The following is a 57,260-nucleotide window of genomic DNA, read 5'->3' on the forward strand; positions in this document are numbered from 1 at the left end:
CGCCCGCCCGCCCTGGCGGCGGTTGTTCGCGCCCCACCCCGGGGGGGGGGGGCGCCCGGGGGCGCCCGGCGCCCCCCCGCCCCCCCCCCCGCGGGGCGGGGGGGCGGGGGGGGCCCCCCCCCCCCCCCCCCGGCTGCGGCTCAACCGGACCGTGGCCGAGGGGCCCTACGACGTCGTACTGGTTGACGAGGCCGGGGCCGCCTTGCTGCCCGAACTGATCGTCGCGGTCGCCAAGGCCAAGGAGACCGTCGTCCTCTTTGGCGACTTCTGCCAGCTCGGCCCGGTCATGCCCCAGCGCGTGCCGAAACAACCGGAGCTGGAGCGGTGGATCCGTACGGACTGCTTCGAGCTGGTGGGCATCCGCACACCCGCGGACGCGCTGGCGCACCCCGGCTGCGCGGCGCTGCTCACCACGCACCGGTTCGGACCCGACACCACCGATCTGGTCAACCGGATCGCCTACGGCGGCACGCTCAAGTCGGCCCGCCCGGTACGGGACCGTGCCCTCGACCCGGAGATCATCCTGGTCACCACCGACGGGCTCGGCGAAGGAGACGACGGAATCGCTTCCGCAAGGCGGGTGCCGGGCGAAAAGGGCCGCTGGTGGGTGACCGGCAGTCTGCTGGCGACCGCGCTGGCCGAGCGCCACCACGACGAGGGTGAGAGCGTCGGGATCGTCACGCCGTACAAGCTGCAGGCCCAGGTGACGCACGACTGGCTCCAAGACCAGGGCCTCCTCTTCCGTACCCCCGCGGTGGAGGTGGGAACGGCGCACCGGTTCCAGGGCCGGGAGTTCGACGTGGTCATCCTGGACCTGGTGGAGGACGGCGTGCTTCCAGGATGGACCGCAGTCGGTGACTTCAAAGACGCGCGGTCGTACCCCAGGGACGGGGCCAGACTCTTCAACGTGGGTGCGACGCGGGCCCGCCAGCGTGTCTACGTGCTCGCGGCCTGGGGCGCCCTGGCCGGAGCGGCGAACGGAACGGTACTGGCCCAGTTGCGGGACATGGCCAGGGCGGAGCCCGAGGCACTGGTGCGCGGCGTCCGTTCCGATCAACTCCTCGGTCTGCCTGACAGCGAGTCGCCGGGGCTGACCCCGTTGCAGCAGGAGATCTGGCAGGCCTTCGATGGCCATGTTCGGTACACCGCCATCCACGACGAGGACACCTACTTCCCCGACGCCCTCGATGCCATCGACCAGGCGCGCCACAGCATCTGGCTCTGGTCGCCCTGGTACACCAAGCGCATGTGGGAGGTGCTCCCGCGGCTCCACGACGCGCGCCGCCGCGGTGTGCGGATCCACCTCTTCGTCACCAACGAGAGCGACAGCCTGCTGCAGGGCCAGCTGGCCAACCCGGCCACCGCGGCCGACGCCGCGCGCCGGCTGCCCGAACTCAAGGCGGTGGCCGACACCGTGGTGGAGATCAAGGACATGCACCAGAAGATCCTGGTGATCGACGAGCAGCTCTGCTTCCTCGGCAGCCTCAACACCTTGTCCCACGCGCCTGGCGGCCAGGGCCGGCGGGAGATCATGGTCCCGTTCCGGGGACGCCGCTTCGCCCGCCACATCCTCGACCACGAGAACGCCGACCTACTGCTCCACCCGCCCGTCTGCCCCGACCACGGAGCCCAGGCCGAACTGCGCAAATACACGATCCCACCCAAGCAGCGCCCCGCAAGGTCCCCGCACACAGCCAACCACCCGACCCAGCGCTACTTCGCCTGGGCTTGTCCCACACGCACCACCGTGGCCAAACCCGACGGCACGACCAGTACGGTCGGCTGTGTCCGACGGAAGGCTCTACGCCCTGACGAGACCGGGTACCTGGGAAATCAGCCGCCGCTGTAGCGACTCGGCCCGCTACTACTTCCACACCACCCCAGCGTTGATGGTGCTCTGGCGCTATCAGGGTGGCACCAACAGCTCCCGAAGGTCAGAGCGGGTCCCGCCGGGAGCGATGGCCACCTATTGGTCCATCCGGCCACGTCTGCTTGAGCGGGCGCTCATAGGTGACCCGCACCGTCGCCTGACGGCACGCAGGACCTCGGCGTCGCCGTTCGCACCGATGGTGATTCGACCACGCTCGACCTTGCCGCGGCAGTCGCCCCGGTGGCCGAAGCCGACCCGCGACCGGGCGAAGCCGTAGGTTCTGCGTGCGAGTTCACGGAGCGCACGGTCGCGTCGCCGGTGACCCAGGTGTTCGTGATGGGTGACGGGAATACCGTGGTGACCCATCAGATCGGGCCTTGAACGGACGCGACACAGTCGGGCGCCTGGGCTCAGGGTGCCGGTGCTGCCGGCCGTCGGCTACGCGGCCTGCCACAAGGGTGCCGGATGGCTCGGCGGTCGCCCCGGAGCCTGTGAGACGGGGATTGGGCCGCTCTGCCATAGTGAGGATACAGTCACGGTCAGTGCTGATCCTGGGGGTGCGGTGACAGGGCTAGAGATCGCAGCAGGACGACGCCCTCCTGGCGACCGCGAACAGGGCAGCCGATACTGCGCAGCGGCTTCCGCAGACCCGACCATCACATCCACTGTTACCGCTGCAACTGGGGCGGCACCGAGTAGGACGCGACCGCGCGGGCCAGCTGGGCTGCTGCTGCAGGCCTGGAACAGTCCCAGAGGATGTTCAGACCGCTCTGGGTGGTGAACGCGAGCCTGCCGTACAGCATCACGGGGAGCTTCGGGTTGTTCTTGAACCGCTTGTCCGGTCCGCCTTTGACGTTGACGTACTTCCACGTCGTTGCCACCCGTTCGCTGTCCTTGGGAACGCTGCCGCGCTCGATGAACCGCTGGCTCTGCGCGCTGACCGCCAGCGCCGCGTAGGGCAGGTCGGCGAAGGCCCTGCCCTCTCGGACGAGCACCCGGTCCGGGAGCAGGTACAACGACACCTTCCCGCAGTTGAAGGTGGGGACAGCGATGTTCGTCACCAGCTGACGGGGCCCGGCCATCCGGACCGTGGTGGGCTGCCGGCGGACGAGCGCGGACGCGCCGCTGTTCATCTTGTGCTGCGTCGTGGTGACGACACGTCCGGAAGCCGTGATCGACCAGTTCTTCCTGGAGCCGCGCACCGCCTCGGCCGCGTCGACGAGGTTCGAGAAATGCTCAGCCTGGGTGTTCTCAAAGTCGTAGAAGGCGACCACTCGTTGGGCGGCCCGGTCACGGAGGTAGAGCCAGTAGACGAGCGGCCCGAGGACCAGCAGAGGAAGGAGCGCGAGCGGGGCAGAGAGCACGAGCGCGGCGGCCGCCGCCCAGGGCCACACGGAGCGGCGTCGCGTGGCCGCCTGGAGCTGGCCGATGAACTCCCCCGGGTCGGAGCCCTGCAGTTCCTCGATGGAGGCGGTCGCTATCTCCTGCACCGCGACGCTCCCCGGCAGGGTGGCGCTGATGGCCGGGCCGCGTCCGCCGGCGGCAGGGACTCCACCCAGCCTCGGCGTGGAGTCCGTCGACTGGTAGTAGACGCCACGGGCCCCTACCCGCACATAGTTTCCCCGGGGGCCGGTGCCGACCCGAAAGCCCGGCACGCCGGCCGAGACGCCGATCCCGGACTGCGACAGGTTGAACCGAAAGGGACCGGCCTTGAGGCTCTTGCGGAGATAAACACCCATGCCGCGCAGCCTGCCAGCCGGCCGGGCCGTGTTCGCACGTGTTTACCCGATCGTTTCCCACACCTGCCCGGCAACCGGTCGGCGCTTCCCCACTGATCCTCGGTTTCGTGGCTACGCGTACGGGTCGCGCAGCGGCCGGGGCTCGCGGACCCCGCGGGTGATCTCCTCCGGCAGGTCCGGGCCGGCGGTGTAGTAGCGGCCCTGGGCCTCTCCCTTGGCGTCGAGCCAGCCGGCGCGGACGAGTTCGCGGATGTCTCGTTGGGCCTGCTGCTCGCTCAGGTCGGCGTCGGCCTGGTAGGTGGCGCGGCGGACCCGGTTGCCCATGGCGGCCGGGTAGAGGGCATACAGCATGCGGTCGGGCCAGCCGCGCTGCTCGACGGCTTCGTCGAGGGCGCTCCAGACCTCGCGGGTGGTGTTCACCTGGCGTTCGACGGTCTGGGCCTGCTGGTGGTGGGCGCGCAGGCAGAAGCGCACCCAGGGCAGGGTGTCCCGTTCGGGGGTCCAGATCGGGCCGCCGACTTCGGCGAGGATGTCGTAGTAGCGGTAGGTGTTGCGGGCCCGGCCGAGCCATTCCTCGATGCTGGAGAACTCGGGTGCCATGATCCCCTCTCGGGCGAGGAGCAGGGTGTGCAGGGCGCGGGACATCCGCCCGTTCCCGTCCGGCCACGGGTGGATCGCGACCAGGTTCAGGTGCGCCATCGATGCCCGCACCAGCCCCGGCGCCTCCAGGTCGCCCTCGTTCAGCCACGCCACCAGCTCGCCGGTCAGCGCGGGCACCTGCTCGGCATCCGGGGCGGTGTAGGCGGCGATCGTCGGGTCCTCGGCCGAGGTGACGTACACCGGCCCTGAGCGCCACCAGCCGGGCCGCTTGATCAGATGGTGGCCCTGCATCATGAAGTGCAGTGCGTTCAGCAGGCCCTTGCTGTAGGCGAAGTCCTCCCCGGCCTCGGCCAGGCGCTGGATGTAGGTCATCGCCTGCCGGGAGCCCTCGATCTCGGCCGCGACGGTCTCGCTCGCCTCGATCGGCGTCTCGCCGACCATGATGTCCTCGACGTCCGAGACACTCGCCGCGTAGCCCTCGATCGTGTTCGACCCGGCGATCGCGCGCGCCGTCAGGTTACGCCGCAGCTGCCCCTCCCACCGGCGCGGGGTGCGCTGGTGCAGGCGCAGCCGGTTCCGCATCTCCTCGATGTCTGCGAGGACGGTCAGGTCGGCGTCTTCGAGCCGGGGCAGGGAGTAGAGCATGATTTGATGACACCATCATGGGGTCATTGCGTCAACGAGTCTCGGCGGTCCTCGCTCTGACTTGAAGGAGCCGGAGCTTCGCGCACGGCTGCGAGGCTCTGGTGGTGAACGCTGGCGTTCCCTGTCAGGGCTTCAGGACGCGGATGGCAAGGACGGAGCCGTCCGGGTGGATGGAGACCGGGCCGTCCCAGTCGGGGTCCCAGGTGTCGGCGGGCCAGTCGGCTCGCCGCTCGTGGGCTGCCTGGCGGTACTGGGTGAGGCGACCCTCGGCGAGGTGGTCGAAGAGGTCGGCGGCGACTCCCGAGAAGGCCTCGACGCGGGTCCCGTTCAGCCGGAGCACGTGGTCGGTACCGACGAACCGGATGCCGAGGAGCGTCTGCTGTGCGTCCTGGACGCTGCCGAGGGCCGCGTGCGCCACACCGGTGTACCGCTCCTTGCCCTGCCGCTGGGTGAGGTAGCGCGCGATGACCTTCGCGTCGCCGGCGAACGCGGCCAGGCCGGCTGCGCAGGTGCGGGCGAGGGAGTGCTGGAGCCAGGCGTAGTGCTCGGACCTGACGTGGATGCCCGGCGCGAGCTCGGGGGTCTCGTCGCCTTCTGCCGGCGGCTGGATGCCGGGGAAGAAGTTCTCCTCCTCGAGTGCCGCGTCCAGGTCGCGCGGGCTCACCCCCGGTCCGGCGAGCTTGCCTCCGTTGCCGGGAGCGTGCAGTGCGTGCACGGTCAGCGGAGCGTCCACCGGGAGTTCGGTGCTGAGAACCAGGGCCGGGGTGTCGGCCCAGCCGCCGATGTGCACGCCCTCGATGTGGACGGCGGCGGAGAGGAGTTGGGTGTGGGACACGGAGGTGCCGCTGTGGTTGCCCCTGCACACGATCGAAAGGACGCGCGAAAGGCGACCGGGCTTCCACACCTCGGCGAAGAACTGCGGCCGGTACCCATAGCCGACCGTCCGCCGGGGATCCTTCTTGGTCACATCCCGTGCGGCCAGCGCCCATCCCGCCCTCAGCGCCGTGTCCGCGGGGACGATGGACACGCTGTGGTCCGGATGCCGCCTGGCCAGCACCTGGCGTGCCAGCGCGAGGCCGAAGCCCATGGCGAGTTCGTCGGACTGGGTCCTCTTGTAGTACTCCGCGGTGTCACGGCCCTCGGCCGACAGGGCCATGAACGTGCCGGGAGCGCCCGTCAGGGCCTGGGTGTACTTGAGGCAGCCCCAGTGCTCGGCGAGCCCGCGCCCGGCCCCGCGGCGCGACAACGCGATCGCCCGGGCAAGGCTGTGCAGGACCTGCCACGGCGTCAGCTGGACTCCAGTGCCCAGTTCACGGGCCGGTACGGGTTCCAGGTCGGCTTTGCGGCGGAGCGTCTCGCGATCGTTCTCCTCGCGCTCCTTGTCGTCCTTCGCCGCGGTCGCCTCCACTTCCCCGAGGAGTCTCATGGTGGAGTTCGCTGCGGCGTTGGACGGTTGGGCCAGTTCTCGAAGCACCTCGGCTGCTTGGGTCAACGTGTCTTCCCCTCCAACTCGCCGTTCCCGTGGGAGTGACACCGCACCATAGACAGCCGTCCCGGGGCGCACACCAGGGCGCGAACGAACGGAAGAACGCACCCGTCGTCCGGATCGTGCACCCTCGCAACACCCGCCCGCCCCGAGCCGTACCTCCTGCCCCGGCCGCCGCGGCAGCCATCACGTGGGGGCCTCGCGCCATGCCAGGCGGCGCTGATCGGCGCCAGGGCGCATAGCAGCCATCGTGTGTGCGCCCTGTGTCAGCCCCTGCCGTGCCCCGCTAATGTCCCGATAAGATGATGACCGGTGTGCCGGGAAGCCTGGTCGGCTCGGGGGACGACTGCAGCGATCGGGCGGCGGTGACCCCGCTCGTCGTGATGGGGTCTGTCACCGGTGCACGCCGTTGGGATCGTCCTTCTCCTGGTCGTTCTGGCCACTGCCGTGGCCACCTTCGCCCGGCACTGGCGCGTGCCCGCCCCCTCGTTGCTGGTGCTGGCCGGTATCGGCGTGGCGCTGGTACCCGGGGTGCCCGCGCTGCACGTCGCTCCCCAGACGATCGCCCTGGTCGTGCTGCCACCGCTGCTGTACGCCTCCGCCGAGGAGCTGTCGCTGCGCGACCTGCGGATCGTGTGGCGTCCGGTCACGATCCTCGCGTTCGGTCTGGTCTTCGCCTCCGCGGCGGCCGTCGGCTTCGCGGCGGTCGCGTTGACCGGTATGCCGCCCGCGATGGCCTTCGTCCTCGGCGCGATCCTGGCCAGCACCGACCCGGTGGCCGTGACCGCGCTCGGCCGGCGCCTGGCTCTGCCCGGCCGCGTCCAGGTGCTGGTGCAGGCTGAGAGCCTGTTCAACGACGCCACCTCCCTGGTCCTGTTCAAGGTCGCGATCGGGATCGCGGTGGCCACCGGCGCCGGGGTGAGCCTGCCCGCCGCGGGTGGGCAGTTCCTGCTGCTCGGCGGAGGCGGCAGCGTCATCGGCGCGGTCGTGGCCGGCCTGGTGTGGCTGATCCGCCGCCGCACCACCGACCCGGTGCTGGAGACCGTGATCGCCCTGGTCACCCCGTACGCGGCCTACGTGGTGGCGGAGTCAGCGCACACCTCCGGTGTCACAGCGGTGGTCGTGGCTGGCGTGCTGCTCGGCCGCTCCAGCCACCGCCTCACCGACGCCCACATCCGCCTGCAGCTGCACGCGGTCTACGCAGTGGTGGTGTTCCTGCTGGAGAGCGTCGTGTTCAGCATCGTCGGCCTGGAGCTGCCGGAACTCGTACGCAACCTGCCCAGCGGTAGCAGCTGGTGGCCGCTGCAGGCCCTCGCGGTGGCCGTGGTGCTGGTCGTGGTCCGGGTGATCTGCACGCTGCCGCTGACCCGCGCGGTCAAGCCTAGCCGGGGCGGGCTGTCCTGGCGGGTGGCCGGTGTGGTGACCTGGGCCGGGACCCGTGGCGTGATGCCGCTGGCCGCCGCACTGTCCATCCCCCTGGCCGCGAACAACGGCACCCCTCTGCCGGGACGTGCCCTCGTGCTGGTGCTGACCACCGCCGTCATCGTGTTCACCCTGGTCGTCCAGGGCCTGACCCTGTCCACCGTGGTCAGCCGCTCCGGGCTCGCCCTGGAGCCCGAGCACACCGCCCGCGAGGAAGCCGACGCCCAGGACTCCCTCAACCAGGCCGCGCTCGACCACATCGAGCAGCTCGCTGACATAGAGGCCGTGCCGGAGACCACGATCGACCGGGCCCGGCGGGCCCTGACCGCCCGCCTGGACCGCAGCGGCGACGATCCGGACGCCACTCTCGTCGACGGCCCGTACCGGCAGCTGCGGCGCGAGGTGATAGCCGTCCAGAACACCGAACTGCACCGCCTCTACGACGAGCACCGGATCAGCGACACCACCCGCCGGCGGCTGCAACACGGCCTCGACCGAGAGGAAGCCGCGCTCGGCGGCCAGTGACCCGCCGCAGTCCCACGGCATCCACTGGCTGCCTGACTGCTACTGCGCCCGAGCTCACAGTCGCCGGCGACGCACCGGGAGTGCCGGGGTTCCGGGATCGCCACCTGGCTCAGATCCCGGACGATCGCCTGCGGATGGCCCGGACCGCACCACGCGGCCGGGCCTTCGTTCTGCTGCCACAGCTCGGGCGCCGCGAGGATCATGCGCTCAGCCAGCTGCGGCTTGGTGGCGAACCTGACCTCGTCGAGGACAGCGGCCGCCCGGCACCGCTGTGGGTCCGAGGTCCAGGGCTTCGGCAAGTACACCGCGCGATCGACGCGTGCGTGGCCGCGCGACGACCTCGCCCACCAACGGGTCACCCACCGGCGCGACCGTCGGCCTTCCTGCTCGCCCTGTCCTGTCCGTTCCAGCCGGCCACACCCCTCGGCCGGGCCCTGGCCGGACTCCCAGGTCGCGGACCTGCCCGAACCATCAGACATGCGCCGGGCTTCAGGCGAGAGCGGCCGCCATGGTGGTGGTGGAGCCGGTGACGATCAGGGCCAGGCCGTTGCCGATGTCCTTGGTGCGGGCGGTGCCGACGGGAGGCGCGGTGACGTCCTTGGCGGGGAGGGTCAGGGCGGCGCCCCGGTCGCCGCAGGTGAGGGTGATAGGGCCGTCGGCTGTGGGGGTGGCGGCGCTGTTGGCCGGGCCGATCGCCTGGGCGGCGGCCTGGGGGAGATCGGTTTTCTGGGCGGGGGCGGGTTGACCGGTTCCGGGGGCGTGGGCGCCGACCTGGGTCTGCGCGCCGTCGGCTGTGCCGATGACCACGTTGCAGGCACCGTTCGCGAGTTGAAGGGCGATGGTGGCGCCACCTCCTGAGGCAGCGGCCACGGTGGGCAGTCTCGTGTACGGGTCGGCGGAGTTCAGCTGCGCGGGAAACGGGATCGGGGAGAGCGAGGCGAGCGCCGGATCAGGCGTGGTGCCGCTCGCGGCTGCGGGCGTGTGGCTGCACGCGGTCACCGCGAGGACGGGCAGGAGGGCGAGGGCGGCGGCGGTGAGGCGAAGGGTCTTGCGCATGGTGGCTCCGTGAGAGGCCGGACTGGCCGGTCCCCGGGGGGGGGGGGGGGGCCCCCCCGCGGGGCGCGGGGGGGGCGGGCGGGCGGGGGGGGGGGGGGGGGGGGGGGTTGTGGGGGGGGGGGGGGGGGGGGGGTGGGCGGGGGGGGGGGGGGGCCCCGGGGGCCCCCCCCCCCGGCGGGGCGCCGGGCGGGAGCCGGGTCAGCCCTGGTAGTGGTTGTAGTCGAGGTGGTCGAACTTGGTGGCGTAGCCAGTTCCCACGCTGCCGAAGTCGTAACCGTCGCAGCGGCCGATCTTGTGGACCTCGTAGGAGTAGAGCTGGCTCACCTTGTCCGCGTACAGGACGTAGTGGCGGCCGTCGGTCATCGTGTAGGAGGCGCTCTCGGTCGCCGACCAGTTCTGCGTCACGTTGAAGCCCACCGAGGCGCTGATGTCCCCCACGGAGGCACCGAGGGTGGCGGAGTAGGTGTTGCTGACGCCCACGGTCTGGGACAGCGTCAGCGTCCCGGGCCCGTAACCGGACACCGAGCCGCCGGGGCCGTTGATCGTCTCACTCTCGGTGCTGATGTAGTGGGTGTTCTTCGGCTTGTAGATGTACCCGCACTGATTCGGCTGCGCCACGTTGGCCACTGCCGCACCCCGGTCGGCCGCGGTGCCCCCCTGGGTGGTGGCTGCCGAGGCACTCTGGGCCAGCGGTATGAGGACAAGGGCGGCGGTGGCCGCGCCGATGACGGTCTTGCGCATTCTTCGTTCCCCTCCAGTTCACAACGCCGTCCGACATGTCCCGGACAGCACAGTGAAGCTATCGCAAAGAGGTTGCAATAACTTAGGATGTGCAGAAAGCTTGAGCGAAACCTGAGGTAAACGTGGCATGGCTCGAAGGTGGCGCCCCCATTCCGCGCGCTCGGTGTTGCCGCTTCAGGGCGAGGACGTCCTTGGCAACTGACGTCAGCCAATTCGGGCTGCAGCGGCCATGCAGGAGGGCTCGCCAGCGTCTGGGGGGCGCCAAGCCCCGTTCGGCGTCGACATCTTCGGCCACACCGTCGAACTGGCCGAATCAGCCGAGCAGGCAGAGGAGCTGGTCCGCGAGACCGTCGCGCGCAACGGCAGCACCCTGAAACCGCGCGCACCAGCCCAGTGCCGCGCATGCCGGCCAGTGGGCCCGACCAGCCGACCGCCCGCTGACCCAGTCGCGCCCCAGGCCCAGCCTGTTGTCACAGCGCCGCGTTCCGGCATTCAGGATGGGGCCGGTGCCGCGAGGTCGGCAGGTAGCCAGGGACTTTGTCGTTCATCTCGCCCAACCGGCCATCCACCGATGGGGTCGATGCGCGGCCGGCCTCACGTCGGCCGATGGACGGGGCGACATCCGCCGCTGGCAGCCAGGCGACCTCGTCTGACGCATAGCGGTGGGGCGGCAGTTGCCCGCGGGGGCCGGGTGGTGCCGGTGGCTGCGGCGAGCCTTCGCGGGGAGGCTCGGCTCGCCGCAGCCGCGCTGGGATCAGGCGTCCTGGGTGGCGGCGGTGAAGCGGGCGCTGACGTCCTGCCAGTTGACAACGTCCCACAGGCGGGTGACGTAGTCGGGGCGGACGTTCTTGTACTGCAGGTAGTAGGCGTGCTCCCAGGCGTCGAAGGCGAGCAGCGGGGTGGTGCCCTGGCCGACGTTGCCGTGGTGGTCGTAGACCTGCTCGACGATCAGGCGCTTGCCGAGCGGTTCCCAGGAGAGGATGCCCCAGCCGGAGCCCTGGACGCCGACGGTGGCGGTGGTGAGCTGCTTCTTGAAGGCGTCGAAGGAGCCGAAGTGCTCGGTGATGGCGTCGCCGAGCACGCCGTCGGGGCGGTCGCCGCCCTCCGGCGAGAGGTTCTGCCAGAAGAGCGAGTGCAGGACGTGGCCGGAGAGGTTGAAGGCCAGCGTCTTCTGCAGGCCGACCAGGCCGCCGAGCTGGTCCTTGTCCCGAGCCTCGGCCAGCTGCTCCAGGGTCAGGTTGGCGCCGTTGACGTAGGCCTGGTGGTGCTTGGAGTGGTGCAGCTCCAGGATCTCCGCGGACATCGCCCGCTCCAGCGCGGAGTAGTCGTACGGCAGGTCGGGAAGCGTGTAGGTGCCCATCAGGACACGGCCCCTTTCAGACGTGGATGATCGTGCCGGCAAACACACTATTGCGCATAGCTTGCAATAGCCACAGTAGTGCTACAGCATGTCTGACGCGGGGTCGGCCCGTCAGCCGATCGGAAGCACCCCGAGCGGGCGCTCCTTCCTGACTGACGATCGTCTTCCCAACCGGCGCCCGCCGGGACGCAGGCCGACCCCGCACCAGATCCGGTCTCATAGAGGGACCGGGCGACAGTCAGACCAGCCGACAGGTGGGACACAGCCCACTGAAGATCAGGGACTCCACGCGGTAGGCCGTGGCCTTCACGGCCGCCGCCAAGATGCGCGCCAGCTGGGGTCCGGGGATCTCCTCGATCGCGCCGCAGCGGCTGCACACGGCGTGGTGGTGATCGCCTGCCAGGCCGTAGCTGGCTTCCCCGCCCCGGCCGGGTACCGCGTGCACGATGCCGAGCCCCGTCAGCTTCTCCACCGTCCGGTAGACGGTGGAGATGTTCAGCCTGCCGCCGGCCTCGACCAGCAGCTGGTGGATCTCCCCCACAGTCAGATGGCCCACGTGGTCGGCCAGCACACCCATCACCTGGATCCTGGGGGCGGTGCAGCGCGCCCCGTGCTCGCGCAGTTTCTCCCGGCACCGCTGCACCGCGAAGGCCGCATCCGTCCCGGCAAGCCGCTCGCCATCCGCTGTCACGCCGCCCGCTGCTGCCGCGCCGTCCACTACTGTCGCGCCGTCCATCGCGCCTCCCGCGCTCCCGGCGCGCCCCCGGCGACGCGCACTCGTTATTGCCAGTATGTTGCAACTGCTAGCCCTGGGCGTCTAGGTTGTGCGGTCGTCACCGTGAGTAGAGGAAGGACGTCCATGAGCACCGCGCCCATAGCCCCCGCCCCGGAGCCCGGCAGAGGCGGCTGGCGCCGCGCCGCGGCGTCGATGACCCGCCGGGAGTGGACCAACCTGGCCGGGATGGCCGGGTTCGTCATCGCCCTGCACGTCATCGGGTGGTTCACCCTGGTGGCGATCGTCGCCCCGCAGCACCTGAGCCTGGGCGCCAAGAGCTTCGGCATCGGCATCGGCGTGACCGCCTACACCCTGGGCATGCGCCACGCCTTCGACGCCGACCACATCGCCGCCATCGACAACACCACCCGCAAGCTCATGCACGAGGGCAAGCGGCCGCTGTCGGTGGGCTTCTGGTTCTCCCTCGGGCACTCCACCATCGTGTTCGGCCTGGCGTTCCTGCTCGCACTCGGTGTGAAGTCCCTGGCCGGCCCGGTGCAGGACGACAACTCCCAGCTGCACAACGTCACCGGGCTGATCGGCACCACCGTCTCCGGCACGTTCCTCTACATCATCGCCGCGATCAACATCGTCATCCTGGTGGGCATCTGGAAGGTCTTCCGCCAGATGCGCACCGGCCACTTCGACGAGGCTGCCCTGGAGGAGCAGCTCAACAACCGCGGCCTGATGAACCGGCTGCTCGGCCGGGTCATGAAGTCCATCACCAAGCCCTGGCAGATGTACCCGGTCGGCGTGCTGTTCGGCCTCGGCTTCGACACCGCCACCGAGGTCGCCCTGCTCGTGCTGGCCGGCACCGGCGCCGCCTCCGGCCTGCCCTGGTACGCCATCCTCTGCCTGCCCGTGCTGTTCGCCGCCGGCATGAGCCTGCTGGACACCATCGACGGCTCGTTCATGAACTTCGCCTACGGCTGGGCCTTCTCCAAGCCGGTCCGCAAGGTCTACTACAACCTCACCATCACCGGCCTGTCGGTGGCGGTGGCCTTCATCATCGGCACCGTCGAACTCCTGGGCCTGCTCGCCCAGCAACTCAACTGGCAGGGCGCGTTCTGGGACTGGGTCCAGGGCATCGACATCAACATGCTCGGCTTCGTCATCGTCGGCCTCTTCTTCGCCACCTGGATCATCGCCCTCGCCGTGTGGAAGTTCGGCCGCATCGAGGAGAAGTGGTCCGCCAACATCCGCCCCAGCGAGGACAGCGCCGGCTGATCGGGGACAGCAGCTCCGCCTCGAGCCCGGCACCTGGTCACCACCAGATGCCGGGCCCGAGCCGTTCCGCCGCGGTGACCACCTCCGCGGCTCAGCCGATCGCCGCAGCCCAGCCCCGTCCCACCCCGGTCACGGGGTCATCCCGCGGACGCCGCCCCGGTGTTGCGCACGGTGAGCGCGATGACGGTGAAGCCGAGCGTCTCGGTAGCCGCCCGGACCGTGCCCTCGTCGAGCGGGTGTTCGCTGCCGAGCGTGATCTCGCCGGTGAGGGTGCGAGCGGTGACCTTGATGACTCCGTCGAGCGCCTTGAGCCGGGCTTTGGCCGCCTTCTCGCACCGGCCGCAGTCCATGCCGCGCACGCTCAGCACGGTGATCGTGCGCGGGACCACAGGGCGCGCATTCGCTGCTGTGCTGCTGGGCATGTCGGGCTCCTCGAAGGGCGTCGCGGCGATCCGGGGCTGCGGGCGCTTCGAGTCGGACCGGACGGGCGCCGCACGCGCACCCATGTCTTACTGCACAATATGTGCAACTGCAAGAGCTACGCAGAAGTGAGGTGGATCAGTGGCGGGGTCGCCGGTGGTGCTGGGGCTCGAGTCGTCGTGTGACGAGACCGGGGCCGGGCTGGTGCGCGACGGCGTACTGCTCGGTCAGGCGGTGGCATCCAGCATGGACGAGCACGCCCGCTTCGGCGGGGTGGTGCCGGAGATCGCCGCACGGGCACACGTCCACGCGATGGCCCCGGTGGTCCACGAGGCCCTGGACCAGGCCGGGCTCACCCTGGCCGACGTCGGCGCCGTCGCGGTGACCACCGGTCCGGGACTCTCCGGGGCCCTGCAGGTCGGGGTGGCCGCCGCCAAGGGCTACGCGTTCTCCCTCGGCGTCCCCCTCTACGGGGTGCACCACCTGGCCGGACACGTGGCCGCCGCGACGCTGGAGGGCGGGCCTCTGCCCGACCCGTGCATCGTGCTGATCGTCTCCGGCGGCCACACCTCGCTGCTGCTGGTGCGCGACCTGGCCCGCGATCCGATCGTGCACCTCGGCGACACCCTGGACGACGCAGCCGGCGAGTGCTTCGACAAGGTCGCCCGCATCCTCCACCTGCCCTACCCGGGCGGACCGGCCATCGATCGCGCCGCCCGCGACGGCAACCCGCGCGCCGTGCGGCTCCCCCGCCCGCTGAGCGGACCCAGCGATCCCCCGTACGCCTTCTCCTTCTCCGGCCTGAAGACAGCCGCCGCCCGCTGGGTCGAGACCCAACGCGCCGCCGGCAGCGAGCCACACGTCCCCGACGCGGCGGCGGCCCTCCAGGAGGCCATCGCCGACACCCTCACCCGCAAGGCCGTGCGCGCCTGCACCGACCACGGCATCGACACCCTGGTCGTGGTCGGCGGCGTCGCCGCCAACTCCCGTATCCGCGCCCTCACCGAACAGCGCTGCGCCGCGGCCGGCATCACCCTGCGGGTGCCGCCGCTGCGACTGTGCACCGACAACGGGGCCATGATCGCCGCCATCGGAGACCTACTGGTCCGCTCCGGCGCCACCCCCGCCCCCATGGACCTGTCAATCGACCCGTCCGCACCCCTGGAGTACGCGGCACTGACCCCGCTCTCCACTCCGCCGGTGCGCGTGGCGTGACCACCGTCATCGTGGGGAGGCTGAAGCCGGCCGCGCTGCTCTGCCGCGCCCGGGAGATCCGCTCGGTCTACACGGCTGCCTTCGCCCAGCCGCCCTGGAACGAACCCGCCGCCAAGGCCGATGACTTCCTCGTCCGCCTTCTCCATGACGCGCGCAGGCCGGGTTTCACCGCGGCCGTGGCCCAGGGTGTTGACGGCCGCGTGGTCGGCCTCGCCACGGCCTGGACCACCCCGGACCCGTTCCCCGCCGATCGCTGCTACCCGTACGCGAGCGGGCAGCTCGGCCCCGACCGCACCCGCGCATGGCTGTGCGGGGCCCGGGAGATAGACGAACTCGCGGTCCACCCCGACCACACCGGCCAAGGCCTCGGGGCAGCCCTACTGGAGGCCGTCAGCGCCGATGTGCCCGGCGACCGGTGTTGGCTGCTCACCGCTGCGGCAGCCGGCGGGCCGCTGGACTTCTACCAACGGCTCGGCTGGCACCAGGCCACCCGTCCGGCACCGCACCCGGACGGCCTGGTCGTCCTGCTCGGTCCCCGCCACCCGGCCGCCTCCGAGGTCCGGCATGCGCTCCCCTTACCCGCCCCGATCCGGTGAACCGTTCATGCCCACATCCATCCGTCACTCCCTCACCACCCGTTGCCAGGCACTGCGCGCCCTCATCCGCGATCTCACACGCGCAGGCACCGTTCCCCGCCCCCGGGGCGCCGAGCCCGCCACCGTCGAAGAACTGGCCGCCGAGGCCACACGACTGTGCGGCGGCAGCGGCCCCACCCCCGATGCCCAGGACGGGAGCGCCTGCAGCCTCTCCAAAGTGGCGCAGCGCTACCTGAACTGATCCCCCCTTCCCCCGAACCGGTCTGAAACGCCCAGTCGTTGCACCGCACGGGGCTTCAACACCCCTCGAGTGAACCCGCCCGACCCTCACAGCCCGCACCACTCGGCATCGCCCCAGTGAAGGGCAGCACGACCGCGCCGCCGGTCTCAGCTGCCCACCTTCCCAACCCGCACCGTCGAAAGGCCCCAGTCATGGCCTGGCCACCTCGCGCAGCCCAACCGTCGGACCGTCGGGTCCACGTCCTCGGCCGACCCGCCGACACCCACCCCTACCCGGCACCCGAGGCCGAGCGAGGGCGGGTCCTGCGGATCACCGAGGTCGGCGAGGACATCCTGCACCGCCCCTGCCGACCGGCGACCGAATTCGGAACCGCTCAACTGTCCCAGCTGATCGACGACATGTTCCTCACCATGTACGTGGCCCGGGGCGCCGGACTCGCCGCGAACCAGGTCGGCGTCGACCTGCGCCTGTTCGTCTACGACTGTGCCGACGACGACGGCGTCCGGCACGTCGGCCACATCCTCAACCCGGTCCTCGACGAACCCACGGGACCCCGGCGCCTGATCGACGTGAGCGAAGGCTGCCTGTCCGTCCCCGGCCCGCGACGCGGCCTCGGCCGCGCAGACCACACCGTCGTCCGCGGCCTCGACAAGGACGGCAACCCACTGGTGATCGAGGGCACTGGCTACTTCGCCCGCTGCCTCCAGCACGAGAGTGACCACCTCGACGGCATGCTCTACATCGACCGCCTCCCCAAACGCGTCCGCCGCGAGGTGCTCGCCGAAACCGCCGAACAGCGGGCCGAGGTCCACGCCCAGCGCCACGCCCGCGCCGAGGACATGGGCGCCCGGCACGCTCGCGTCGGTGACCAGCAGCGCTGGCCTACATCGCCAGCAGCATCGTGAACATGCCCACGCCCAGCACCAGATGACACGCCTCGGGCCACTGCGGCGACCACAGCACCCCGACTCCGCGGTACCGTCCGGCACCGGACGGGGCCACGGCGAAGTCGAACAGGCGGGTGCAGCTGACGACCGCGCACACACCGAAGAAGACCAGCAGCGCACCGGTGAGCCAGGCGGTACCCGCCACAGGTGCCATGCCCGGCATCGTCGGCATGGCACCGGCCGCCTTCGTCATCCGCCCGGCCATGGACACGGCCATGTACACCATGGCCAGATGCCCGACCGCGTGCACCAGATGGTGCCGGCGATGGCCCACGGAACGCACGACGGCCACCGCCGACCACAGCCCCGCAGGCACGAGAACGGCCACCCACAGGCCCTCGGGCAGAGCCACACCGGTACCGACCGGGAGCGCCATCACCGCCATGCCCAGCCCCTTGAGCGCCGAGGACGCCTCCAACCCCCTCTCCTCACCGACCAGCTGGGATGCCAGGCACCACCGAGCCAGGCAGAGCAAACCCGTCGCGGTCATCAACGAGACGAAGAGCCATCCCACCAGCTCGGGTTGTCGCATCCGCGTGCCCCCCTTCCTCCGCACCACCCAGAGTGGAGGGTCGCGAGAGCACGGAGCACGGGGGCACACACCGCGCATGGGAGCGCAAGAGGCGTGCAGACGGCGCGCGATGAGACCGAGGAACGCATGCACAACCGCCACCCCGAGGTGGGGGAAGGCCGAGCCGATTCGCTCCCGCACGGAGGAAGCGTCTACCAGGACCGCTCCCACCCCTCCCTCACGGACCGTTCCGCGCAGTTCCCCTGCCCGGTCAGTCGATGGGGACGACCCGCACAGCGGGGAAGGACTCACGCACCAGCACGAGTTGCCCCTCGACGGAGAAGTTGCACTGCCCGGCAACCAGCGCAGCACGGAACGATCGCAGATCAGTCGCGGTACCGAGCCGCTTGCAACGACCATGCGGGAACGCCATGTTCGAGCCAACCGCTGCGCCGCCGTGCATCGAGCGCCCCTTCAGGGCTCCGGTCGACCTGCGCTCGCACCCCCAGGCCCCCGAGACACCCGCCAGGGCCGGGCCCCGCAACCGCCCGCAGGGCATCTGGCGATACGTCAGAATTTGTCGAGCCGGCGCCGAGCGCCTTTCAGAGCACATCCCGGAGGTAGGGCTTCATGACCCGCTACTGCGTCGACCCCGACCGAAACGAGCTGGCTGCCACCTGGGGCACCGGCGAAGGCGACCTCACTAGCCGTATCGCCACCGCCCCCGCCGGCACGGACACCGCCACGCTCCTACGTCTGGCCCGCGCCCTGACCCAGCTGTCAGAAGCCGCCTGGCACACCTACACCCACCCCGCCAGCGCCGCCGGCTCCCTGGAACCCAACAGCGAGGGCTGGCGCCGTGAACAGGAACGCCAAGCCTTCGGCGAAGCCGCAGAGGCGATCACCCGGCCGAACCTCCCCCAGGCCGGCTCGGTGTTCGTCTCCTACAGCCCCCTCGTCGAGTCCGCCCACCAGGTCGGCCGCGCCCTGCACGTCCTTGACAGCCCGGACCTCACCAAGGCCGTCCTCGCCGAGACCACAACCGAGCTCGCCGCCGTGGAGAGTGCCGAACTCGGCCACCTCACCGACCGCGCTCAACAGGCCGTCCTCCTCAGCCGCGAGGACGCCTCCCCCGCCCAGGTCGCCGCCGCCGACCACCTCCTCGAACAGGACCCCTTCGGCCCCGCAGCCCTCTTCACGGACGTCGACCCCACCGCCGCCTCCGTCGCAGCCGCCCACTGGCTCGCCGCCGCGGCCGAGGTAGCCGCCGAAGCCTCCGGCCAGAACCCCACCACCGTCGTCCTCGAAGCCGACGACATCGAGGCCCTCCCCCACGAGACCCCCACCCTCGTCCTCGAACTCCTCGACTCCGGCGCCACCCCCAACGACGCCGTCACCACCCTCATCCGCCACGCCATGCACGTCGCCGACGGACTCCTGCCCGACCCCACCGCCCTACGCGAACAACTCGACGACTTCGAGGAAACCCTCGCCGAATACACCGACGGCGACGAAGAGCCGGACATCGAGGACGCCGCCCTGCGCCTGACCCCGCTCGACCCCAAGCGCCCGGCCCGCGACCTCCTCGAAGACCTCCTCACCGGCATCCACGGCTGCTGGCTCCTCCACAACGAGTACGACGAACTCAACGACGACGAGAAAAACAGCACTGAGAACGACGAGGAACGCGAGGCCGAAGCAAACCAGCACCACAGCCGCGCACGCTTCGCCCAACTCGTCCGCGCCGCCGCCGCACGCAACCACAACCGGCTGATCTAATAAGATAAGAGGTCGCGCAGATAGGTGCTGTGGGCGCCTCGGCGGCCCTACACGGCTGCGCGTTGACACCGTCCGCTTCGGCCGGATCGACACCCCACTCCTGCGCTCGCGGCCGGGGCTGGACTCCGACGACACGATCACCGCCGCCGGGTCGACCACTCCTTTCGGCTGCTTCGGCACCGCCAAGGAAGCCGCCGCCTCGGCCCTTTACAACGGAGCGTCCGTCTGCTGGCGTGCCGGGGTCGAGAAGGCGGCGAACGCAGCGTCCAGCAGTTTGCCGAGGTCCTCTTGGCCGTCGCTCGCACTCCATTGACCGAGGACGATCCACAAGATTTCGAGCGCCGCCGCTACGCGAACGTTGGCGATGACCGATGACCCGTCGGTCGAGGGGGTTGTCTTCTGCAGTCGGGCGACGATCTCTGGTCGCCATTCAGTCTGCTTCTCGCGGAGGCGTGCGCACAGGGCTGGGGTCTGCTCGATGAGGCCGAGGATCGTCACGAGTTCCTGGACGTCGCGCACGAGGAACCTCACGGCTGACTCCAGGGCGTTGCGCAGCCTGCTCCAGTCGTCCTGGTTGGCCCGCTCGGCATCGAGCGCGTCAGTGATGACGTCACCGACAGGGTCGAAGACGAACAGGACCACGTCTTCCTTGGTGCCGAAGTAACGCAGGAAGGTGCTCCGCGACACTCCGGCGGCTTCCGAGAGGTCGGCGAAGGTGACCTGGTCGAAGCCTGTGAGGCAGAACCGGTTGAACGCGACGCGGGCCAGCTCTGCTCGCACCGCGTGGCGGCTGATCTCACGGGTACCGACTGGCGCTGCGCTCATGGGGACGAGTGTACTCCGACACACTTGTTTGCTTCTTCGGATACAGGCTTCTAATCTGACACTCAGTGTCAGTCACGACGCTGAGGTTCGCGAGACTCTCCCCAGCCGGCGGCCCGGTCACAGGCCGTCCCTTACCGCGATATGGAGCCACCTCATGAGCTACCAAGACCTTCCCGCCCTGACGATCGACGTCTCGGACGGGGTCGCGACGGTGACAATCGATCACCCGCCGCTCAATCTGATGGACGCGGTCCTCCTGCCGTCACTCCGGGCATTCGTCGCGCGTGCGCGGGACGACGCCGACGTCCGCGTCATTGTCTTCGAGAGCGCTGACCCGGAGTTCTTCATTGCGCACGGTGACATGGCCTACCTCACCGACCCCGACGCGCTGCCTGCAGCCACTCGCGCTGCGATCGCGGCCGCACCGGGTTCGACCGTCCCGGAAGGCCTGAACATCCTCCAGGCGATGAGCGAGGAGGTCCGCTCGCTGCCGCAGGTCACCATCGGCAAGCTGGCGGGCTTCGCGCGCGGCGCGGGCAACGAGTTCTTCATGTACCTGGACATGCGATTCGCGGCGATCGGCAAGTCGGGGCAGGGACAGCCGGAGTCCTTGATGGGGATCCTCCCCGGAGGCGGCGGCACGGTGAACATGACGCGCCTGGCAGGAAGGGCCCGCGCGCTGGAGCTCATCCTCGGCGCCGAACTCGTGGGCGCGGAGCTCGCGGAACGGTACGGCCTGATCAACCGTGCCCTGCCCGCCGCAGAACTCGATTCCTTCGTCGACACCCTCGCCCGACGGATCGCCCGCCTCCGGCCGGAGGTGATCTCCATCACGAAGGCTGCGGTCGACACAGTCGCGCAGCCGATTCCGCGTGCGGCGTACGCCGTTGAGAACGAGGGCCTGTTCGCGGCGTTCGGCGATGAGGTCACCGAGCTCGCCCACAAGCTGCTCGCCGCTGGTATCCAGACCCGCGAGGGCGAACGGGACCACGAGCGCATCGCCAACAGCATCTGAGTCCAAGGCGCCCGGATCCGGCAGAACCCGACCACCGCGAAGAGCCAACGTCGACGACAGCAGGTTCTCCCTTTGCACCTGATCAAGGGAGAACCGCAGCTCAGACGACTATTCGGGGGCTGGTGGTCGCATGGTGGTCGCCTGCGGGTGGAGGCTGGAAGGAGAACAGCCCGCGCCCCTTCGAGGTGATCACCATGCGCCGCCCATCCACCCCGGGCCGAGGATCCGCGCTTCACGTCCGTGACCGGTTCTCTCCGCAGCAGGCGACGCGCCATCGGAACTGGTCACCATCGCCAGCGCGGATTACGCCTGGTCGAGCTGGTCGCGCCAGTTCGCGAACTGTTCCCGGATCGCGGCGGCGGCTGAGGAGTCGAGTCCGTAGGCGGCGAACTGCTTGTCGCTGTAGCGGCCGATGCGCCGCAGTGCGTCGGCGAACATCGCGCGGTCGAAACCCGCGTCGTTCTGGGCGGCCAGTTCGAGGAGCTGCTCACGCGAGTAGCCGCTCTGCAGCAGACCGTGGACGTCGATGGCGTCGCGGACCTCGGCGCGGCTGAAGAGCGCACCGGTCTTGCCCGCCGCGACGTCGTCACGGTGCAGGACCGGGCCGAGTTCGGATTCCACCGGCGGATGGTGGAGGAACTCGGCGACCAGCTCCACCTTGTTCGGGGTCCCGGTGGACGGGTCGGTGACGTTCATCCGCGCGTACGTCGGCACCTGCTGCACGACCTCAACGGTGTACCCGGCGGCCTCGTAGGCCGCGACCGCCGCGGCCACGGCTGCTGGCATCTCCCCCGCCGCGCGGTCGATCGGCGCGAAGAGGTCGACATCGTCGCTCAGCCGGTCGACGATGCGGTGAGCCTGGACCGCGTAGCCACCCGCAAGGGCGTAGCCGAAGTCCTCGGCGAGGGCTTCCAGCCCGATCTTGATCAGTCGCCGGTGCTGCTGTCCATCAGGCCGCTACCGCGCGCGGGCGGAGCTCGGGAAACCGCGCCTGCCACATCGCGCGTAGCTCCCTGGGCAGGAACAGCTCCGGCCAGATGCGCAGCAGGGTGGACCGGTCCAGGTGGTCGTGCAGGTCGGCAGGTGACTGGGCTTCGCGGATCACCCGCTCATACATGAGGACCAGGTCGGCCGGATCGCCGAGGTCATAGGCGTAAGGCGGGCCCCAGTCTAGGTGCCGGGGCAGCGTGATCGGGCCGACGGTCGGACCGGCCAGGTGGGCCAACGACACCGGCAGCGCGTACGGCTTGGCCACGGCATACCTACTCATGGGCACTAGTCTGCCGCACCAGGATCGGTCGCTCCAGGAATCTCGTCCTCCTGGGGTTCCGGTTGGAGGATGTCGAGGAGGCCGTGGGCGACCCAGTCCGGGAAGGTCATTGCTGGGGGGACCGGGAGCCGGGCTTCACGCAGGAGCAACTGCTCCTTGAAGACTGCCTCGGTGATCCAAGCGAACGTGTCGTCGAGGAGGTCGGCCCCCGGCCACGGCCCCGGATTGAGATCAGCCGAGGACGACAGGTCTGCCGGTCAGTGCGACGCCTGCCTGTCGCAGCTCGTCAATGGCGCCTTCGGTCGTGTCGGCGGCGACGCCGGCGGTGTAGTCGAGCAGGACGCGTACGGCGAAGCCGGCTTTCGCGCCGTCCAGCGCGGTGGCCTTCACGCAGTGGTCGGTGGCGATGCCGACGACGTCGAGATCGCTGACGTCCCGGGCGCGAAGCCAGTCGGCCAGGGACGTACCGTCCTCGGCCGAGCCCTCGAAGCCGCTCTTCGAGGCGGAGTACGCACCCTTGTAGAAGACCTCGTCTACTGCCCCGGAGGTGGCGGTCGGCGCGAAATCAGGATGGAATTCGCCGCCCTCGCCGCCTACGACGCAGTGCACGGGGAAGGAGTTCTGGAAGTCCGGGTGGTCGGAGAAGTGACCGCCTGGATCGATGTGGTGGTCGCGGGTGGCGACGACGTGCGTGTAGCCGTCGCCGGCCGAGCGTCGGATGAGCTCGGAGATGGCGCGGGCCCGGTCCGCGCCGCCCTTCACCGGGATGCTGCCGCCCTCGCAGAAGTCCTTCTGCACATCGACGACGATCAGTGCTCGGCGCACAGCGCAATCCTTTCCTCGCGGGGATCCGTGCTTGGATGTCTCCCCTTTCCGCCGTGGTCGCGTGCGTCACGGTCCGGGCGTTCACCCGTCCGGCCATGTCCGCCACGCGTGCGCGGCGCAGGTGCCCTGGGGCCTCCTGCGCCGGCCTTCGCGCCGAGGATGATCACGGCCCTGCTCTCGTCAGGTATGGACGAGCGGCGTCTGCTCGGGTCGCTCGGAGTCGCGACGGCGATGGACTCGCTGATCGCACCGAAGTCCACTGTCGGTGGACGACAATGGAACCTGAGACAGCCGGGCTCATGTATCGCGGGTCCTCGCCCCGGCAGTCAGGCCTCGTCCGCGGCCCTGCGGTGGTCAACGAGGCTGTCGGGCCCAGGACTCATGATCGTTTCGTGCCCCTTGTCATCCCGGACGCGGTAGGGCGGATTTCCGTTCCGCCCGAGTACCTCGACGATCTCTACCGTGTGGTCCTGCTGCCCGACCACACGACCGTGGACGACAAGGCGGTCTCCCTTGCTTGCATGCATCTGCGCCTCCTTGCGCTGTGACGTCACGGGCGAGCCTGCCGCGCGCCCGTGCAACCCCTTCCCGATCACAGCGTGCGACAACCCAGACACTTTGCGCAGTCGACTCCCGTTGCCTGGGCCAATGCCTCGTTCCGGCATCGACGTCACCGGCAACCGAAGGCGAGACGCCCCTGCCCATCGGCATCCATGCGGCGATGAGTAGCGAGACGGGTTGGACGGCCGCGCCTCGCCGGTGGTTGTACCTGCCCAGCTCGGCGGCGGCGCCACCGGCAATGACCAACTAAAACGGGACAGAAGATCACAAGGGTACGGCCGAGGCTGTCGCGGCCATCAGTTCGAGCTTCGCCAGGAGACGGCCGGGCGTCATCGACCGCGCTCGAACGTCCCGTTGGCCACGGCCTGCCCGATGGGTCGGGTGACAGTGCCGAGCGTGCGGCGTTGCGGCGGCTGGCGTCCTGCGGCAGACGTCATCACCCGTTCGGGTGTCCGGCCGGGGAAGGCGCATGAGCTTGCTCCGCTTTGACGAACACCGTTGGTGTGGTGGTCAGGCCGCGAGGGCGGTCTCGTATTCGGCGGGGCTGCGGTAGCCGAGGCTGCTGTGCAGCCTGCGTATGTTGTACCAGGCTTCGATCCACTCGAAGATCGCGGTCCGAGCTGCGGCCTGGCTGGGCCAGGGGTGGTCGCCGAGCAGCTCCCGTTTGAGGGTGGCGAAGAATGACTCGGCGAGTGCGTTGTCCCAGCACTGGCCGGTCCGGCCGACCGAGAGTCGAACTCCGAACTCGGTTGCGAGCTCGGCGAATTCACGGCTGGTGTATTGGCAGCCGCGATCCGAGTGAAACACCACCGGCCCGCTCGGGCGGCGGGTGCGGCAGGCGGCCCGCAGGGCGTCGGCGACCAGCTCGGTCCGCAGGTGGTCGGCGGTGGCCCAGCCGACCACGCGGCGTGAGGCGATATCGATGACGGTGGCCAGGTAGAGCCAGCCCTCCTCGGTCGGGACGTAGGTGATGTCGCCGCACCAGCGGGCGTCGAGGGCCACCGGGTCGGGCGTGAAGTCGCGCAGGACCAGGTCCGGCCGGGCGGCGGCTTGTGGGTCGGGGATGGTGGTGCGGTGGCGCCGTCTTCGGTGCCGGCCCTCCAGGCCGGCCTGGCGCATCAGCCGGGCGATGCGGCGGCGCCCGCACCGCTCGCCGTCGCGTTGCAGGGTGGCGTGGACGCGCGGGGCCCCGTAGCTGCCATGAGAGGCGGCGTGGACCTCGGTGATCTTCTCGGTCAGTTGTGCGTCGCGGACCGCGCGGGGGCCGGGGACGGCGGTGCGGCGGGTGTAGAAGGCGGTACGGGAGACCTGGAGCAGCTCACACGCTCGCTTGACGTTGTGGCCTGCCTGCTTCTCCGCCTCGATGAACGGGTGCACCGTCACCGGGTCTCCGTCGCGAAGAAAGCCGTGGCCCGCTTGAGGATGTCCACGTCCTCGCGCAGCCGGCGGTTCTCCCGCCGCAGGCGGGCCAGCTCCTCGCGCTCGTCGCTGGTCAGGCCGTCGCGCTCGCCCGCGTCGACCTCGGCCTGCTTCACCCAGTCACGCACCGCGGTCTCGGTCAGGTCGAAGTCCTTGGCCACCTGACCGACCGAGCGATCACCGCGCCAGCACAGCTCGACGATCTCGGCCTTGAACTCCGGCGTGAACGAGCGGCGAGGGCGTGGCTTCTTCTTCCCCATGCTCTCCATGATGGACATCATCCTTACCAGGGCCGAAGCCCCTGATCAGGGGTGTCCGCCAAAGCGAATCAAGCCCAGCATGCCGGACAGCCCCCTTGCGTCCTCTATTCGGTGGTATGGCCGAAGAAGATCTCAGTCCAAAGGCGCGCCAGGCGATCGAAGACACCCTGGCGGCGCATGACGTCGTGCTCTACATGAAGGGGACGGCAGTGGTTCCTCAGGCCGACGGCGGCTCGGCGCGCATGGTCGACGTGCTGAAGCAGATGGGCTTCGACTTTCATGTCGTCAACGTCCTCGCGGAGCTCGAGTTCCGCACCGGCATCAAGGCCTTCTCCGGCTGGCCCAATATCCCGCAGCTCTTTCACAAGGGTCGGTTCATCGGCGGCTACGACACCGTCGCCGAGATGTATCAAACCGGAGAGCTTCAGAAGCTGCTGTTGGAAGGCCAACGCTGAGCCCGCTGCTTCCCCTCGCTCTTGATGCCGCCTCCGTCGACAGCCCTGGGGGAGCAGGCCTGGCGGGAGTCCGGCCTCGGCGCTCACGCCGACGTCGACGAACTCCAGCGCACCATCACCTGGTTGGAACAGCGGACCGCAGAACTGGCGCGCCAGCTGGAGGAGGCCCGCGACGACCTCGACGCCGCACGGTCGGCCAACCGGGACCTGACCCGGGCACTGAACCAATGCCCAGGCGAACGGACCTGACCACGACGGCGGCGCCGCGGGGACACGATGCCACGCGACGCCGCCGTCCTTACCAGCCGCAGCCTTCTGGCCGTCAGGCCTGCCCCGCTTCCCCGGTGACCGTCACAGGGATGAACTCGGCCGAGCGCACCGCGGCGAGGCCGACCTTCAGCACGAACCTGCCGGCCTTGACGTCTTCCTCGGTCATGGTGACGCCTTTGCCGATCTGAACGAAGTACGCCTCCTCCCGTGTGTTCCCCATCAGCCCGCCTTGCCTCCACACGCCCTGCAGGTAGGTGTCCGCCGCGGACCGCAGCTTCTCCCACGTCGGCTCGCTGTTCGGCTCGAACACCGCGACACGGACGGCCTCCCGCAGATCCCTCTCCACGCTGTTGGCCAGACGCCGCACCGAAATGTACTTCCACCGGTCATCGGTCTCATTGAGGGTGCGAGCGCCCCAAACGAGTGTGCCCTGGCCCGGGAACTCGCGCAGGACGTCAACGGGCTTGGCCTCGTCCTGCTCCGTGTCACTCACAGCTTGGGACGGGCGCGCGCCACCGTTCACCGTGGCGTTCGCCGGGGCCTTCCACACCCCGCGCTCACTATCAACCCGGCACCACACCCCGGCGACCGCGCCAACAGGCGGAACCGGCTGGGCGCCGTTTCCGGGCGGGATGAGCCAGGGGTGGTAGAGGGCCGCGTGCGCGCTTTGGCCGTCGTCCAGCTTGAACGCCCTCGCGGCGTCACGAGCCTGCCGAGGGTCGTGGTCCCGGTCGGCGTGCAGGATGGCCATTGCCCGGCGGCTCGCCGCATACGTGGCTACGGCCCTGGCCGTCACACCGGCCGCGTCGGCTCCACCGTCCCAGAGGCCGAGCGGCACCAGGATCGTCACATCGTCGAAGGCCTCGACCGCGGTCAACGCCTCCTGCAGGGTCTTGCCGGCCGTGTTGGCCAGGTAGCAGAGGCCGCCCCCGTTCTCGAAGTACCCACGCAGCACGCTGCCCGTCACTCCGGATGCCGTGCCCACACCGGCGACCCGGGACAGGGCAGGCCAGCTGTCGACCCGCACCACACCCTCGAACGCCGTACCGAAGTCCCCGATGAACAGCGGCACGGCAGTCGCGCCGGAGGGCACCGACAGGCTCAACGAGCCGAGCGACTCGATGTTGACGCCGGGGTAGTTCATATCCGTCATCGAACACTCCAACCAGATCACGACAGGACAAGGGCATGCCGCCGCCTCAATGTCGCCAGGAGACGGGTAGAGGCGGCACTGCCATACCGGAGCGTAACGGTACCGATGCCTCCTGTGATCGATTTTTGTCAGCACCGCTGCCGTCGAGCAGTTGATGCGGTGAGATCACCCAGGCGAGGATTGGCACTACACCTGTCGCGCACGCCAGCCTCGCTCACACCGCCGCCGAGCCGCGCGAACCTGCGCGCCCATGCCTCGCACCGCACTCCAGCCCCGGAGAAAGGTGAGCCACCCAGGCCCGGCGGTGACAACGCTGCGCGAGCGCGGGGAACCAGGATTCAGGGGGCCGGTCGGATGCGGCCCGGTGAAGCCATAGGACTGGAGCTGGGGCCGGGTGTTGACGCTGAGTCGATTGGCGAATTCCAGCCGGTCCGCTGGCCATACCGGCCGGTCACAGTTGCACCCTCCGCCATGAGTCGGTCACAGTGTGCAATATATCGTGTACGGTATGTTCAGCCCTTCGGCCTACGTGAACATTCAATCGAATTGCTCCCTTCTGTCCTGATTCGGAGGCGGGTCTGCGTGACAGTGCGTGTGGGTGACATCCGGGAAATCCTTGAGCGGGCGGCGCCGGGGGGAGCGGTCGAGTTCCCGGTGTCGGTGCTGAACGGCCATGCGGCCGAGGCGGGGCTGGTGTTCCGGGGTGGTGAGCTGCGGGTCGATAATGCGGTGTGCGACCCGAAGGGGCTGTGGATCAGCGGGCAGGCCGCCACGACCGCTTCCGCGTCCCCGGTGGGGGTGCGCATCGAGTTCACCGGCGATGGGGAGCTGGTGGCGGGGACGCAGGCCGCCGCCGATCTCGGCGAGGGGCGCGCTCTGCTGCTGGTCGACGGTGCCGTGGACGGCTCCGCGTTGCCTCCCGGGGCGTGGGCGGTGGTGGACGGCCGGGCGTTTCGGCTGACCTCGCGGGGCCAGGCGACCGAGACCGATCCGGGGCGGGTGGACGGACTGGGCCGGCCCCTGCCGCCGGCCCGTGTGCGGACGGCTGCCGAGCGTGAACGGGAGCGCGGGCCGCGGGCGCTGGTGACCGAGCGCGGCGTTCTCGTGCCCCGGCCGTCGGCCTACCGGCGCCAGGGGGTGCGGGTCGTTGAGTCGCCGATGGTGCGCGGCTGGTCGCCGATCGGCACCCCCGGTGGCGACAACGGCATCAGCGTCAACTACGAGAGCCCGCCGCTGCGGATCGCGGGGGCGCTGACCGCGCTGCCGGCCTCCCCGCCCTACAAGACGGTGATCGGCGGGACGCTGCTGGTGGACACCGGCGCGTTCAACGGGTCTTTGATGGGCGCGTATGTCGTTCCCGACGGAAGCGGCGCCCAGCCGTCGTTGTTCGCCTACGGCTCGCTGGGCGCCGAGACCGGGTTCACGCCGCCTCCTTTCCAGGTGCGCGGGATCGCGGCGGGCTTCGGCTGGAACAGCCGGGTGCGGGTGCCGTCGGCGGAGGCCCTGGGTGAGTTCCCGTTCCTGGTCGCCCTCGACAATCCGGGCAAGATCGGCGCGGACGAGGACGAGGTCGATCCGCTGTCCGTGCTGGCCACCCTGATCGGCGGCTCCAACCCGTGGGTGAAGCCGCAGGAGGGCGACCTCTGGGTGGCCGGCGGTCTGGCCTTCAGCTGCTTCGAGTTCCTGAAGGGCCGCCTGATGGCCCTGGTCCAGACCGGTTCGGAGCTGACGATCAGCCTGCTCGGTGCGGGTGGCGCCGAGCTGCCCACGAGGAGCAGTTGGAAGATCGCCCGGGTGGAGATCGGCATCGAGGCGACGGTGCGGCCCACGGTCGGCGAGCTGAGCTTCAGCGCCGGATTCACCGAGAAGACCTTCCTCATCGACCCGAACTGCAAGCTACGCGGCGGCATCGGGATGAAGCTCTGGTTCGGGCCCAACCCCAAGGCCGGGGACTTCGCCCTGATCCTGGGCGCCGTCCCGGCCGAGCGCGACGTGCCCGCTCACTACCCCAGGCAGCAGCCTGCCGGCATCACCTGGGGCATCGGCTCCACGGTCAACATCACCGGCAACGCCTATGCCGCGCTGACGCCCAAGTCGCTGATGGCCGGCGGCTCGCTGGAGGTCAAGTTCCAGGCCGGGATGCTGCGGGCCTGGCTCACCGCCAAGGTGGACGCCCTGCTGGAGTGGAACCCCTTCTACTTCGATGTGGGCATGGGGGTGCGGGTCGGGGTCTCCGCCACCATCAAGGTGTGGTTCGTGCGGATCACGATCTCCATCGAGATCGGGGTCGACGTGCGGGTGTGGGGTCCCGCGGTGGGCGGCGAGGCCACCGTCCACCTGTGGTTCATCTCCTTCACCATCGGCTTCGGCGCCGACCGCCGCAACAAGCCCCCGGCACTGGACTGGGGCGGCTTCCAGGGCATGCTGCCGCCGCCCACGAACATGGTCCGCACCGTCCCCGAAGCCGGATACGCCGGTGAGGGCGCCCACGCCCCGGGCGTGCGCAGCGGCGCCAAGCCGTGGCTGGTCGACAGCGGCGGCTTCACCTTCACCGCCGACACCCAGGCACCCGTCAGCGCGCTGTACCTGGACCGCGACAGCACCACGCCGGTGGACACCGGCGAGAAGGTGAACATCCTGCCCATGCACGTCACGGGCAAGGACAGCGAACTGCGCGTCTGGCTCGACTACAACAACAGCACCGAGCGCCTGACGGACTGGGGCCGGACACTGATCCGCGGGAACGTGGTCAACGCCCTGTGGGGAACCAGCCCCAACGGGGAAGAGCTGCTCCCCGACCGGATCCTGGGCGTCCGGCTGGTGTCGCCACCGGTCAAGTACGGCACGTCCACCGGGTTCATCGACGAGAAGGGGATCTCGTTCGACCCGATCGCGCCGGACGGCAACCAGCCGCTGTCCGCGAGCGAGGGGGCGTCCGGCGCCGAGCCGAAGCGGACCGACGGAGTGATCAAGAAGATCCGCGACGGCATCGACGCGCCCGGCACCCGCGACAACCGTGCCTCCCTGGCCGACGCGCTGACGAGCCTCGGAACGGATCTCGGCCGCCTCGACACCGACCTGAGCGGGTACGCCCGTGGCGCGGGCACCGCCTTCACCGCGAGCCCGATGCTGGTGCCCGCCGCCTGACCCGCCCGGCCAGCGCGCTTCGGTCCCCCGCCATCCCGGGGAGCGGCAACCCGCCTCCGCAGCCGCCCCCTTGTCGAAAGGCACGCTCATGACCACCACGCCCGAATCTGGGCCCCGGCCCTTCACCGTCCCCACGGCCAAGCACCGCACCCGGTTCTTCGACCACCGCATCCCCTCGCTGTACGCCGGCCGCTACGTGATCAACAACCGGCAGGTCCTCAAGGGCGTCGACGGCACCGACCACGAGATCGACGCCACACCACAGCCGTTCGACGTCATCGAACCGCGGTTCCATATCGACCCGGGAGGGATCAACGCCCGCTTCCCGGTACCCGACGCCACCGGCACCTACAGCCAGATCCTTCCGCACATCAACCTCGACGCCCCCGGCCTGCCGTGGAACCGGCCGCTGGTGGCCGGTTCCCCCGAGGACCAGGAAGGGGTGCCGTGGATGGCGCTGCTGGTGTTCCGGGAGGACGAACTGCCCGAGGACCCCGACGCCGTCGGCCTGGTCACGGCCGGCACCGTGCGCGCACTCCTCACCCGTGGCCTGGGCCCGGGTGAACCGCCGAACCTGCCGGAGGAGAGTCTGCGGGAGGAGGAGTACGAGGAGCAGTGCGCGACGATCCTGGTGCCCGCCGCCCTGTTCGACAAGATCAAACCCCTGCCCGTGGAGATGGGTTACCTCGCCCACGTCCGCGAGGGCGGCCCGCCCGACGCGACCATGGCCGCGGCCGACCCGGCTCCGGACGAGGAGCAGCTCAACGCCATCGTCGTCGCCAACCGGTTCCCCGCCGCGGCGGGTGGCCGGCACGTGGTGCACCTGGTCTCCCTCGAAGGCTTCCACCAGTACCTGAACGCTCCCGCTCCAGCTGAGGACGTGCGGCTGGTCTCCCTCACCTCCTGGGCCTTCACCACCGTGCCCGACACCGGCATCGGCTTCGGGGACCTGGCCCAGCATCTGGCCACCACCGACGGCGAAACCCCCCGCGGCGCGGAGGAGTTGCGACTGCGCCTGCCGGTCGATGCCCCGCCCAGCCCGAACGCCGAGCAGCGCGAGGCCCTGGACCGCATGGCGGGCGGCGCGCTCGCCCTGCCGCAGCGCCTGGAGACGGGCGAGCGCACCGTCGCCTTCCACCGCGGGCCGCTCACCGCCCGACCGGCGCGCGAGCTGCCCCCGCCCGCCGCCGTCCGGCTGGAGTCATCCGGCGAGGCGCTGATCTACCTGGAGAAGTACGGCGTCTTCGACACCTCCTACGGCGCCGCCTTCACCGCCGGGCGCCTGCTCGCCCTGTCCGACGCCGAATTCCGGACCGGACTGCTGGAGTTCCGCTCCGCCGCCCGCTCCGCCGTACGCCGCCTGGCCAGTCATCCAGAACTCCACTCGGTCGACGGCATGGTGACGGCCAGGCAGCTCACCGCGCCGCTGGCCTTCGAAGCCTTCGACCGCATGCTCCTGGACGACGACGGCACCCGCTTCACCCGCGCCGTGGACCAGGCCGGCCCGCAGCTGCGGGCCGGCCTGCGCCGCACCGCCACCGCCGCCCGGCAAGCCCGGACCACGGCCGACGTGCGGGCCCTGGTCTCCCAGCCGGGCGTCGCCACCCTCCTCACTCAGGCCGCCCAGGACGAGTTCACGACCGTGTCCGGCTGGCTGGACCGGCTGCGCCGACTGGAGATGCTCGGCTTCGAGCACCTGGTCCCCGACAGCCGGATGCTGCCGCCGGAGTCCATCCGCTTCGCCTACGTCGATGCCGGCTGGGTGCGCGCGGCCGTCGACGGGGCCCTGAGCGTCGGCGTCGGCCACGCCCTGGACGCCGACCTCAACCAACTGGCCACCACCGGCGGACCGGTACCGGCCTGCGCGGTCCTGATCCGCTCCGCGCTCGTACCGAACTGGCCCAAGGCCATCATCACCGCCTACGCGGGCACCGACGTGGTCGAGCCGCTGCGCAGCGACGTCTACGGCACCGACGTCCGCCTGCTGCTCTACCCGGAGGTGAACGGCCGGCTGATCGACCGGCTCGAACTGGCCGAGCCGCCGCGCGGCATCTGCTTCGGCATCGGCGACGTCGGCACGATCGAACTGCGCGAGATCAGCGGGGAGCGCATCGGCTACCCCAAGGGCGAGTTCCCGCAGCCGGCCGGCTTCGGCCGCTTCCTGCGCCCCGGCGACGCGGACGTGCTCAACGTCCACGGCACCGGCGACGCGCTGGTACCCGCCCTGGACCGGGCCCACGGGGCTCAGCTGTCCTCCGCGCAGTTCGCGCTGCAGATGATCAACGCCCCGCAGGCGCAGACCTTCTCCTACCGCCCCTGACCGGCACTCTGCCCGACCCCAAGCCCTGATGCTCGTGTGAAAGGACCGATGGGCCATGTCCGTGGACAACACCCTGGTCGTGCCGGTCGAGGTGGCCGCCCTCGCCGTCAACCGGCAGACCCGCGACACCGGAGAAGAGCACGTCTTCCAGCGTTGGAACACCAACTTCAAGTCCATCGGGCAGGGCGTGGCGTGCGAGCCGGCGCCCTTCGACGGCCTCGAGGAGTGGAGCGGGCGGGAGGACCGGCTCGGCGTGTATCTCAAGTGGGAGCTGCCCGCCGCCCTCACCCGCGGTCGGCACGACGACGAGGAAGGCGTCGGCGGCTTCCCGCTGGTGCCCAACCGGTGGCTGGTCGTCCGCCACGCGAAGGGCACGCGCAGGCTCAAAGCCTGGATCGTCGAGAGCGACTACCTCGACCCGATGGACGGCACCGTCTCCTTCCAGGAACCCGACTCCTTCCAGGACCTGGCCGGCGCTGCCCCGCAGGCGACACTCATCGGCAAGTGCCACGAGCTCACCGGCCCCTGGCAGGAGCCGACCGGACGGCGCGCACCGTTCCTGACCGCGATCGGCCCCGGCCTGCTCACCTTCTCCGTCTTCCAGCCCTACAACACCAACGTCTTCTCCCTGCACGACGCCCTGGACGGTGTCGAGGAGCGGGAACGGCTGAGCTACTTCGTCGCCGGCTGGTACGCCGACCCGGACAGCGACATCCTCGCCGGCCCCGAGAAACTCCCCGAGCACCTAGCGAACGTCCTGCGGCGCCTGGAGTGGACCCAGCCACCCGGCTCCGGCAGCGGGATCCGTAGCTCCGTCTACACCGGCACCGTCCTCGGCCTGGACTGGGACCTGACCGGTCCGATTCCCGCCTCCCCATGCCCGAACCGCGACGACGTCACCGTGGCGGTCGCCAACACCATGGCCGAGGCCGCGGCCGAACTCGGCACCCAGGCCGACGGCCCGGACGCCTTCTCCACGGCCGAGGCCGACCTCTTCCGCGCCTTCCTGCTGGGCGGCACCGAGGCCCTCGCGGAACGCGACCGCCCCGAAGCGGACATCCTCACCAACCGCCGCGCCCACGACACCGCCTTCGGCCCCGTCTCCGGCGGCTACCGCTGGTTCATCGGCGAACGCGGCGCCGACCCCGGCCAGATCCCCTCGACCGCCACCGCGACCGCCCGGCGCACCGCCCGCGCGGCCGAGGCGGAGACCATCGCCGACCTCAACCGCAAGCAGGCCGAACACGACGCCACCGAAGCCGAACTCGACGCCGCCCGCGAACGCCTCTACCACCTGTGGTGGCTCAACCACCTGGCGAAGCAGTCCGACGAATTCCAGGAGCGCATCGAAGGCGAACTCGACCCCGCCAACCCCGACGGCGCGGCCGGCCACGTCATCGCCCTCGCCCAGCGCCTGACCGAGCAGCGCCGCACCCTGCCCTGGGGCAAGACCGAAGCCAAACTGGCAGCCAGCATCGACACCCACCACCCCGCCTTCGGAGCCCGCTCCGCCCGACGGCTGATCCGCGTCCCCGCCCAGGACTACGAGTACAGCGCAGACCCCGTCATCGCCCTGCAGGGCGCACGCCTGCACGCACCGCTCACCCGCGGCACCGCGCTGCCCTGCCGCACCCCCGAGCACCTGGTCACCCGCGCCTCCGGCATCACCACCGGCGACGTCGCCGACCTCGCCGGCCAGGTCGACCTCACCAACCTGCCCCCGTGCTTCCACGCCCTGCTGACCGAATTCCTCATCCTCGACCGGGCACTCGCCACCGGAGGGATCCGCGACGTCACCGGCACCCTGCCCGAATACGGCACCGCTGCCTGGGAGATGCCGTGGCAGCCGCTGTATCTGCTGTGGAGGGCCGTGTACCACCCGCTCCCGTTCCGCGACGGCGACACCGCACACTGGGAGTTCGTCGAACGCTCCCGCTACCAGTGGCAGGGCACCGGCACCCCCGGCGAACCGCTGACGATCTCCGGACGGCAGACCCTCGCCCCCTCCGCCGGACACGTCCTCGACGGAGCCCTCGTCAGCTACGCCCGTCTCCGCGACGGGCTCCCCGCCGACAGCGTGCGCAACCTGCGCGCCGGTGTCCGCAGCACCGACCAGCTCTCCCAGACCCTCGACGGCTTCGGCACGGCCATCGCCCAGCGCCAGGCCCAGGCGGGCCTCCAGCCCACCGGCGACATGGCCGGCCTCATCGGCAACGGCAACTACCCCCCGCCGGACCCCGGCGGCCTCCCGGCCAGCGACTGGGACCCCTGGCCCCCCTCCGCCTTCCAGGAACTGCGCGCCGGACAACTCGAGTTCCAGGAACTGTCCGTCGTCGACCGCTTCGGACGCGCCGTCAACCTCATCGGCCTGGCTAGCCACTTCCGGCCCGAGATGCCCCTCACCATGCGACCGGCCCACCCGGTCAGCAGCGACGACAGCGGACGCTTCGTCGAACTCGGCCCCCGCCTGCTCCAGCCGGCCCGGCTCAACTTCGCCTTCCTGTCCGCCACCGGTGACGAGGACACCGACCTGGTCCCCGGCGCCAACCCCGTCTGCGCCTGGCTGCTCCACAACCGCCTCGACAAGTCCCTCGTCGTCCACGCACCCGACGGCACCTGTCTCGGCGACCTGCGCGTCACCCTCAACACCGCCGGCCAACTGGAGGTCTCCTGGACGGCCCTGCCCGGCTCCGGCCTGACCGACTTCGAAGACCTGGCGACGCTCTCCGAGCACACCCACAACCTGCTGAGGGTCATCAAGGACCGCGGTCCGGACACCTTCGACGCCTTCCGCGCCACCGTCGACCAGACCCTGGAGACCATCGACCCCGACGGACCGGCCGACCCCGGCCTCGGCTTCCTCCTCGGCCGACCCCTCGCCCTGGTCCGCACCCGCCTCACCCTGCACCTGCGCGGCCCCCTGCGCACCGACAACAGCTGGCAGAACCTCTTCGACCCGCCCCAGCCCCAACTCCCCACCTATCCCTGGATGATCCGCCTCGGCGAAGCGCGGCAGAGCGACGACGGCCTGGTCGGCTACGTCCTCGCCGACGACTACGACCACTTCGAGACCGTGATCGACCCCACCCCCGGCAGCGGCGGCTACCTGCGGCCGATCGGCGACAAACCCCGCCTGGAACTCGACTTCGGCGAGCACAGCACCACCGTCGCCACCGTCCTGTGCGACCCGCGCGCCGCCGTCCACGCCACCACCGACATCCTCTCCACCCAGCGCGTGTTCGTCCCCCAGGAGTTCACCGACCAGGCCATCGCCCGCATGACCGTCAACTTCCGCACCGGCCCCCTGCTCGCCGCAACCACCGGGCTGCGCAACGCCCAGGACCAGGTCCAGGAGACCGTCCTGATGCCCGCACCGGTCGGCATCACCGGCTCCTGGAGCTGGACCGAGAAGCGCGGAACCGCCTGGGAGAACCTGCCGATCCTCAGCCAGGACCAGCACGACCTGCCGCTCGCCGAGCCCGAGCTCCGCTCCGGCTACCTCACCCTCGGCGACGGCGCCGCACACTCCGCCGCCGAGAGCTGACCCCCAACCACCAGCCCCGCCCCGCGCCGCCCGCCGACGGCGGCGCGACACACACCCGCCGACCCGAGGAGCATCACCATGACCCTGGTCGCCCCCACCCGCACCACGGACACCGCCGCTCAGGAACCGCTGCTGTCCTACGACCTCACCACCAACCCCGACCCCCTCAAAGCCTCCCCCGAAAACCCCGCGAGCCCCGAGGAAATCGGCGAACTCATCATCGTCGGCTCGCGGCGCAGCGGCACTCCGGCCGACGTCGAGTGGATCAAGGTGAAAGTGCCGGCCGGACCGATGTCACCGGACCTGGCCACCGACCTCTCGCGCATCACCCCACGGATCAGCCTCAAAGGTTGGACCGTCCAACTGAACGCGGCGACCAAGGAATTCGTCTTCACCCCGGCAGCAAGCCACGAAACGATCGGGCCCGACACCGGATTCACCATCCAGCTGTCACAGATCCCGATCAACCGAAAAGTCGGCACCTCTCCCATCACCGTGACCGAACGCTCCCGCACCGGCAACAGCGCCTACCAGGACCGCACCACCGAGTTCAGCGTGGGGAAATTCCCCCCCGACTTCTACCTGCGCAACCTCATCGCCAACCCCCTCGTCATCGACAACGGCTGCGAAACCACCCTCACCTGGGAACGCTCCACCAACGCCACCTACGAACTGCTCTACGCGGACACCAGCCTCAACGTCACCAACGAAACCACCCGCACCATCACCAACATCAAATCCGACACCACCTTCTACCTCCGCGGCACCACCGGCGACCCCACCAACCCCGTCACCCGCATCCTCACCGCCCAGGTCACCGTCCGCCGACCCGACCTCGACGTGCGCGACCTCAAGGTCCGCGGCAAACTCTACGTAGATTTGGAGGGTGAGCTTATCGTCAACGGAAAATATTGCTGGATTCATACGCTCGACATCGGCAATTCCCTGAAAGTGGATCACATCCATTCAAAGCATGAAGACACCATCAAGCTCTCGACTGTAACCGTCACCGGAAACATCAGCGCGAACGGCGATGTCAACATTGCACCCGACAAGGAACTAAGGGTCGCGAGCATCGCGAGCCCTCACGGCCATCCAGCATTCAACCTCAGATCCGGAGTGGTGCAGATCGAAACGGCGGTGTCGGCGACGCATCCAGTACTACTACAAAAAGATCAGTACTTGGCCGTCAATGAAATTCGCCCGGCGGTTGGGACCTCAACGGTAAACATCACTGATGGACTCAGCATCACGGGCCCAATCACCGGCCCGCTCAGCGTCACCGGCCCGCTCAATGCCAACGGCCCGCTCAATGTCAACGGCACTGTGTCCCTGGCCGGATCTCCAAGCTTGCTGCCCGCCCATCAGAGCAGTTACCGGACGTTTTCTGCCAGTACATCAGGGCTTGTCATCGGGGTAGCCAATGTAACCAATTCCGGGTCCAGGGGAACCATCTATGTCGCAACTGGCGGACATCAAACGCATTCCAGGTGGGAGCATCCCGGCTCAGCAACCGTGGTCGCCCTGGTCAAGAAAGACCAGACCTTCACCATCGGCCCTTCCGAACCCTCCTACAGCACAACGTGTGAATTCTACTGGCTACCGTTCGGCGCGGGCAGCGCCATTCCGACTTCCATGAATGACGCCGAACAGCTTGCAGAGCGTGCCGACGGTGCCCAGCCCCCGCAAACAGAAACGGACGCGGAAACCTGATTCCCCTCATCCCACGGTCCGGTCCGGAGGAGCTCCCTGGCCCTGATGTTCGTTGATCCATGCGGCGGAGGCGGCCCGGCGGAAACCGGAAATTCACTTCCTCCCCGTCCTGAATCAGGGCAATGATGTCGTCATGCCGAGAACATTCGACGACCTCGTGGCGGAGGACTAAATCGGTCTCCGCGGTGGGATGGGACTCCTTCTGGCTGGACGGCCGGGCACCCGAAGAGCTTCTGTATGAGCCGCCAGTATCTGGTGAGCTCACGACTGGCCGCGCGGTCAGCGGTACTGGATATCCACACCGGCGGGGATGAGGTCCTGGCCAGAGCGGAGTGCAGAGGGGAAGACGCTGGTCGGCTCGGTAGAGCGACGCGCGCTGACCAGCACCACCGAAAGTGAGACAGGGCCGAAGACCGCTCAGACCCGTGTCGCGCGACCATCTCCGCTACGAGCGCGAAGCACTGCTTCCGCCTCTGGTCATGTCCCCTGTAGTGGCGTAACCCCCAAGAGGAGAGGTAGCACATGACAACCGTCGAGGGGCTTTCCCATCCACTGGTGCGTCGTAGTTACGTACCGTAACGACCTCCGATTGTCCGCATCGTCTGCGCAGGTACCACGGCAACCGCCCGTACATCGGCACGCCCAGCGGGTCCTCACCGCAAGCCGCAGGCCAGACCCCCAATTCCGCGTTGGTGATCGCATGGTGGTCGCAGAGGACCGTCTGGGCGGTTGCACCGGTAGCCTCCACGAGCCGATCGAGGATCAACTGCCGCAGGAGGCTGGAGAAGTGCGCAAGTCAGGACGGCCGGGCCGGGTCTACCGCCGGTGCGGGTGCCGTGATGCCAGCCGGCGCCAGCTCGGCGCAGCGTGCCCGCGCCTGGTTGAGGAGGAGCACGGCACGTGGACGTTCGCCGTCGACGTTCCTTCCCTGAGCGGCCGCAGGCGCACAGTGCGCCGCGGCGGCTTCGAGGACGCGTTCGCCGCCGAGACGGCGCTGCGGCGCTTCCTCGAAGGCCGGCGGCTGGGCTTCGACGCCGACCCGCACGAGACCGTGGCGGCCTACCTCACCAAGTGGCTCAAGGGCATGGAGTTCCTGCTCAAGCCCACCACCTACGCCCGCTACCGCACCTACGTGCTCTGCGAGTTGATACCCGTCTTCGGCAAGCTGCGCCTGGAGGAGCTCGCCCACGGCCACATCGCCGCCTACGCCCACGAACAGCTCGAACCCGGCCGCGGACGCCAGGCCGTCTACCACTGCCTCGCCACGCTCTCCAGCGCCCTGGGCACGGCCGTGCGCACCCACCGCCTGCCCTTCAACGCCGCCCAGCCCCTGCCCATGCGCAGGCCCCGCCCCGACGAGCGCGTGCCCTGGAGCGCGGAGCAGGCCGTCGCCTTCCTGAGTCACTGCCGAGGTGTCGACCCCGCGTTCGCCGACCTCTTCGAGGTCATCATCGGAACCGGCCTGCGCAAGGGAGAGGCACTCGGGCTTCAACGCCAGTGCGTCCGGATCGACGACCGCGTCATGTACATCCGCCACACCCTCTCCGCCATCGACAACCACGAACTCGTCCTGACCGCGCCGAAAACGAAGAAGAGCCGCAACTGGGTGCCCCTGTCGGAGCGTGTCGCCGCCGCCCTCCAGCGCGCCATGGCCAGGAGCACCTCCACCGGCAACGATCACGTCTTCCAGGGCCCCGATGGCGAGCCCCTGCACCCGGCCACGGTCCGCCGGCGCTTCCACGAACTGCGCGAACAAGCCGGGTTGCCTCACGTGACCATCCACGACCTGCGACACCTCGCCGCCACCCTCGCCTTGGAAGGCAACGTCTCCATGGCCGTCATCTCCAAGACCCTGCGGCACTCCACGCTCTCGACCACCGCGAACATCTACAGCCACCTGACCTGGGACGTCGCCATGGCCGCAGTGCACACCATCGAAGCCAGGCTCCGCCTCGTCGAAGCCCGCGCCCGCTACGGCGCCGACACCCTCGTCGGCAGCAGCTCCATGCCGAACCCGCTATTCAGCCACGCGGCCTGACAGCCACCCGGCTTCAGCTGAATCAGCCCACCGAGCCGCTCAAGCCGCGGCGAGTGCCGACAAAGTAGCCAGCACACTGCCGGTTCGGAATGACGCCAACTCAGACCTGCTGCGCCATCAGGACAACTGACGCCGCAGGTTCCACGGGCATGCCCATTTTCCGAGAAACCGCGCGCGTTTCAGCGCTGGAAAGGCGTCCGACCAGCCATCGACTGCGCCCGACCATTCGGCTGAACAAACAAAAGCCGCATTGTGGTTGCGCCAGAGCACCACCGCCCGCAGGATGCGCCCGCCGAGGCGACGTGAACGAGCGTTCACGACCACACTGCGACCACCACAGCAAAAAGGCCGCTCCCACCTCTCGATGGAAACGGCCTCCGACCTGCGTAAACGCTGGTCGGGACGACAGGATTTGAACCTGCGACCCCTTGACCCCCAGCGGCCGAACGGGTGTTTGACTGATGTTCACCAGTCCGAATCAAGCAGGTCAGGGCCTATCTCATCCGCTCCGCGCGACACCTGATGCTGCCTCATGACGCCCCATCCGTGAGAGGCGCGTGAGAGGCGGTACGCGAGAGCCACATCGGCCGTGATGTTCATCACAGCCTCATTGTAGCCTCGCTCGCCCGGGGCGACTCGACCAGATCCTCTGACTTTCCTAATTTTCTGCCGGTCTCCGAATTCGCGAGGTCCGCGAAAACGCCCTGCATTTTACTGGTCCGGCAGGACTCGAACCCGCGGCACGCCGCTTTGCCGCAAGCCGGGGATCACGCGGCGTGCCCGGCACACAGGCACCCGACGCCTACTCGATCCACTCCTGGCCGGCCGCTCGGGATACCGCTCGATCAGCAGCGTCCGACCCCCGACCCCCTCGAAGACCTCCTCGCCGGCATCCACGGCTGCTGGCTCCGCCACAGCGAATACGCCCAACTCAACGACATCGAAGACGATGAGGAACGCGGGGCCGAAGGCCACCAGCACCACGGCCGCGCACGCCCATGTTGCTTCCTTCGCTGGAAGAGGGAGGGTAGTCACCCGGCCGTGCGAACCTCGGCCAACAGTGCCGTCACCCCGCGACGGGGACGGTAGCCGAGCACCGAACCCGCCCGTGCCGACACGTACACCCGGTCGATCGACGTCGGCAACGCCCATCCGTGCCGGTCGAACCCGGCCGCCACCTCAGGGACCCGCTGCGTGATGAGCGCGGCCGGATCGTGTCGCAGCCGCCGTCGGTCCTGCGCCCTCCACCACGGATAGGGGCCGGCGATGTTCAACACCCCGGCCGCCTCCTGGGGCCGATGGACGGCGAGCAGGTGGGCCTCTGCCACGTCTGCTATGTCCACTCCCCGGTAGAGCCGGTGCCGGGCAAGGACCGCCGGCGGTTCGGGGAAGCACCGGGCAATGCGCAGACACACCGTGCTCATCGCGCCCGCCGCGGAGAGCACCAGGCGTTCGGCCGCGAGTTTCGTCTCGTCGTAGATGTCGCGTGGCCGGCAGGTGACGTCCTCGGTGATCCAGACCGCCTCGTCCGCCGGGTCCAGCGCGTGCCCGTACACTGAGGTCGAGCTCGTGTAGACGAATCGGCGAACGCCCGCCGCGGACGACGCGTCCAGCAGGTCCCGGGTCGCCCCGACGTTGATCTCGCGGAACTCGTCGTCCGAGCGCACGCCGACGTGCGGCGCGTGCAGAGCCGCCGTGTGGACGACTGCCCCGGCTCCGGGCAGCGCATGGCGCCACGCCGCGGGGTCGCGCAGTTCCGCCACCACGGATGTGTCGGGGGATGGCAGGCGGTCGACACCGACGACCAGGTAGCCTGCGGCTCTGAGACGGCGCACGATCGCCGACCCGACCAATCCGGCGCTCCCGGTCACCACGACATGCTTCGGCTGCTGCATCGTGAACCCTCCGGTGAACTGAAACGGCATGTCCCACCGCCACGAGCGTAGGACCTCCCTGGAGTTGGGGGTCGAGCCGGCCTCGTATCGACCCTCAACGTGACTCTGTCGCTCAATTCGCGGGCCCGACCTGCCGGAACTGCGGACCTCCGGGAGCAACCCGAACCCGCCCGACGCGATCCGCCGGTAACCGGGCCCGGCCACGCGCCCTGGCTGTGCGCGGGCTGGGCGGCGTTCGTCGCCAGCCGCCCTGCCCGGATCCTGCCGAACGCTCCGGCCGATCGGAACCGCCCACCGGCCGAGCGGCGGGCGGTTCTCGTACCGAGTTCGGGCCGCGGATCAGGCGCGGAGCCAGGTCATGGTGAACTGGCCCCCGTTGAGCCTGGAGTTGTGGGTCAAGGGGGTGTTCCCGCGTTCGATGTCGTCGGAGTTGGGCGTGCCCGCGCTCGCGAGTGGCACGCCGTTCGCGGTCGCGTTCCTGAACGTGATGCTGCCGAAGTTGGCGACCGCCGGAATCTTGTTGCCGAGGTCTTCGAGTATCACCTCGGCCGAGGAGAGATCGGCGGTGCCGGTCTCGTGGAAGGTCTTGGACCAGCCCTGGGTGGTGTCGGACTCCGTCAGGGTGAAGTTCGTGCCCGTGACGTTGACGGACGCCTTGATGGCGTCACCGGCCTGGATCGTGTCCGTGAAATAGGTCGGGCCTGCCGGGTACATCTCGACCCACGGGTGGTATTCGGCCTTCCCGTGGCCGCAGTCCTGGTCGAGACCTATCTGCTCGACGGTGCCCGAGTAGTAGCCGTCGAGACCGACCCAGGGCGAGACCGCGCTGCTCGGGGTCGTCGTGCAGTCCAGGCTCGGCACGTTCCAGTCGGCGCTGACCGACGTGAACGTCCCATCGGTGTCGCTGTAGCCGCCCCAGATCTCGTTGGCGTGCATGGCGTGGTCGTAGTGCGGGAAGGACGCGCCGGCGGGCGCCGCCTCGGCCACCGAGACGGACGAGCCCAGCGCTGCCACAAGCAGCGTTGTCACGATCGCGATCCGGGACTTGGCAATACGGTGCACGTGTCGGGTCATGGTGAGTTCCTGTTCTGTCATGGACGGGCTGCGACGGATGTCGGTGTCGCGACTCGGTGCGGGGACGGATCCCCGCAACCGCCATGGGGTTGGCCACTGCGAGCGGTCGACGGGGACGCAGCCACGTGATCGGTTGTCGCCCGCCGACGGAAACCGCGGTGCAAGGGGGGTGTCGTGCCGCAGCTGCGCATATGTCAGCCGATGGGGGCAATGGCCCGAGCGGCGTAGACCATCCCGCGGCTCGGGTCGCTCCTGGGGGACGACGCGAAGCGGCATGGGCGCCTCGTCGTGCTGCGGCAGCGCGTGTGGCCCCTTCCTGCGAACTCGCCGTCGGCTGTCTGCCGTTCGCGGTTCCGAGGGCGACCGCGGCTGTGGGACGGTGCCCTGCATATGCCTCTTCAGTGATTCATGGATGCGGCCGATCTGTTGATGTGGGGGATCAATCGGATGCTGCGCGTCGTACGTCGAGGCGCGCTGCAGGCGCCTGTGCGAAAGCGGTCCATCGAGCGGTCGGCTCCGGGTCCCGAAGTCGGTCCGCCGTGTCGTCGGGCTACCGCTGGACGGTGATCCGCAGCAGGGAGTTCATCCGCAGGACCGGGCGGCCCTTCGACGCACGTGCGGCGTCGAACAGCCGAAGAAGCCGCTGTTGGACTGCGGGCAAGGCTGCGTGCTGGACGCGATACGGATGACCAGAAGCGGTCCGCGCCGCACAACGGGAGTTCATGGGCCGATACCTTTGGATGTCACGGGTGTTGAGGTGTCCGCGCGCCGGCACAAATCGTGGCGCCCAGCCCTGTTCCGGGAATACGGGAAAAGACCAGGGCGGCCCACGAGTTGCCCCGGCCGACGACCGGGCGAGAACGAACATAGACGGTTTTCGGCGCGTTCACCGCCCTCCGGCAGCAATTTCTGACTCCGCTAAGCAATGCCTCATGTCCCGCTTCGCCAGACTCCCGGAGCGGAGCCCGCCGGCCTGCCGACTTGCCCTGAACCGCGCTCCGGAGCACCGGGGTTCACATGCGCTGGTGACGCCGCGTCGTCCCCACGCGCACCCCGATCAGCTGTTCGGCGTATTCGGCGAGCTCGTCGACTGAGCCGCAGCGTTTCCCTGCGAGGACAGAGTGGGTCTGGGCATGATCGGTGGTCATGCGATGGTCCTGGATCTATCTGTTGACGCGCAGGTCGTTGGAGCTGGTGGGTCTACGGCTGCTCGGCAGCGCGGCGAGCCCCCAGGGTTTTCACGCGGGACAAGGTCCAGGTCGTCGACCGCCGTGACCTGCGCCGGCGAGCCCGGCTCGACCTTGACCTGGCGTGCGTTCTCGGGCCGGCCGGACAGACGGAGCCCCGGCGCCCAGGGGTCCGACTCTCCCGCCTGCATCAGTACCCGGCACCAGGGCACGGGAATGGGCACGAGTGAGCCCTGCACGAGCACGGAGAACGCCGCCGAGCCGGCATCCGCTGCTGAACCCATCGGTCAGGAGCGACGGCCGTCCCGTCCGCGATGCGAATCGCCGAACGCGAATGCGACAGCTGGCACCATGACCACTCCGGCCACGAACAAACGGCTAGCCTTGCACGATGCGAAGCCCGGGTGGATCACCGCAGTTCACCGCGACCGCAGGGCGGATCGGCCTGGCCGCGCTCGCCGTGGTTGTTGGTGCGGTGGCCGCCGGCGGCGCGCTCGTCTTCCGCTGGCTGCTGCGGGCCTTCACCCTGCTGCTGTCGGCCCATGCCGACTATGCGGCCGCCGACCATTCGGCCAATCCCCATCTGCCGTGGCTCGGACCGTGGTTCGTCCTGTTGGCGCCTGTGGTGGCCGGGCTGCTCTACGGGCCGCTGGTGCAGCGTTTCGCGCCCTCCGCCCGCGGCCTCGGCGTGCCCGAGGTGATGGACGCGGTCGCCCACCGGGGTGGGCGCATCTCGCCCGGGGTACCGGCCGTCAAGGCCCTGGCCTCTGCGCTGTGCATCGGCGGAGGAGGATCGGTGGACCGCGAGGGGCCGCTCGTCCAGATCGGCTCGGCGCTCGGCTCGGCCGCCGGGCGACTGGCACGGCTCCCGGAGCCCCAGCTGAAGATCCTGCTCGCGTGCGGAGCCGCCGGCAGCGTCGCGGCCACCTTCAACGCCCCTCTGGCCGGCATGCTCTTCGTTCTGGAACTCCTGCTGCGCGAATTGAGCATCGAAGCCTTCGGCCCGCTGGCACTCGCCACCACCGTCGCCACGCTGATCGGCCGCGAAGCCTACGGCCCCGCTCCCGTCCTCCATACGCCCCCGTTCACCGTGCCGCCCCTGTCCGCCTACCCGTTCTTCGTACTCCTCGGGGTGCTGGCAGGTCTGGTCGGTGTGGCCTTCGCGCACATCCTCTACCTCGTCGAGGATGCCTGCGACGTCGTCTGGCGGGGCCCCGAATGGGCCCGGCCCGCCTCCGGCGGCCTCCTCCTGGGCGGCCTGTTGCTGCTCCTGCCAGAGCTGTACGGGGTCGGCTACCCCGTCATGGAGAACGCGGTCAACGGCCAGTACGCCATCGGCTTCCTTCTGGTGCTACTGGTCGGGAAGATCATGGCGACCAGCCTGACCATCGGCATCGGCGGCTCCGGTGGAATCCTCGCACCCGCGCTGTTCATCGGCGCCACGCTCGGCTCCGCCTCCGGTCTGGCCGTGCAGCACCTCCAGCCCGGCCAGGCCGGACTGTACAGCCTCCTCGGCATGGCGGCCGTCTTCGCCGGTGCCGCCCGTGCCCCCCCTGGCCACGATTGCTTTGCTGCCCGAACTGACCGGCGACTACGTGCTGTTCCCCCCGGTCATGACCGCAACCGCGATGGCCGTCCTCGTCAGCAAGGCGCTCTCCCGCGGCACCATCTACACGCTCAAACTGCACCGGCGCGGAGTCGACCTCACCGATTGAGGCGCGGCGAACCGACCGGCTCGACACAGGAGGGGCCGACCAGCCCCATCCGATCGCACGAACCCTGAGTGCCACCGCCTCCGATTGCGCCCGAACCCCGCCGGGGACGGAAAGGGCCGCTTCCAGGGCATCCACGGCCTGCTTCCGGACGCAGTCCGCCGATTGCGGAAGCCCGGTTCCGGGCGTCGCTAGAGCGTGATCGAGCGCCGCTGTGCGCATCTTCATCACCTGTTCAAGCCGTATCAGCGCTGTTTCCTCGTGGAAGGCTCTGCGCAGAAGCTCGCTCGAGGGGAGACCTTGGTGACAGCCGGTGCTCCGTTCCGTGGCCACGGCCGCGACGGCCGCGACAAGAAGCGTCGCCGGCCGGGCGGCCGATCAGCTCATCCGATGACTGATCAGGAACACGGCAGCCGGCCGGGTCCGGCCGGTACTCGCGGGGCTCGCCCGGGTTGCTTCCGTGGCGTCTCTGCTGGGCCGTTACCGGCGGCCAGGGTCCACGCGGGAGCTCTGGCCGGCGGCGGTCCGACGCTCGCCGTCGCCCGGCCGAACCGGCGGCGGGCACTGATGGTGCTCCCGCCCCGAGCGGCTCACCCGGCTCTGGTGCTCCGGCCCCGGAGGAACGCATCGGCCGTGCGCCGGCACACCGGGGCAAGTGGCAGCGACAGACCCTGTTCGGCTGGTGGTGACTGATGGCCGGTCTGGAAGCGGATGTCCAGCCGTTGGTCCTGATCCCCGTCTGCGCGTTGGCTGCGCCGATCCTGGCGGACCGGTTGCAGCGGTGGTTGCCCATGCCGACGGTGGTGTTCGAGATCGTGCTGGGTGTGGTGGTGGGCCCTCATGTGCTGGGCTGGGCCCGGGCCGGTGACCTGGTGGAGATTCTCTCGCAGTTCGGCCTGGCGATGCTGATGTTCCTGGCCGGCTACGAGATCGACTTCGTGCGGCTGCGCGGCGAGCCGCTCAGACGGGCGGGCCTGGCCTGGGTTGCCTCGCTGCTGGCCGCCTTCGGCGTCGGTGTCCTGCTCCACCACGTCTCCTCCGACGACGTCTTCGCCGGACTCGCGCTCACCACGACGACCCTGGGCACCATCCTGCCCATCCTGCGCGACTGCGGTGATCTGGCCACCCCGTTCGGCGCGGTGGCCATGGCCACCGGGGCGATCGGTGAGTTCGGCCCGGTGATCGCCATCGCCGCCCTGCTGAGCGGCAACACGCCCGCGAAGACCGCGGCCGTGCTCGGAGCGTTCGCCGCTCTGGCCGGCATGGCCGTCCTGATCGCGCGCCGCCCCCACCCGCTGTGGGTGACCAGGCTGATCGGACGCACGCTGCGTTCCTCGGGCCAGTTCGCGGTACGCGCGGTGGTCCTGGTGCTCGCCGGGATGGTGGCCGCCGCCATCTGGCTCGGCGCGGACATGTTGATCGGCGCGTTCACCGCCGGGGCCGTCTCCAAGCTGCTGCTCGACCGGGCTCCCGAGTCCGCGGTGGAAGTGGTGGACGCCAAACTGGAAGGCATCGGATTCGGTTTCCTCATCCCCGCCTTCTTCGTGGTCAGCGGGATGGACTTCGACCTGCACGCCCTGCTGTCCGCACCCGGGGCCCTCCTGCTGCTCCCCTTCTTCCTCCTCCTGCTCGCGGTCACCCGGGGATTTCCCGCCGCCCTGCTCGCACCGCCCGGGCTCAGCCGCCGTGACCGCGTCGCCCTCGGCCTCTACGGCGCCACCGCACTGCCCCTGGTGGTCGTCATCACCACCAGCGAGGAGGACGCCGGCCGGCTCCGCTCCGCCACCGCCGCCGCGCTGGTCGGCGCCGCGATGCTGTCCGTCCTGCTGTTTCCCTTCCTCGCCGGGCACCTGCGCAGCAAGTCCCCGCGGCAGCACCGCCGTGCGCATCGCAAGCCACCGCGCAGGTGGGGGCACCGGCTGTCGGCCATCCCGGCCACTCGCCCGGCCACCCCCGCAGCCGTGACTCCGGCACCGTCGTCCCGGCACGGTGAGGCGGGTTGAGCCGGTCGTCCCACGACGCTCCTGCCCGCAGGAGACCGAAGGGCCGCCGTGCGCTGGAGCCCGGTGGCAGGCCAGCGTCTGTTCGCGCCGTTAACGTACCGATAAAATGATTCTCGGTGTGCCGGGAAGCCTGGTCGGCGTCGCGGGGGTACGGACTGCAGCAGTCGGCGGCAGCGCCCCCGCCTTCGTGATGCAGGGGCTTCGTCGATGCGTGCTGTGGGAACCGTCCTCTTCCTGGTGGTGCTGGCCACGGCCGTGGCCACGTTCGCCCGCCGATGGCGCGTCCCCGCTCCCTCCCTGCTCGTGCTCGCCGGTCTCGCGGTGGCGCTGATACCGGGTGCTCCCGCGCTCCACCTCCAGCCGGAGACGATCGGGCTGGTCGTGCTGCCGCCGCTGCTGTACGCCTCGGCGGAGGAGCTGTCGCTGCGCGACCTTCGGACGGTCTGGCGGCCGGTGACCGTCCTCGCCTTCGGCCTGGTGCTGGCCTCCGCGGCGGCGGTGGGCTTCGTCGCGGCCGCGGTGACCAGGCTCCCGCCGGTGATGGCGTTCGTGCTGGGCGCGGTGCTGGCCAGCACCGACCCGGTCGCGGTCACCGCGCTCGGCCGGCGCCTCGCGCTACCCGGCCGGGTCCAGGTGCTGGTCCAGGCGGAGAGCCTGTTCAACGACGCCACCTCGCTGGTGCTGTTCAAGGTCGCCGTCGGCGTCGCGGTCGCGGCCGGGGCGGTGAGCTGGCCCGCGGCCGGCGGCCAGTTCGTGGTCCTGGCCGGTGGTGGCAGCGTGATCGGCGCAGCGGTCGCCGGGGTGGTGGCGCTGATCCGACGGCGCACCGCGGATCCGGTGCTGGAGACGGTGATCGCGCTGGTCACCCCGTACGCCGCCTACGTGCTCGCGGAGTCGGCCCGCACCTCCGGGATCACCGCGGTGGTCGTCGCCGGGGTGCTGCTCGGCCGCTCCGGCCACCGCCTGAGCGATGCCCGGATCCGCCTGCAACTGCACGCCGTCTACGCGGTGGTGGTGTTCCTGCTGGAGAGCGTGGTCTTCAGCATCGTCGGGCTGGAACTGCCCACCCTGGTGCGTGCCCTGCCGGCTGGGCGCGGCTGGTGGCCGCTGCAGGCGCTGGCCATCGCCGCGGTGCTGATCGGCGTCCGGGTTCTGTGGATGCTCCCGCTGTCCACGGCCGTCCGACCGACCCGGGGCCGGCCCTCCTGGCGGGTGGCGACCGTGGTGACCTGGGCCGGCACCAGGGGCGTCATGCCGCTGGCCGCCGCGCTGTCCATCCCGCTCACCACCAGCGCGGGCACCCCGCTGCCCGGGCGGCCGCTGGTCCTCGTGCTCACCACCGCGGTGGTGGTCTTCACACTGGTCGTCCAGGGCCTGAGCCTGGCCCCCGTGGTCAACCGCTCCGGACTCGCCCTGGAACCGGAGCACACCGCCCGTGAGGAGGACGACGCCCGCGACACCCTCAACCGCGCCGCCCTCGACCACGTCGAGCACCTCGCGCAACTCGAAAGCGCGCCCGAAGCCGCCGTCGACCGCATCCGCCGAGGCCTGCACGCCCGCCTCGACCACACCGCCGACACCCCTGACGGCGGCACCGTCGACGCCGCCTACCGCGACCTGCGCCACGAGGTGATCGCCGTCCAGAACGCCGAACTGCGCCGCCTCTACGACGACCACCGGATCAGCGACACCACCCGACGCCGCCTCCAACTCGACCTCGACCGCGAGGAGACCGCGCTCGGCAACCGATGAACCGGTCGCGCCGTACTCGACCCATGAGGTCTCATGGGTCGAAGCGGTAGCCCAGTCCCGGCTCGGTGATCAGGTGCCGTGGACGGGCGGGGTCGGCCTCCAACTTGGCTCGCATGGCTCGGAGGTAGACGCGCAGGTAATTGGTGTGCTCCTCCTGGTCGGGGCCCCACACCTCGTGCAGGATCCGCCGGCGCGGCACGAGCCGGCCGGGCGTGGCAAGCAGCACGGCGAGGATCCGCCACTCGATGGGAGTCAGCCGGACCGGCCCGCCGGGTCCGGTCACGGTCATCGCGTGCAGGTCGATCACGTGCCTGCCCAGGGCCACCGCGCGCGGCGGGCCCGCCGGCCTGCGCAGGACGGCGCGCAGCCGGGCGAGCAGCTCGTCCATGAGGAAGGGCTTGGTGAGGTAGTCGTCCGCGCCCGCGTCGAGGGCGCGGACCTTCTCATCGAGGCTCTCGCGTGCGGACAGGACGATGATCGGCGCGGTCAGTTGCGCACGCAGAGCGCGGATGGCGTCGAACCCGTCCGCGTCGGGCAGGCCGGGGTCGAGCAGCACCGCGTCGGGCGCGGACCGGCTCGCCGCCTCGATCGCTTCCCTGCCGGTGCCGGCGGTGCGGACCGCGTAGCGGCGGGCGCGCAGGTTGAGATCGAGCACCCGCACGAGGTGTGGGTCGCCGTCGACCACCAGGATCACGCTCACTGTGCTCCCTTCGTGGCCGGGCGGGCCCCGGCCGGCTGCCGTTCGCGTCGCATCCTCACCCGGTGTGCCTGTATGACCTCACATATTCTTTGCCTAGTGCAATAATAGGGCCAGGGTGGGTGCGCTGTCGCGCTTCCCGTCGTCGTGCCGATGTCCTGGAAGGGGTCTCGGATGCTCATCGAGACGGGTGTCGATCTGGTTCGCTTCCTCTGCCCGTGCGGACAGCAGTGGAGCCGTCGGTACGAACTGCGCCACTGCGAGGCGCCCAGCGGCGAGATGCGCGAGTACTTCCGACTGGACGGCGCCTGGGTGCTGCCGCCCTACGGCCCGGACGGCGCCGAGCCGTGCGGGGGCTGCGCGAGGCCCGTCATCGGACGACTGGAGAGCCGCCGCCTCACCGACCCGTCCTCGCCGGCTCGGTCGGCGGACCTCCCGCCATGGAGCGCCTGAGGCGTTGGCCGCCGACGGACGTCAACAGTTTTGTCCGGTCCGGGAGTTGGTGCGACTCGGCGACCTGGAAACGCGCGAAGACGCGGAGAACTTGGCGGGGACCGGGCGCAGGCGCATCCCTTGCGTGGAACTGACCGCTTCTCAGGGGGAGGACACATGCCCCGACCCGTCGAGCGGACACGAGAGCGCCCCCGCCTCCCGGCTCCCCTGCGGCCCACTGACGAGATCCCAGGGGGCGCCACCGCTCCTCGTGGCGAGGCGACGCCCCCTTCTCCAGTGCCGAAACGGTCATCGCGCAGTCGCGGCTGCGAGGACGGTGGCGCGGCGCTCCTGCTCTGTGCCGGCACCGTCCGGGCGCTCCCCCGCGCCCTGCGCTGCGGCGCGGCCCCGGTCACGGTGTGCGGCGTGATCGGGGCCGCACTGGTGGCCGGCGGCACCGTCGTCGCCCTGGTCCGGGCCCTCGGCCTGCGTCGGGCGCAGGGAACCGCCTGGTTCCGGCCGGAGGGCCCGCGGTGACCGCGGGGCCGTCCATGGCCGCGAGGTCGGCCCGGGTGCGCGCACTGGCCCGTTGGTTCCCTCACGACGCGAGGGCTTCGGGCTGCCCTCGGCCGCTCTCCGCGCGGGTCTCGCTCTCCGGGGACCTCGACGAACGCCACTGCCGCAACGCCGCCCGGAGGCTGCGGACCGCGCTGCGCTCGGCTCCGGCCGTGCTGGAGATCGACCTGGGCGGCGCGCGGGTGGTCACCACGGCCGGCCGTTCGCTCCTCTTCGGGACCGTCGACGCGGCCCGGGCCGCCGGCATCGCGGTCGTGATCACGAACGCGCCGCCGCCGGTGCGTTCCGCCATGCGTACCGCAGGGCTGGACCGGGTCCTGCGCCATGCAGGCCGGCGCGACGGCTGAGGAGCGCCGTCCACTTCCCTGACGTGTCCCGGGCCCGGGCTCACGGTGGACGGCCCGGCGGGGTCACCAGCCGAGCAGGTCCGGCTGCTTGGCCGGTGCGGCCGGCTCGCCGCCGGCCTCGGCGAACGCGTACAGCGCGGTGACCAGTCCACTGCGCTGCTCCTCCGGCATGGCTCCCACCACCCGGGCGATCTCCGCCCGCCGCCGCTCGGTGGCCTCAGCCACCGTGCGGGCGCCCTCGTCGGTGAGTTCGATCCGTACCTCGCGCCGGTCGTGCTCGCTGGTCTCGCGCACCACCATGCCGGCCGCCACCAGGCGCTCGATCATGCGCAGCGCGGTCGAGGGGTTGACCGCCAGTTGTTCCGCGAGTCGGGACATGCTCATCGCTCCCCGACTGTGCAATACCACCAGCATCCGGAACTGCGGCAACGTCAGTGCCTCCGCCACCCCGCCCAGCGACCGTGCCGAGATCGCCACCAGCACGCGTGAGGCGGTCAGCACCGCCGTGACCAGGTCCTCCTCGACCCCCGACCGGGACGGATCGGCGGTGGCGGCAGTCAGGGCGCGGTCGTGAGGCATAGGTCATTTCTACCTCCCGCGCGCCCCGGCCTGCACCCCCGGGTGCAGCCCCCTTCCGGAGCCACCGGTGGGTGGGTTCCGGCCTGCCACCACCGGGTTACCAGCCACCGATCGGAGCAGGGTCCGCCAGTAGTACCAGAAGCGGTTGAGTACCAGCAGTGCGATCACCAGGTACCAGAGCACCGGGACCACCCATTGGTAGCGCGCGGCAACAGGCAGGGCGCGGCGCCAGCGAGCAGGCAGCGGAATCACTCCGTGGCGCACGGTTGTGCACGGTGGTGTACCTGTCCGGCACCATCGGAATTTCTTGCATAATGCAAAGATGACGTGTTCGCTGCCCCACCTCGCCCGCCCGATAGCTGTCTCGGCCGCACTCCTGGCCCTGACCACCGCCTGCGCCGGGACCCCGGCCACCCCTCCCGTGCCCACCGCCCCCGCGCCGACCGCGGCCCCCAGCGCCCCCGGGGCGCCGGCCCCCGCCATGCCCGGCTCGCTGAGCGCCCAGGCCTCCGGGGTCGACCTGGCGATCAGCGTCGCGACCGTGCACGTGGCGCCCGACGGAACGGCCGAGCTGACCATGACCGTCCGCAACAGCGGCAGCGTCCCCGAACACCTCGCCATGGTCACCACCCCCGATGGGAGCCAGGCAACCCTCCAGAACGCCGCCGGTGACACCACCGGCTCGCTGTCGGACGCCGGAATCCTGCTGTCCCCCGGCAGCACCACCGCCTTCGGCGGCCGGGGCCCGCACGTCCTCCTCCACGGCGGACACCCGGCACCCGGCCAACTCATCCAACTCACCATGGAGTTCGGCGTCGTCGGCCTGGTCCACCTGCACGCCCCGGCCGTCGCGGGCTGAGCCGGCCACCGCGCGGGCGTCCCCTGTGCGCCCGCGCGGCGACCCGGCCGCGGCGAGGCCCCCGGCCCGCCCGAACCCGGGGCGCCCGGTGCCGCGGGGTGGGCGGCCGGCATCGGCCGCCCACCGTCACAGTTCGGCGGACTCCTCCCCCGTCGTGCGGGGGCGGTGCAGGGCGGTGAGGACGGACTGGTGGGTGATCCAACCGGCGAGGCGCGCGTGGGAGGGGTCGAGGACCGGCAGACCGGCGCCCTCCCCGCCGACGAGGGCGTCGAGCGCGTCGGCGAGATCGGTGTCGGCGGTCACCAGACCGGGCCGGTGGGTGATGGCCGCCACCGTGGTGGCGTCGTGCGCGCCGTCGGCGAGGATCTCGGCCGCCGCGCGGGCGGTCGCGGTGCCGAGGTAGTCACCGTGCGCGGTGAGGATCGGCAGCACGCCGTGCGGGGAGGCGGCCAGCACGTCCGCAGCCTTCGCCAGCGGCATCGTCTCCTCCAGAGCCGTCGGCAGCGCCTCCATCACGCTCTCGACGGTGATCCCGGCGAAACGAGCACCCGGGAGCTTCTCGTCGAGGTCGATGCCGCGCCGGCGCAGCTTGAGGCTGTAGATCGTGTCGTGCGACAGGGCGCGACTGACGCCGGTGGCGAGCACGATGGCGGTCATCATCGGCAGGATGATGCTGTACTCGCCAGTGAGTTCGAACAGGATGATGACGGCGGTGATGGGGGCGCGGGCGGCGCCGGCGAAGACCGCGCCCATGCCGATCAGGCCGTAGGCGCCGACCGGACCGGTGATCCCCGGGGCCAGGTGCTGTGCGGTGGCACCGAAAGCGGCGCCCAGCATGGCGCCCATGAACAGGGACGGGGCGAACACGCCGCCGGAGCCGCCGATGCCGATGGTGAGGCTGGTCGCGGCGATCTTGCCGATGAGCAGGAGCAGCAGGAAGCCGATCACGTACTTGCCGTTGACGGCGTTCTCCAGCACCGGATAGCCGACCCCGTACATCTGCGGCAGCAGGAGCAGCAGGCCACCCAGCAGCAACCCACCGACGGCGGGCCGGGCCCACTCGGGGCCGCGCCAGGCCCAGTCGCAGGCGTCCTCGATCCAGTACAGGATCCGGGTGAAGCCGACCCCGACCACCCCGGCCAGCACCCCGAGCAGCGCGAAGAGCGCGTACTGCGAGACGTGGTGGACGCCGAAGGCGGGCAGCTGGAGGAAGGGCGTGTTGCCGAAGGCCGCCCGGCCGATGACGGAGGCGACCACGGAGGCGAGGACCACCATGCCGAAGGACTCGGCGGTGAAGTCGCGCAGGATCAGCTCCATCGCGAAGAACACCCCGGCCAGCGGGGCGTTGAAGGTGGCGGCGATCCCGCCGGCCGCGCCACAGGCGACCAGGACCCTCATCCGGTCCTCGGCGACCTTGATCAGCCGGCCCAGCGACGAGCCGAGAGCCGAGCCGATCTGCACGATCGGGCCCTCCCGGCCCACCGAACCGCCACCCCCGATGCACAGCGCGGACGCCAGCGACTTGACGACCGCCACCTGCGGAGCGATCCGCCCGCCCCGGCGCGCGACGGCGTACATCACCTCCGGCACCCCGTGCCCACGCGCCTCCCGCGCGAAGCGCTGCACCAACGGCCCGTACAGCAACCCCGCCACCACCGGGGCCAGCAGCACGAACCAGTGCCCGAGGAAGGGGACGTGGGGGTTCGCGGCATGCCCGGCCGCCGAGTAGTCGGCATGCCCGGACAGCAGCAGCGTGAACGTCTTGATCAGCCACCGGAACGCGATCGCCCCGACGCCGGCACCCGCGCCGACCAGCAGGGCCAGCGCCAGGAGCCCGCCCTTGGTCTCACGCAACGCCGTCAGGGCTCCGGGCAGACCGCGCTGCACGCGCGGCGCGGCACGGGACGGAAGGGAAGGGGAGGGCTCAGCCGTACTCATCATATTTGCATTATGCAATAAAACTCTTTGCCCTGTGCAAGATCCTCTCGACTGCTGAGACGTGCAACGCCGGATCGCCGCGCCGACGACAGCCACGGAGTCAGGGTGCCGCACCCCCACCGGCGAAGCGGCCCCCAGGGTCGTCGTCGCCACGCCGGGAGACGACGACGCCGTCGCCGGTCATGCCGGCGGTGTAGCCCCTGACCTGGAAGGCTTTGGCAATGACGAACTTGCGCTCCGCTTATCCACGCCCCGGCCCGAGCACGTGCGCAGTGAGCTGGCGGCAATCCGGGCGGAGCCGGCGGCCACCCGGACCGAGATCGCCGAGCTCCAGCGGCGCCTTGGGGGGAACTCGAAGAACTCCTCCAAATCGCCGTCCAGCGATGAGCTGGCGGGCCCGGTATCACTCTGCGACTCGGCGACTAACATCCCGAGGATCGGCACGGCTGAGCCTCGGACACGAGACCCGAGATCAACCAGCTGGACGCCGGGATCGACTCTGCGTGCCAGGAGCACCGAACCAGTCACTTCCATCCTTGCCAGGCGCGGCGGCTGCCCACCTGCGCTCGGTGGGCCCGGATCCCGAGACACGTTGAGGCCGACGCCCGCGACGCCCTCAACGCCCGCCTCGACGGCACCACCACGGAAGCCGCCCACCGCGAGTTGCAGCATTCAGGCCACATCGAACTGCGCCGCCCGTACGACGAGCGGCATCTCGCAAGAGCCCGCACTCTGGCTCAACCCGACACGGCGCTTTGCAGTATGCAAAGATGGTGATAGCGGCCGGACAGGGCCCCCAGGGCTCAGTTTCGCGCACGAGCCGTACTGGGCCCGGGGGTATGGCGCTATGCGCCAGGTTGGAGACACGGGCATGCGAGCCGACGTCAACGCCCCGGGCTGGAGTTGCCGCCCCTTCTCCGCACACTGCTGGGTGCGGGCAGGCGGAGCCGCCCTGCGCGCAGACCGCCACGGACCGCCGGTGGCTGTCCTGCTCGGCGAGGCAACCTGGGACCACACCGCCCGCCTTGGCCGGGCCCTGACTGCCCTCGCCGACGCGCGAGCGGCGGGCGAGTCACTGGAACTCGACCTCGGATCCCTCACGCACCTGACCCAGCCATGGCAAACCGTGATCGTGACCGCAATGCGTGTCCAGCGCGAACGCGGCGCCGTGCTGCGCATCCGGGCAGCCTCCCCCCATGCGAAGGCCACGCTCTCCCAGCTCGGCCTGGACCGCTTCGTGGAGTACGCCGACGCTGTGCTCCGGACCGAGGAGCCACAGCGAGGTGCCGGTCAACCGCAGGCGCGGGCCGCCTCCGTGCCGAGCGTCTCCGCAAGCGCCGGGTCCTTGGCCGGGGTCAACGTTGACGGCACGTAAGCGGCGCTGGTAGCGCCCCGGGAACACAACACTCGATGGGAGGTGGCCAGACCCGCCGGGTCCGGCAATGGTCATCGCATGCAAACCGTTCACATACTCACCCAATGCCACCGCTACTTACCCAGTGCCACCGCGCACGGCGGCGAGCCGCCAGGCTGCGCATGGCGAGGGGCCCGTACGACAGGAAGGGTTCGGCAGGATAACTGTCCGCGCCCACGTCGAGGGCACGGATCTTCTTGTCGAGACTCTCTCACTGCCGCAGAGCCGCCCGCCGTGTCAGGGACATAGGACCACGGCATCACCAGATGCCTTCGATCCAGGGCGGGTCCTGGCCGTCGGAACGCGCTGACCCCGTCCTCGAATCACTTAGCCAGGCCGTGCAGTCTCCTGTGCCACCCGTCGCTTCCGCCACGCTCACAATCGCCCGCCGCCATGGGCGGGCCCTGCGCAGGACGCTGTCTGCCTGCAGGCCTTGGGCCCTTGAAAGTGCTGTTGCCAGGGAGCCTCTGGTGATTTCACTAGAGGGGGGAGCAAGTACTCGGCTGGTAGGAACGAGCGAGCCGAAAGGACAGTCCGGTGTCTTATGCCGTCAACCAGGCAACACGGGGTGTACGGCCGCTCCTTACCAGATGGTCGCGCAGACTCACGGTCGGCGGCTACGCGCTGGTCGTGATGGCCGTGCTGGCCGACATCGCGACGGGGCCTGGTGTCACGTTCTCCCCGGTTCTCGCGGCTGTGCCGGTGCTAGCGGGCACGGGCACCCGCCGGGCCGTAGTCCCGCTGGTCGCCGGAGCAATCGCCAGTGTCATCGTCGCCGGCCTGGCGTTCTACGACAGCCGAGTACCCGTTGTCGTCCACATCACT

Annotated in this window: 48 protein-coding genes and 3 pseudogenes (1 of these 51 running past the window's edge); 26 read left to right on the plus strand and 25 right to left on the minus strand. The window is 70.2% G+C overall.

Annotation, left to right across the window (positions count from 1 at the left end; all coding sequences use genetic code 11):
• The first annotated feature begins 151 nt into the window (after window positions 1-151).
• Complete coding sequence (locus ACIGXM_RS29680; protein WP_396566225.1) at window positions 152-1,849, plus strand: AAA domain-containing protein; 1,698 nt, start codon at window positions 152-154, stop codon at window positions 1,847-1,849.
• 689 nt (window positions 1,850-2,538) lie between these two features.
• Here the strand turns inward: ACIGXM_RS29680 and ACIGXM_RS29685 are convergent.
• From ACIGXM_RS29685 to ACIGXM_RS29695, 3 genes are all read right to left on the minus strand, one after another.
• A complete protein-coding gene (locus ACIGXM_RS29685) occupies window positions 2,539-3,609 on the minus strand; it encodes a DUF4236 domain-containing protein (RefSeq protein WP_396566227.1) in 1,071 nt (356 codons plus the stop codon).
• Window positions 3,610-3,720: 111 nt separating this feature from the next.
• Window positions 3,721-4,854, minus strand: coding sequence for a Fic family protein (locus ACIGXM_RS29690; protein WP_396566229.1), 1,134 nt, complete (start codon window positions 4,852-4,854; stop codon window positions 3,721-3,723).
• A gap of 124 nt (window positions 4,855-4,978) precedes the next feature.
• Complete coding sequence (locus ACIGXM_RS29695) at window positions 4,979-6,346, minus strand: hypothetical protein (RefSeq protein WP_396566231.1); 1,368 nt, start codon at window positions 6,344-6,346, stop codon at window positions 4,979-4,981.
• Window positions 6,347-6,739: 393 nt separating this feature from the next.
• Here ACIGXM_RS29695 and ACIGXM_RS29700 point away from each other — a divergent pair, with 393 nt between their 5' ends.
• Window positions 6,740-8,287, plus strand: coding sequence for a Na+/H+ antiporter (locus tag ACIGXM_RS29700; RefSeq protein ID WP_396566233.1), 1,548 nt, complete (start codon window positions 6,740-6,742; stop codon window positions 8,285-8,287).
• A gap of 197 nt (window positions 8,288-8,484) precedes the next feature.
• Here the strand turns inward: ACIGXM_RS29700 and ACIGXM_RS29705 are convergent.
• The 5 genes and pseudogenes from ACIGXM_RS29705 to ACIGXM_RS29725 all read right to left on the minus strand — a co-directional run.
• Window positions 8,485-8,625: pseudogene (locus tag ACIGXM_RS29705) on the minus strand (transposase); the annotation flags it as partial.
• 151 nt (window positions 8,626-8,776) lie between these two features.
• The gene (locus ACIGXM_RS29710) at window positions 8,777-9,343 is read right to left on the minus strand and encodes a hypothetical protein (RefSeq protein WP_396566235.1); all 567 of its coding nucleotides are present in this window, start codon (window positions 9,341-9,343) and stop codon (window positions 8,777-8,779) included.
• 198 nt (window positions 9,344-9,541) lie between these two features.
• Window positions 9,542-10,084, minus strand: a complete 543-nt coding sequence (locus ACIGXM_RS29715; RefSeq protein ID WP_396566237.1) for a hypothetical protein — start codon at window positions 10,082-10,084, stop codon at window positions 9,542-9,544.
• 754 nt (window positions 10,085-10,838) lie between these two features.
• Window positions 10,839-11,444 carry a superoxide dismutase gene (locus ACIGXM_RS29720; RefSeq protein WP_396566239.1) on the minus strand — a complete coding sequence of 202 codons (606 nt, stop codon included), beginning with the start codon at window positions 11,442-11,444 and terminating at the stop codon, window positions 10,839-10,841.
• 238 nt (window positions 11,445-11,682) lie between these two features.
• A complete protein-coding gene (locus ACIGXM_RS29725) occupies window positions 11,683-12,180 on the minus strand; it encodes a Fur family transcriptional regulator (protein ID WP_396566241.1) in 498 nt (165 codons plus the stop codon).
• A 123-nt stretch (window positions 12,181-12,303) separates the two neighbouring features.
• On the opposite strand from ACIGXM_RS29725, the gene ACIGXM_RS29730 reads away from it, so the two are divergent.
• Window positions 12,304-13,446, plus strand: a complete 1,143-nt coding sequence (locus ACIGXM_RS29730) for a HoxN/HupN/NixA family nickel/cobalt transporter (protein ID WP_396566243.1) — start codon at window positions 12,304-12,306, stop codon at window positions 13,444-13,446.
• Between the two features lie 137 nt (window positions 13,447-13,583).
• On the opposite strand, the gene ACIGXM_RS29735 is transcribed toward ACIGXM_RS29730, so the two are convergent.
• Entirely contained in the window at window positions 13,584-13,868 is a 285-nt protein-coding gene (locus ACIGXM_RS29735) for a heavy-metal-associated domain-containing protein (RefSeq protein WP_396566245.1), read from the minus strand.
• Window positions 13,869-14,022: 154 nt separating this feature from the next.
• Here ACIGXM_RS29735 and tsaD point away from each other — a divergent pair, with 154 nt between their 5' ends.
• The 4 genes from tsaD to def all read left to right on the plus strand — a co-directional run bounded on the left by tsaD (window position 14,023) and on the right by def (window position 16,823).
• Window positions 14,023-15,081 carry a tRNA (adenosine(37)-N6)-threonylcarbamoyltransferase complex transferase subunit TsaD gene (tsaD, locus tag ACIGXM_RS29740; RefSeq protein ID WP_396566330.1) on the plus strand — a complete coding sequence of 353 codons (1,059 nt, stop codon included), beginning with the start codon at window positions 14,023-14,025 and terminating at the stop codon, window positions 15,079-15,081.
• A complete protein-coding gene (locus tag ACIGXM_RS29745) occupies window positions 15,078-15,677 on the plus strand; it encodes a GNAT family N-acetyltransferase (protein WP_396566246.1) in 600 nt (199 codons plus the stop codon). The genes tsaD and ACIGXM_RS29745 overlap by 4 nt, the downstream gene beginning before the upstream one ends.
• 7 nt (window positions 15,678-15,684) lie before the next feature.
• Window positions 15,685-15,918, plus strand: coding sequence for a hypothetical protein (locus ACIGXM_RS29750; protein ID WP_396566248.1), 234 nt, complete (start codon window positions 15,685-15,687; stop codon window positions 15,916-15,918).
• Between the two features lie 191 nt (window positions 15,919-16,109).
• On the plus strand, window positions 16,110-16,823 hold the full coding sequence (def, locus tag ACIGXM_RS29755; protein ID WP_396566250.1) for a peptide deformylase: 714 nt from the start codon (window positions 16,110-16,112) through the stop codon (window positions 16,821-16,823).
• Here the strand turns inward: def and ACIGXM_RS29760 are convergent.
• Window positions 16,801-17,397 (minus strand): DUF5134 domain-containing protein, encoded by a 597-nt coding sequence (locus ACIGXM_RS29760; RefSeq protein ID WP_396566252.1) that lies wholly within the window; start codon window positions 17,395-17,397, stop codon window positions 16,801-16,803. The two genes, def and ACIGXM_RS29760, sit on opposite strands and share 23 nt — an antisense overlap.
• Before the next feature lie 609 nt (window positions 17,398-18,006).
• On the opposite strand from ACIGXM_RS29760, the gene ACIGXM_RS29765 reads away from it, so the two are divergent.
• Window positions 18,007-19,155, plus strand: a complete 1,149-nt coding sequence (locus ACIGXM_RS29765; protein WP_396566254.1) for a hypothetical protein — start codon at window positions 18,007-18,009, stop codon at window positions 19,153-19,155.
• Window positions 19,156-19,362: 207 nt separating this feature from the next.
• Here ACIGXM_RS29765 and ACIGXM_RS29770 read toward each other — a convergent pair whose 3' ends face one another.
• Window positions 19,363-19,980, minus strand: coding sequence for a TetR family transcriptional regulator (locus tag ACIGXM_RS29770; protein WP_396566256.1), 618 nt, complete (start codon window positions 19,978-19,980; stop codon window positions 19,363-19,365).
• Window positions 19,981-20,134: 154 nt separating this feature from the next.
• Here ACIGXM_RS29770 and ACIGXM_RS29775 point away from each other — a divergent pair, with 154 nt between their 5' ends.
• Complete coding sequence (locus ACIGXM_RS29775) at window positions 20,135-20,995, plus strand: enoyl-CoA hydratase/isomerase family protein (protein ID WP_396566258.1); 861 nt, start codon at window positions 20,135-20,137, stop codon at window positions 20,993-20,995.
• 303 nt (window positions 20,996-21,298) lie between these two features.
• Here ACIGXM_RS29775 and ACIGXM_RS29780 read toward each other — a convergent pair whose 3' ends face one another.
• From ACIGXM_RS29780 to ACIGXM_RS29805, 6 genes are all read right to left on the minus strand, one after another.
• Entirely contained in the window at window positions 21,299-21,925 is a 627-nt protein-coding gene (locus ACIGXM_RS29780) for a nucleotidyl transferase AbiEii/AbiGii toxin family protein (protein WP_396566332.1), read from the minus strand.
• Between the two features lie 19 nt (window positions 21,926-21,944).
• On the minus strand, window positions 21,945-22,265 hold the full coding sequence (locus ACIGXM_RS29785; protein WP_396566260.1) for a hypothetical protein: 321 nt from the start codon (window positions 22,263-22,265) through the stop codon (window positions 21,945-21,947).
• A gap of 231 nt (window positions 22,266-22,496) precedes the next feature.
• Window positions 22,497-23,090 (minus strand): isochorismatase family protein, encoded by a 594-nt coding sequence (locus tag ACIGXM_RS29790; RefSeq protein ID WP_396566262.1) that lies wholly within the window; start codon window positions 23,088-23,090, stop codon window positions 22,497-22,499.
• Window positions 23,091-23,416: 326 nt separating this feature from the next.
• The gene (locus ACIGXM_RS29795) at window positions 23,417-23,617 is read right to left on the minus strand and encodes a DUF1918 domain-containing protein (protein WP_396566264.1); all 201 of its coding nucleotides are present in this window, start codon (window positions 23,615-23,617) and stop codon (window positions 23,417-23,419) included.
• Window positions 23,618-24,161: 544 nt separating this feature from the next.
• A complete protein-coding gene (locus ACIGXM_RS29800) occupies window positions 24,162-25,034 on the minus strand; it encodes an IS3 family transposase (protein WP_396566266.1) in 873 nt (290 codons plus the stop codon).
• Complete coding sequence (locus ACIGXM_RS29805) at window positions 25,031-25,339, minus strand: transposase (protein ID WP_396566268.1); 309 nt, start codon at window positions 25,337-25,339, stop codon at window positions 25,031-25,033. Before ACIGXM_RS29805 ends, ACIGXM_RS29800 begins: the two co-directional genes overlap by 4 nt.
• Window positions 25,340-25,446: 107 nt before the next feature.
• On the opposite strand from ACIGXM_RS29805, the gene ACIGXM_RS29810 reads away from it, so the two are divergent.
• A complete protein-coding gene (locus ACIGXM_RS29810; protein ID WP_396566270.1) occupies window positions 25,447-25,785 on the plus strand; it encodes a glutaredoxin family protein in 339 nt (112 codons plus the stop codon).
• Between the two features lie 24 nt (window positions 25,786-25,809).
• Window positions 25,810-26,034: a hypothetical protein gene (locus ACIGXM_RS29815; protein WP_396566272.1), complete on the plus strand. Its 225-nt coding sequence runs from the start codon at window positions 25,810-25,812 to the stop codon at window positions 26,032-26,034.
• 73 nt (window positions 26,035-26,107) lie between these two features.
• Here the strand turns inward: ACIGXM_RS29815 and ACIGXM_RS29820 are convergent, their stop codons facing one another.
• On the minus strand, window positions 26,108-27,208 hold the full coding sequence (locus tag ACIGXM_RS29820) for a phage tail sheath family protein (protein ID WP_396566273.1): 1,101 nt from the start codon (window positions 27,206-27,208) through the stop codon (window positions 26,108-26,110).
• A gap of 582 nt (window positions 27,209-27,790) precedes the next feature.
• Here ACIGXM_RS29820 and ACIGXM_RS29825 point away from each other — a divergent pair.
• The 5 genes from ACIGXM_RS29825 to ACIGXM_RS29845 all read left to right on the plus strand — a co-directional run bounded on the left by ACIGXM_RS29825 (window position 27,791) and on the right by ACIGXM_RS29845 (window position 39,970).
• Window positions 27,791-30,355: a DUF6603 domain-containing protein gene (locus ACIGXM_RS29825; RefSeq protein WP_396566275.1), complete on the plus strand. Its 2,565-nt coding sequence runs from the start codon at window positions 27,791-27,793 to the stop codon at window positions 30,353-30,355.
• An 88-nt stretch (window positions 30,356-30,443) separates the two neighbouring features.
• On the plus strand, window positions 30,444-32,675 hold the full coding sequence (locus tag ACIGXM_RS29830) for a hypothetical protein (protein ID WP_396566277.1): 2,232 nt from the start codon (window positions 30,444-30,446) through the stop codon (window positions 32,673-32,675).
• A gap of 55 nt (window positions 32,676-32,730) precedes the next feature.
• Complete coding sequence (locus ACIGXM_RS29835) at window positions 32,731-36,219, plus strand: hypothetical protein (protein WP_396566279.1); 3,489 nt, start codon at window positions 32,731-32,733, stop codon at window positions 36,217-36,219.
• 78 nt (window positions 36,220-36,297) lie between these two features.
• Window positions 36,298-37,932: a hypothetical protein gene (locus ACIGXM_RS29840; protein ID WP_396566281.1), complete on the plus strand. Its 1,635-nt coding sequence runs from the start codon at window positions 36,298-36,300 to the stop codon at window positions 37,930-37,932.
• A 787-nt stretch (window positions 37,933-38,719) separates the two neighbouring features.
• Entirely contained in the window at window positions 38,720-39,970 is a 1,251-nt protein-coding gene (locus ACIGXM_RS29845; RefSeq protein WP_396566283.1) for a tyrosine-type recombinase/integrase, read from the plus strand.
• Between the two features lie 117 nt (window positions 39,971-40,087).
• Here the strand turns inward: ACIGXM_RS29845 and ACIGXM_RS29850 are convergent, their stop codons facing one another.
• The 4 genes from ACIGXM_RS29850 to ACIGXM_RS29865 all read right to left on the minus strand — a co-directional run bounded on the left by ACIGXM_RS29850 (window position 40,088) and on the right by ACIGXM_RS29865 (window position 44,087).
• Window positions 40,088-40,288 (minus strand): hypothetical protein, encoded by a 201-nt coding sequence (locus ACIGXM_RS29850; RefSeq protein ID WP_396566285.1) that lies wholly within the window; start codon window positions 40,286-40,288, stop codon window positions 40,088-40,090.
• Window positions 40,289-41,001: 713 nt separating this feature from the next.
• Window positions 41,002-42,069, minus strand: coding sequence for an NAD-dependent epimerase/dehydratase family protein (locus ACIGXM_RS29855; protein WP_396566287.1), 1,068 nt, complete (start codon window positions 42,067-42,069; stop codon window positions 41,002-41,004).
• A gap of 135 nt (window positions 42,070-42,204) precedes the next feature.
• Window positions 42,205-42,939 (minus strand): G1 family glutamic endopeptidase, encoded by a 735-nt coding sequence (locus ACIGXM_RS29860; protein ID WP_396566289.1) that lies wholly within the window; start codon window positions 42,937-42,939, stop codon window positions 42,205-42,207.
• Between the two features lie 1,013 nt (window positions 42,940-43,952).
• On the minus strand, window positions 43,953-44,087 hold the full coding sequence (locus ACIGXM_RS29865; protein WP_396566291.1) for a hypothetical protein: 135 nt from the start codon (window positions 44,085-44,087) through the stop codon (window positions 43,953-43,955).
• A gap of 430 nt (window positions 44,088-44,517) precedes the next feature.
• Here ACIGXM_RS29865 and ACIGXM_RS29870 point away from each other — a divergent pair.
• The 3 genes and pseudogenes from ACIGXM_RS29870 to ACIGXM_RS29880 all read left to right on the plus strand — a co-directional run.
• Window positions 44,518-45,832, plus strand: a pseudogene (locus tag ACIGXM_RS29870) (chloride channel protein); the annotation flags it as partial.
• A 698-nt stretch (window positions 45,833-46,530) separates the two neighbouring features.
• Window positions 46,531-47,841 (plus strand): cation:proton antiporter, encoded by a 1,311-nt coding sequence (locus tag ACIGXM_RS29875; RefSeq protein WP_396566293.1) that lies wholly within the window; start codon window positions 46,531-46,533, stop codon window positions 47,839-47,841.
• Window positions 47,842-48,048: 207 nt separating this feature from the next.
• On the plus strand, window positions 48,049-49,593 hold the full coding sequence (locus ACIGXM_RS29880; RefSeq protein WP_396566295.1) for a Na+/H+ antiporter: 1,545 nt from the start codon (window positions 48,049-48,051) through the stop codon (window positions 49,591-49,593).
• 31 nt (window positions 49,594-49,624) lie between these two features.
• On the opposite strand, the gene ACIGXM_RS29885 is transcribed toward ACIGXM_RS29880, so the two are convergent.
• Complete coding sequence (locus ACIGXM_RS29885; protein ID WP_396566296.1) at window positions 49,625-50,293, minus strand: response regulator; 669 nt, start codon at window positions 50,291-50,293, stop codon at window positions 49,625-49,627.
• A 171-nt stretch (window positions 50,294-50,464) separates the two neighbouring features.
• Here ACIGXM_RS29885 and ACIGXM_RS29890 point away from each other — a divergent pair, with 171 nt between their 5' ends.
• From ACIGXM_RS29890 to ACIGXM_RS29900, 3 genes are all read left to right on the plus strand, one after another.
• Window positions 50,465-50,743, plus strand: coding sequence for a hypothetical protein (locus ACIGXM_RS29890; RefSeq protein WP_396566298.1), 279 nt, complete (start codon window positions 50,465-50,467; stop codon window positions 50,741-50,743).
• 276 nt (window positions 50,744-51,019) lie between these two features.
• On the plus strand, window positions 51,020-51,259 hold the full coding sequence (locus ACIGXM_RS29895; protein ID WP_396566300.1) for a hypothetical protein: 240 nt from the start codon (window positions 51,020-51,022) through the stop codon (window positions 51,257-51,259).
• A gap of 14 nt (window positions 51,260-51,273) precedes the next feature.
• The gene (locus tag ACIGXM_RS29900; RefSeq protein WP_396566302.1) at window positions 51,274-51,645 is read left to right on the plus strand and encodes an STAS domain-containing protein; all 372 of its coding nucleotides are present in this window, start codon (window positions 51,274-51,276) and stop codon (window positions 51,643-51,645) included.
• A gap of 63 nt (window positions 51,646-51,708) precedes the next feature.
• On the opposite strand, the gene ACIGXM_RS29905 is transcribed toward ACIGXM_RS29900, so the two are convergent.
• On the minus strand, window positions 51,709-52,224 hold the full coding sequence (locus ACIGXM_RS29905) for a MarR family winged helix-turn-helix transcriptional regulator (RefSeq protein WP_396566304.1): 516 nt from the start codon (window positions 52,222-52,224) through the stop codon (window positions 51,709-51,711).
• Window positions 52,225-52,546: 322 nt separating this feature from the next.
• Here ACIGXM_RS29905 and ACIGXM_RS29910 point away from each other — a divergent pair, with 322 nt between their 5' ends.
• Window positions 52,547-53,083 carry a hypothetical protein gene (locus tag ACIGXM_RS29910; protein ID WP_396566306.1) on the plus strand — a complete coding sequence of 179 codons (537 nt, stop codon included), beginning with the start codon at window positions 52,547-52,549 and terminating at the stop codon, window positions 53,081-53,083.
• A 126-nt stretch (window positions 53,084-53,209) separates the two neighbouring features.
• On the opposite strand, the gene ACIGXM_RS29915 is transcribed toward ACIGXM_RS29910, so the two are convergent.
• Window positions 53,210-54,913 (minus strand): chloride channel protein, encoded by a 1,704-nt coding sequence (locus ACIGXM_RS29915; RefSeq protein WP_396566334.1) that lies wholly within the window; start codon window positions 54,911-54,913, stop codon window positions 53,210-53,212.
• Window positions 54,914-55,286: 373 nt separating this feature from the next.
• On the opposite strand from ACIGXM_RS29915, the pseudogene ACIGXM_RS29920 reads away from it, so the two are divergent.
• The 3 genes and pseudogenes from ACIGXM_RS29920 to ACIGXM_RS29930 form a co-directional block, all read left to right on the plus strand.
• Window positions 55,287-55,400: pseudogene (locus ACIGXM_RS29920) on the plus strand (DUF6444 domain-containing protein); the annotation flags it as partial.
• Between the two features lie 600 nt (window positions 55,401-56,000).
• Window positions 56,001-56,396, plus strand: coding sequence for a hypothetical protein (locus ACIGXM_RS29925; protein ID WP_396566340.1), 396 nt, complete (start codon window positions 56,001-56,003; stop codon window positions 56,394-56,396).
• 672 nt (window positions 56,397-57,068) lie between these two features.
• A protein-coding gene (locus ACIGXM_RS29930; protein ID WP_396566308.1) for a PP2C family protein-serine/threonine phosphatase crosses the window boundary here: on the plus strand, window positions 57,069-57,260 show its 5' end (the start). Its footprint extends 804 nt past the window's final position; the window shows 192 of its 996 coding nt (coding positions 1-192); the start codon lies at window positions 57,069-57,071; the stop codon falls past the right edge of the window.

The organism is Kitasatospora sp. NPDC052896, assembly GCF_044547075.1.
Taxonomy (GTDB): Bacteria; Actinomycetota; Actinomycetes; order Streptomycetales; family Streptomycetaceae; genus Kitasatospora.

What these genes read in the sequence shown, in the direction of transcription:
- ACIGXM_RS29685 (WP_396566227.1), bottom strand. Translation starts at nt 3,609, where the DNA reads ATGGGTGTTTATCTCCGCAAGAGCCTCAAGGCCGGTCCCTTTCGGTTC.
- ACIGXM_RS29690 (WP_396566229.1), bottom strand. Translation starts at nt 4,854, where the DNA reads ATGCTCTACTCCCTGCCCCGGCTCGAAGACGCCGACCTGACCGTCCTC.
- ACIGXM_RS29710 (WP_396566235.1), bottom strand. Translation starts at nt 9,343, where the DNA reads ATGCGCAAGACCCTTCGCCTCACCGCCGCCGCCCTCGCCCTCCTGCCC.
- ACIGXM_RS29715 (WP_396566237.1), bottom strand. Translation starts at nt 10,084, where the DNA reads ATGCGCAAGACCGTCATCGGCGCGGCCACCGCCGCCCTTGTCCTCATA.
- ACIGXM_RS29720 (WP_396566239.1), bottom strand. Translation starts at nt 11,444, where the DNA reads ATGGGCACCTACACGCTTCCCGACCTGCCGTACGACTACTCCGCGCTG.
- ACIGXM_RS29725 (WP_396566241.1), bottom strand. Translation starts at nt 12,180, where the DNA reads ATGGACGGCGCGACAGTAGTGGACGGCGCGGCAGCAGCGGGCGGCGTG.
- ACIGXM_RS29730 (WP_396566243.1), top strand. Translation starts at nt 12,304, where the DNA reads ATGAGCACCGCGCCCATAGCCCCCGCCCCGGAGCCCGGCAGAGGCGGC.
- ACIGXM_RS29735 (WP_396566245.1), bottom strand. Translation starts at nt 13,868, where the DNA reads ATGCCCAGCAGCACAGCAGCGAATGCGCGCCCTGTGGTCCCGCGCACG.
- ACIGXM_RS29750 (WP_396566248.1), top strand. Translation starts at nt 15,685, where the DNA reads ATGCCCACATCCATCCGTCACTCCCTCACCACCCGTTGCCAGGCACTG.
- def (WP_396566250.1), top strand. Translation starts at nt 16,110, where the DNA reads ATGGCCTGGCCACCTCGCGCAGCCCAACCGTCGGACCGTCGGGTCCAC.
- ACIGXM_RS29760 (WP_396566252.1), bottom strand. Translation starts at nt 17,397, where the DNA reads ATGCGACAACCCGAGCTGGTGGGATGGCTCTTCGTCTCGTTGATGACC.
- ACIGXM_RS29765 (WP_396566254.1), top strand. Translation starts at nt 18,007, where the DNA reads ATGACCCGCTACTGCGTCGACCCCGACCGAAACGAGCTGGCTGCCACC.
- ACIGXM_RS29770 (WP_396566256.1), bottom strand. Translation starts at nt 19,980, where the DNA reads ATGAGCGCAGCGCCAGTCGGTACCCGTGAGATCAGCCGCCACGCGGTG.
- ACIGXM_RS29775 (WP_396566258.1), top strand. Translation starts at nt 20,135, where the DNA reads ATGAGCTACCAAGACCTTCCCGCCCTGACGATCGACGTCTCGGACGGG.
- ACIGXM_RS29785 (WP_396566260.1), bottom strand. Translation starts at nt 22,265, where the DNA reads ATGAGTAGGTATGCCGTGGCCAAGCCGTACGCGCTGCCGGTGTCGTTG.
- ACIGXM_RS29795 (WP_396566264.1), bottom strand. Translation starts at nt 23,617, where the DNA reads ATGCATGCAAGCAAGGGAGACCGCCTTGTCGTCCACGGTCGTGTGGTC.
- ACIGXM_RS29805 (WP_396566268.1), bottom strand. Translation starts at nt 25,339, where the DNA reads ATGGAGAGCATGGGGAAGAAGAAGCCACGCCCTCGCCGCTCGTTCACG.
- ACIGXM_RS29810 (WP_396566270.1), top strand. Translation starts at nt 25,447, where the DNA reads ATGGCCGAAGAAGATCTCAGTCCAAAGGCGCGCCAGGCGATCGAAGAC.
- ACIGXM_RS29815 (WP_396566272.1), top strand. Translation starts at nt 25,810, where the DNA reads ATGCCGCCTCCGTCGACAGCCCTGGGGGAGCAGGCCTGGCGGGAGTCC.
- ACIGXM_RS29820 (WP_396566273.1), bottom strand. Translation starts at nt 27,208, where the DNA reads ATGACGGATATGAACTACCCCGGCGTCAACATCGAGTCGCTCGGCTCG.
- ACIGXM_RS29830 (WP_396566277.1), top strand. Translation starts at nt 30,444, where the DNA reads ATGACCACCACGCCCGAATCTGGGCCCCGGCCCTTCACCGTCCCCACG.
- ACIGXM_RS29835 (WP_396566279.1), top strand. Translation starts at nt 32,731, where the DNA reads ATGTCCGTGGACAACACCCTGGTCGTGCCGGTCGAGGTGGCCGCCCTC.
- ACIGXM_RS29840 (WP_396566281.1), top strand. Translation starts at nt 36,298, where the DNA reads ATGACCCTGGTCGCCCCCACCCGCACCACGGACACCGCCGCTCAGGAA.
- ACIGXM_RS29860 (WP_396566289.1), bottom strand. Translation starts at nt 42,939, where the DNA reads ATGACCCGACACGTGCACCGTATTGCCAAGTCCCGGATCGCGATCGTG.
- ACIGXM_RS29865 (WP_396566291.1), bottom strand. Translation starts at nt 44,087, where the DNA reads ATGACCACCGATCATGCCCAGACCCACTCTGTCCTCGCAGGGAAACGC.
- ACIGXM_RS29875 (WP_396566293.1), top strand. Translation starts at nt 46,531, where the DNA reads ATGGCCGGTCTGGAAGCGGATGTCCAGCCGTTGGTCCTGATCCCCGTC.
- ACIGXM_RS29880 (WP_396566295.1), top strand. Translation starts at nt 48,049, where the DNA reads ATGCGTGCTGTGGGAACCGTCCTCTTCCTGGTGGTGCTGGCCACGGCC.
- ACIGXM_RS29890 (WP_396566298.1), top strand. Translation starts at nt 50,465, where the DNA reads ATGCTCATCGAGACGGGTGTCGATCTGGTTCGCTTCCTCTGCCCGTGC.
- ACIGXM_RS29900 (WP_396566302.1), top strand. Translation starts at nt 51,274, where the DNA reads ATGGCCGCGAGGTCGGCCCGGGTGCGCGCACTGGCCCGTTGGTTCCCT.
- ACIGXM_RS29905 (WP_396566304.1), bottom strand. Translation starts at nt 52,224, where the DNA reads ATGCCTCACGACCGCGCCCTGACTGCCGCCACCGCCGATCCGTCCCGG.
- ACIGXM_RS29910 (WP_396566306.1), top strand. Translation starts at nt 52,547, where the DNA reads ATGACGTGTTCGCTGCCCCACCTCGCCCGCCCGATAGCTGTCTCGGCC.